General features: G+C 42.6%; 59 protein-coding genes and 5 pseudogenes. 48 read left to right on the top strand and 16 right to left on the bottom strand.

Going from position 1 to position 57,671, the window contains the following annotated elements; translation table 11 throughout:
• Positions 1 to 5: 5 nt before the first annotated feature.
• The 4 pseudogenes from ASU00_RS26110 to ASU00_RS26125 all read left to right on the top strand — a co-directional run.
• Positions 6 to 459: pseudogene (locus tag ASU00_RS26110) on the top strand (IS3-like element ISBsp3 family transposase); the annotation flags it as partial.
• 1 nt (position 460) lies between these two features.
• A pseudogene (locus tag ASU00_RS26115) lies at positions 461 to 604 on the top strand (transposase); the annotation flags it as partial.
• A 1-nt stretch (position 605) separates the two neighbouring features.
• Positions 606 to 916: pseudogene (locus ASU00_RS26120) on the top strand (IS3-like element ISBsp3 family transposase); the annotation flags it as partial.
• Position 917: 1 nt separating this feature from the next.
• Positions 918 to 1,176: pseudogene (locus ASU00_RS26125) on the top strand (IS3 family transposase); the annotation flags it as partial.
• Between the two features lie 331 nt (positions 1,177 to 1,507).
• Here ASU00_RS26125 and ASU00_RS09445 read toward each other — a convergent pair.
• Positions 1,508 to 2,266, bottom strand: a complete 759-nt coding sequence (locus ASU00_RS09445; RefSeq protein WP_057913203.1) for a DeoR/GlpR family DNA-binding transcription regulator — start codon at positions 2,264 to 2,266, stop codon at positions 1,508 to 1,510.
• A gap of 228 nt (positions 2,267 to 2,494) precedes the next feature.
• Here ASU00_RS09445 and ASU00_RS09450 point away from each other — a divergent pair, with 228 nt between their 5' ends.
• The 6 genes from ASU00_RS09450 (at position 2,495) to ASU00_RS09475 (ending at position 9,065) form a co-directional block, all read left to right on the top strand.
• Positions 2,495 to 3,247, top strand: coding sequence for an ABC transporter ATP-binding protein (locus tag ASU00_RS09450; protein WP_048689392.1), 753 nt, complete (start codon positions 2,495 to 2,497; stop codon positions 3,245 to 3,247).
• Entirely contained in the window at positions 3,240 to 4,856 is a 1,617-nt protein-coding gene (locus ASU00_RS09455) for an ABC transporter permease subunit (RefSeq protein ID WP_057913204.1), read from the top strand. The genes ASU00_RS09450 and ASU00_RS09455 overlap by 8 nt, the downstream gene beginning before the upstream one ends.
• Positions 4,857 to 4,869: 13 nt before the next feature.
• Complete coding sequence (locus ASU00_RS09460) at positions 4,870 to 5,862, top strand: extracellular solute-binding protein (RefSeq protein WP_057913205.1); 993 nt, start codon at positions 4,870 to 4,872, stop codon at positions 5,860 to 5,862.
• A 25-nt stretch (positions 5,863 to 5,887) separates the two neighbouring features.
• A complete protein-coding gene (gene phnW / locus ASU00_RS09465; RefSeq protein ID WP_057913206.1) occupies positions 5,888 to 6,982 on the top strand; it encodes a 2-aminoethylphosphonate--pyruvate transaminase in 1,095 nt (364 codons plus the stop codon).
• Positions 6,979 to 7,794: a phosphonoacetaldehyde hydrolase gene (phnX, locus tag ASU00_RS09470; protein WP_057913207.1), complete on the top strand. Its 816-nt coding sequence runs from the start codon at positions 6,979 to 6,981 to the stop codon at positions 7,792 to 7,794. Before phnW ends, phnX begins: the two co-directional genes overlap by 4 nt.
• Before the next feature lie 206 nt (positions 7,795 to 8,000).
• Positions 8,001 to 9,065 (top strand): NAD(P)/FAD-dependent oxidoreductase, encoded by a 1,065-nt coding sequence (locus ASU00_RS09475; RefSeq protein ID WP_057913208.1) that lies wholly within the window; start codon positions 8,001 to 8,003, stop codon positions 9,063 to 9,065.
• Between the two features lie 567 nt (positions 9,066 to 9,632).
• On the opposite strand, the gene ASU00_RS09480 is transcribed toward ASU00_RS09475, so the two are convergent.
• From ASU00_RS09480 to ASU00_RS09510, 7 genes are all read right to left on the bottom strand, one after another.
• Complete coding sequence (locus ASU00_RS09480; RefSeq protein WP_057913209.1) at positions 9,633 to 9,914, bottom strand: hypothetical protein; 282 nt, start codon at positions 9,912 to 9,914, stop codon at positions 9,633 to 9,635.
• A 10-nt stretch (positions 9,915 to 9,924) separates the two neighbouring features.
• Positions 9,925 to 10,314: an SHOCT-like domain-containing protein gene (locus ASU00_RS09485; RefSeq protein ID WP_057913210.1), complete on the bottom strand. Its 390-nt coding sequence runs from the start codon at positions 10,312 to 10,314 to the stop codon at positions 9,925 to 9,927.
• A gap of 14 nt (positions 10,315 to 10,328) precedes the next feature.
• Positions 10,329 to 10,694, bottom strand: a complete 366-nt coding sequence (locus ASU00_RS09490) for a DUF2089 domain-containing protein (protein WP_057913211.1) — start codon at positions 10,692 to 10,694, stop codon at positions 10,329 to 10,331.
• A gap of 133 nt (positions 10,695 to 10,827) precedes the next feature.
• Positions 10,828 to 12,774, bottom strand: a complete 1,947-nt coding sequence (locus tag ASU00_RS09495; protein WP_057913295.1) for an ABC transporter permease — start codon at positions 12,772 to 12,774, stop codon at positions 10,828 to 10,830.
• Entirely contained in the window at positions 12,764 to 13,525 is a 762-nt protein-coding gene (locus ASU00_RS09500) for an ABC transporter ATP-binding protein (RefSeq protein ID WP_057913212.1), read from the bottom strand. Before ASU00_RS09500 ends, ASU00_RS09495 begins: the two co-directional genes overlap by 11 nt.
• 99 nt (positions 13,526 to 13,624) lie before the next feature.
• Positions 13,625 to 14,629: a sensor histidine kinase gene (locus tag ASU00_RS09505; protein ID WP_057913213.1), complete on the bottom strand. Its 1,005-nt coding sequence runs from the start codon at positions 14,627 to 14,629 to the stop codon at positions 13,625 to 13,627.
• Complete coding sequence (locus ASU00_RS09510; protein ID WP_057913296.1) at positions 14,626 to 15,315, bottom strand: response regulator transcription factor; 690 nt, start codon at positions 15,313 to 15,315, stop codon at positions 14,626 to 14,628. Before ASU00_RS09510 ends, ASU00_RS09505 begins: the two co-directional genes overlap by 4 nt.
• A 194-nt stretch (positions 15,316 to 15,509) precedes the next feature.
• Here ASU00_RS09510 and ASU00_RS09515 point away from each other — a divergent pair.
• Positions 15,510 to 15,849, top strand: a pseudogene (locus ASU00_RS09515) (zinc ribbon domain-containing protein YjdM).
• Positions 15,850 to 15,900: 51 nt separating this feature from the next.
• Here the strand turns inward: ASU00_RS09515 and guaC are convergent.
• The gene (guaC, locus tag ASU00_RS09520) at positions 15,901 to 16,884 is read right to left on the bottom strand and encodes a GMP reductase (protein WP_057913214.1); all 984 of its coding nucleotides are present in this window, start codon (positions 16,882 to 16,884) and stop codon (positions 15,901 to 15,903) included.
• A 381-nt stretch (positions 16,885 to 17,265) separates the two neighbouring features.
• Between guaC and ASU00_RS09525 the strand changes: the two genes are divergently transcribed.
• The 13 genes from ASU00_RS09525 (at position 17,266) to ASU00_RS09585 (ending at position 28,628) form a co-directional block, all read left to right on the top strand.
• Positions 17,266 to 18,123, top strand: coding sequence for a PHP domain-containing protein (locus ASU00_RS09525; protein WP_057913215.1), 858 nt, complete (start codon positions 17,266 to 17,268; stop codon positions 18,121 to 18,123).
• Between the two features lie 208 nt (positions 18,124 to 18,331).
• Positions 18,332 to 19,033: a GntR family transcriptional regulator gene (locus ASU00_RS09530; RefSeq protein WP_057913216.1), complete on the top strand. Its 702-nt coding sequence runs from the start codon at positions 18,332 to 18,334 to the stop codon at positions 19,031 to 19,033.
• Between the two features lie 157 nt (positions 19,034 to 19,190).
• The gene (phnG, locus tag ASU00_RS09535) at positions 19,191 to 19,616 is read left to right on the top strand and encodes a phosphonate C-P lyase system protein PhnG (RefSeq protein WP_057913217.1); all 426 of its coding nucleotides are present in this window, start codon (positions 19,191 to 19,193) and stop codon (positions 19,614 to 19,616) included.
• A 12-nt stretch (positions 19,617 to 19,628) separates the two neighbouring features.
• Positions 19,629 to 20,246: a phosphonate C-P lyase system protein PhnH gene (gene phnH / locus ASU00_RS09540; RefSeq protein WP_057913218.1), complete on the top strand. Its 618-nt coding sequence runs from the start codon at positions 19,629 to 19,631 to the stop codon at positions 20,244 to 20,246.
• Positions 20,228 to 21,364, top strand: coding sequence for a carbon-phosphorus lyase complex subunit PhnI (locus tag ASU00_RS09545; protein ID WP_057913219.1), 1,137 nt, complete (start codon positions 20,228 to 20,230; stop codon positions 21,362 to 21,364). Before phnH ends, ASU00_RS09545 begins: the two co-directional genes overlap by 19 nt.
• Positions 21,357 to 22,211, top strand: coding sequence for an alpha-D-ribose 1-methylphosphonate 5-phosphate C-P-lyase PhnJ (locus ASU00_RS09550; protein WP_057913220.1), 855 nt, complete (start codon positions 21,357 to 21,359; stop codon positions 22,209 to 22,211). Before ASU00_RS09545 ends, ASU00_RS09550 begins: the two co-directional genes overlap by 8 nt.
• Positions 22,212 to 23,057 (top strand): ATP-binding cassette domain-containing protein, encoded by an 846-nt coding sequence (locus tag ASU00_RS09555; protein ID WP_057913221.1) that lies wholly within the window; start codon positions 22,212 to 22,214, stop codon positions 23,055 to 23,057. It begins immediately after the preceding gene.
• A 30-nt stretch (positions 23,058 to 23,087) separates the two neighbouring features.
• A complete protein-coding gene (gene phnM, locus ASU00_RS09560) occupies positions 23,088 to 24,266 on the top strand; it encodes a phosphonate metabolism protein PhnM (protein WP_057913222.1) in 1,179 nt (392 codons plus the stop codon).
• A 22-nt stretch (positions 24,267 to 24,288) separates the two neighbouring features.
• Positions 24,289 to 25,002, top strand: coding sequence for a phosphonate C-P lyase system protein PhnL (locus ASU00_RS09565; RefSeq protein ID WP_057913223.1), 714 nt, complete (start codon positions 24,289 to 24,291; stop codon positions 25,000 to 25,002).
• Positions 25,003 to 25,130: 128 nt separating this feature from the next.
• A complete protein-coding gene (phnD, locus tag ASU00_RS09570) occupies positions 25,131 to 26,165 on the top strand; it encodes a phosphate/phosphite/phosphonate ABC transporter substrate-binding protein (protein WP_057913224.1) in 1,035 nt (344 codons plus the stop codon).
• A gap of 27 nt (positions 26,166 to 26,192) precedes the next feature.
• Positions 26,193 to 26,981 carry a phosphonate ABC transporter ATP-binding protein gene (gene phnC, locus ASU00_RS09575; RefSeq protein WP_057913225.1) on the top strand — a complete coding sequence of 263 codons (789 nt, stop codon included), beginning with the start codon at positions 26,193 to 26,195 and terminating at the stop codon, positions 26,979 to 26,981.
• A complete protein-coding gene (locus ASU00_RS09580; RefSeq protein WP_057913226.1) occupies positions 26,971 to 27,756 on the top strand; it encodes a PhnE/PtxC family ABC transporter permease in 786 nt (261 codons plus the stop codon). Before phnC ends, ASU00_RS09580 begins: the two co-directional genes overlap by 11 nt.
• Before the next feature lie 59 nt (positions 27,757 to 27,815).
• Positions 27,816 to 28,628: a PhnE/PtxC family ABC transporter permease gene (locus ASU00_RS09585; RefSeq protein WP_152983729.1), complete on the top strand. Its 813-nt coding sequence runs from the start codon at positions 27,816 to 27,818 to the stop codon at positions 28,626 to 28,628.
• A 101-nt stretch (positions 28,629 to 28,729) separates the two neighbouring features.
• On the opposite strand, the gene ASU00_RS09590 is transcribed toward ASU00_RS09585, so the two are convergent.
• Positions 28,730 to 29,233, bottom strand: a complete 504-nt coding sequence (locus tag ASU00_RS09590; protein ID WP_057913228.1) for a DinB family protein — start codon at positions 29,231 to 29,233, stop codon at positions 28,730 to 28,732.
• Positions 29,234 to 29,884: 651 nt separating this feature from the next.
• Here ASU00_RS09590 and ASU00_RS09600 point away from each other — a divergent pair.
• Both ASU00_RS09600 and ASU00_RS09605 read left to right on the top strand, forming a co-directional pair.
• A complete protein-coding gene (locus ASU00_RS09600; RefSeq protein WP_057913230.1) occupies positions 29,885 to 30,898 on the top strand; it encodes a permease in 1,014 nt (337 codons plus the stop codon).
• A complete protein-coding gene (locus ASU00_RS09605) occupies positions 30,898 to 31,662 on the top strand; it encodes a TIGR03943 family putative permease subunit (RefSeq protein ID WP_057913231.1) in 765 nt (254 codons plus the stop codon). The genes ASU00_RS09600 and ASU00_RS09605 overlap by 1 nt, the downstream gene beginning before the upstream one ends.
• A gap of 54 nt (positions 31,663 to 31,716) precedes the next feature.
• On the opposite strand, the gene ASU00_RS09610 is transcribed toward ASU00_RS09605, so the two are convergent.
• Positions 31,717 to 33,051 (bottom strand): aldehyde dehydrogenase family protein, encoded by a 1,335-nt coding sequence (locus ASU00_RS09610; RefSeq protein WP_057913232.1) that lies wholly within the window; start codon positions 33,049 to 33,051, stop codon positions 31,717 to 31,719.
• Positions 33,052 to 33,213: 162 nt separating this feature from the next.
• On the opposite strand from ASU00_RS09610, the gene ASU00_RS09615 reads away from it, so the two are divergent.
• Positions 33,214 to 34,395 carry a TetR/AcrR family transcriptional regulator gene (locus ASU00_RS09615; protein ID WP_236712678.1) on the top strand — a complete coding sequence of 394 codons (1,182 nt, stop codon included), beginning with the start codon at positions 33,214 to 33,216 and terminating at the stop codon, positions 34,393 to 34,395.
• Between the two features lie 25 nt (positions 34,396 to 34,420).
• Here ASU00_RS09615 and ASU00_RS09620 read toward each other — a convergent pair whose 3' ends face one another.
• Positions 34,421 to 35,317, bottom strand: a complete 897-nt coding sequence (locus ASU00_RS09620; RefSeq protein ID WP_057913234.1) for an EamA family transporter — start codon at positions 35,315 to 35,317, stop codon at positions 34,421 to 34,423.
• A gap of 138 nt (positions 35,318 to 35,455) precedes the next feature.
• On the opposite strand from ASU00_RS09620, the gene ASU00_RS09625 reads away from it, so the two are divergent.
• On the top strand, positions 35,456 to 35,911 hold the full coding sequence (locus ASU00_RS09625) for an RrF2 family transcriptional regulator (protein ID WP_057913235.1): 456 nt from the start codon (positions 35,456 to 35,458) through the stop codon (positions 35,909 to 35,911).
• Between the two features lie 76 nt (positions 35,912 to 35,987).
• Positions 35,988 to 36,698, top strand: coding sequence for a DsbA family oxidoreductase (locus ASU00_RS09630; protein ID WP_057913236.1), 711 nt, complete (start codon positions 35,988 to 35,990; stop codon positions 36,696 to 36,698).
• 86 nt (positions 36,699 to 36,784) lie between these two features.
• Here the strand turns inward: ASU00_RS09630 and ASU00_RS09635 are convergent, their stop codons facing one another.
• Positions 36,785 to 38,359: an L-lactate permease gene (locus ASU00_RS09635; protein ID WP_057913237.1), complete on the bottom strand. Its 1,575-nt coding sequence runs from the start codon at positions 38,357 to 38,359 to the stop codon at positions 36,785 to 36,787.
• Between the two features lie 42 nt (positions 38,360 to 38,401).
• Positions 38,402 to 39,334: an L-lactate dehydrogenase gene (locus ASU00_RS09640; protein WP_057913238.1), complete on the bottom strand. Its 933-nt coding sequence runs from the start codon at positions 39,332 to 39,334 to the stop codon at positions 38,402 to 38,404.
• Between the two features lie 347 nt (positions 39,335 to 39,681).
• Between ASU00_RS09640 and ASU00_RS09645 the strand changes: the two genes are divergently transcribed.
• From ASU00_RS09645 to ASU00_RS09715, 15 genes are all read left to right on the top strand, one after another.
• Complete coding sequence (locus tag ASU00_RS09645) at positions 39,682 to 40,011, top strand: hypothetical protein (protein WP_057913239.1); 330 nt, start codon at positions 39,682 to 39,684, stop codon at positions 40,009 to 40,011.
• A gap of 35 nt (positions 40,012 to 40,046) precedes the next feature.
• Positions 40,047 to 40,577 carry a hypothetical protein gene (locus tag ASU00_RS09650; protein WP_152983722.1) on the top strand — a complete coding sequence of 177 codons (531 nt, stop codon included), beginning with the start codon at positions 40,047 to 40,049 and terminating at the stop codon, positions 40,575 to 40,577.
• 153 nt (positions 40,578 to 40,730) lie between these two features.
• Positions 40,731 to 41,546, top strand: a complete 816-nt coding sequence (locus tag ASU00_RS09655; protein WP_057913241.1) for a uroporphyrinogen-III synthase — start codon at positions 40,731 to 40,733, stop codon at positions 41,544 to 41,546.
• A gap of 11 nt (positions 41,547 to 41,557) precedes the next feature.
• A complete protein-coding gene (gene cobA, locus ASU00_RS09660; RefSeq protein ID WP_057913242.1) occupies positions 41,558 to 42,994 on the top strand; it encodes a uroporphyrinogen-III C-methyltransferase in 1,437 nt (478 codons plus the stop codon).
• A 145-nt stretch (positions 42,995 to 43,139) separates the two neighbouring features.
• A complete protein-coding gene (locus ASU00_RS09665; protein ID WP_057913243.1) occupies positions 43,140 to 43,550 on the top strand; it encodes a DUF4064 domain-containing protein in 411 nt (136 codons plus the stop codon).
• 207 nt (positions 43,551 to 43,757) lie between these two features.
• Complete coding sequence (locus ASU00_RS09670; RefSeq protein WP_057913244.1) at positions 43,758 to 44,141, top strand: DnaJ family domain-containing protein; 384 nt, start codon at positions 43,758 to 43,760, stop codon at positions 44,139 to 44,141.
• A gap of 64 nt (positions 44,142 to 44,205) precedes the next feature.
• Complete coding sequence (lepB, locus tag ASU00_RS09675; protein ID WP_057913245.1) at positions 44,206 to 44,787, top strand: signal peptidase I; 582 nt, start codon at positions 44,206 to 44,208, stop codon at positions 44,785 to 44,787.
• A gap of 184 nt (positions 44,788 to 44,971) precedes the next feature.
• Entirely contained in the window at positions 44,972 to 45,457 is a 486-nt protein-coding gene (locus ASU00_RS09680) for a DedA family protein (RefSeq protein WP_057913246.1), read from the top strand.
• 308 nt (positions 45,458 to 45,765) lie between these two features.
• On the top strand, positions 45,766 to 47,178 hold the full coding sequence (pepV, locus tag ASU00_RS09685) for a dipeptidase PepV (RefSeq protein ID WP_082630226.1): 1,413 nt from the start codon (positions 45,766 to 45,768) through the stop codon (positions 47,176 to 47,178).
• A gap of 20 nt (positions 47,179 to 47,198) precedes the next feature.
• Positions 47,199 to 48,053 (top strand): D-amino-acid transaminase, encoded by an 855-nt coding sequence (dat, locus tag ASU00_RS09690; protein WP_057913247.1) that lies wholly within the window; start codon positions 47,199 to 47,201, stop codon positions 48,051 to 48,053.
• 198 nt (positions 48,054 to 48,251) lie between these two features.
• Positions 48,252 to 49,490 carry an Nramp family divalent metal transporter gene (locus ASU00_RS09695; RefSeq protein WP_057913248.1) on the top strand — a complete coding sequence of 413 codons (1,239 nt, stop codon included), beginning with the start codon at positions 48,252 to 48,254 and terminating at the stop codon, positions 49,488 to 49,490.
• A gap of 216 nt (positions 49,491 to 49,706) precedes the next feature.
• Positions 49,707 to 50,261 (top strand): RNA 2',3'-cyclic phosphodiesterase, encoded by a 555-nt coding sequence (gene thpR, locus ASU00_RS09700; RefSeq protein WP_236712695.1) that lies wholly within the window; start codon positions 49,707 to 49,709, stop codon positions 50,259 to 50,261.
• Positions 50,262 to 50,285: 24 nt separating this feature from the next.
• Positions 50,286 to 51,272: an NERD domain-containing protein gene (locus ASU00_RS09705; protein WP_057913250.1), complete on the top strand. Its 987-nt coding sequence runs from the start codon at positions 50,286 to 50,288 to the stop codon at positions 51,270 to 51,272.
• Positions 51,273 to 51,274: 2 nt separating this feature from the next.
• Positions 51,275 to 52,207, top strand: a complete 933-nt coding sequence (locus ASU00_RS09710; protein ID WP_057913251.1) for a diacylglycerol/lipid kinase family protein — start codon at positions 51,275 to 51,277, stop codon at positions 52,205 to 52,207.
• A 309-nt stretch (positions 52,208 to 52,516) separates the two neighbouring features.
• Complete coding sequence (locus ASU00_RS09715; protein WP_057913298.1) at positions 52,517 to 53,299, top strand: phosphotransferase family protein; 783 nt, start codon at positions 52,517 to 52,519, stop codon at positions 53,297 to 53,299.
• Here ASU00_RS09715 and ASU00_RS09720 read toward each other — a convergent pair whose 3' ends face one another.
• Positions 53,300 to 53,575 (bottom strand): YtzH-like family protein, encoded by a 276-nt coding sequence (locus ASU00_RS09720; protein ID WP_057913252.1) that lies wholly within the window; start codon positions 53,573 to 53,575, stop codon positions 53,300 to 53,302.
• 241 nt (positions 53,576 to 53,816) lie between these two features.
• Between ASU00_RS09720 and trmB the strand changes: the two genes are divergently transcribed.
• Positions 53,817 to 54,455 (top strand): tRNA (guanosine(46)-N7)-methyltransferase TrmB, encoded by a 639-nt coding sequence (trmB, locus tag ASU00_RS09725; RefSeq protein ID WP_057913299.1) that lies wholly within the window; start codon positions 53,817 to 53,819, stop codon positions 54,453 to 54,455.
• Positions 54,456 to 54,600: 145 nt separating this feature from the next.
• Positions 54,601 to 55,446, top strand: a complete 846-nt coding sequence (locus ASU00_RS09730) for a YtnP family quorum-quenching lactonase (RefSeq protein ID WP_057913253.1) — start codon at positions 54,601 to 54,603, stop codon at positions 55,444 to 55,446.
• A 51-nt stretch (positions 55,447 to 55,497) separates the two neighbouring features.
• Here the strand turns inward: ASU00_RS09730 and ASU00_RS09735 are convergent, their stop codons facing one another.
• The gene (locus ASU00_RS09735; protein WP_057913254.1) at positions 55,498 to 55,815 is read right to left on the bottom strand and encodes a PepSY domain-containing protein; all 318 of its coding nucleotides are present in this window, start codon (positions 55,813 to 55,815) and stop codon (positions 55,498 to 55,500) included.
• 176 nt (positions 55,816 to 55,991) lie between these two features.
• Between ASU00_RS09735 and ASU00_RS09740 the strand changes: the two genes are divergently transcribed.
• Positions 55,992 to 57,065: a M42 family metallopeptidase gene (locus tag ASU00_RS09740; protein WP_057913255.1), complete on the top strand. Its 1,074-nt coding sequence runs from the start codon at positions 55,992 to 55,994 to the stop codon at positions 57,063 to 57,065.
• Between the two features lie 83 nt (positions 57,066 to 57,148).
• The gene (locus ASU00_RS09745) at positions 57,149 to 57,655 is read left to right on the top strand and encodes a DUF84 family protein (protein ID WP_057913300.1); all 507 of its coding nucleotides are present in this window, start codon (positions 57,149 to 57,151) and stop codon (positions 57,653 to 57,655) included.
• The last annotated feature ends 16 nt before the right edge of the window (positions 57,656 to 57,671 follow it).

The following is a 57,671-nucleotide window of genomic DNA, read 5'->3' on the forward strand; positions in this document are numbered from 1 at the left end:
CAAGAAAAGGTCCCAAACAAATTTTTGAAGAGAATGCATTTGACCTAGATATGATTGGGGTAAAAAAAGCTCAAAGTGCGCTAAGTCGCTGGCGCAAAACGGTTCACATACACGGAGAACAAGGCTTCTTAGAAGAACGTCGTGGAAAATCTAGTACAGGCCGTCCAAAGAATGTAAACGTATCTTCAGACAAAAAACTCGCTAAAGCAGAAGCACGGATTCAGTTATTAGAAGCTGAACTAACGCTGCTAAAAAAGCTCGACGAACTGGAAAGGAAGGCGAAGAAGAAACAATTTTAGCTCCAAATAAGAAGTATCAACTCATCAATGAGGTACGCTTCTATCAACTGAAGAATATGATAGGGTACTTATGCGAATTAGCCAGTGTCAATCGTAGTGGCTATTATAAATGGCTTCGAACAACAGAGCAACGGGCGGTTTCAGAAGATCAGGATTATCTNAGATTATTTATTAATCAAAGGGGTCTATGATGCGCATCAAGGGAAATCTGGGTACCGCCTACTCTATATGGAGTTGGCTGAGCGATTAGAAGTGCCGATGAACCATAAGAAGATTCTTCGAATTATGCGGAAGTACAATTTCTTNCGCCAAGGTGCGACGTCCGAATCCATATCGTCAATTAGCGATGGCTACACAAGCACATAAAACGGTACCAAACTTACTAAATCGACAATTTAATCAAGATGAACCTAGGAAAGTTCTTTTAACGGATATTACGTATTTGTCCCACAAAAATGGACAGGTGGCTTATTTATCCTGTGTTAAAGGCGTGGCAACACGTGAAATCGTAGCGTATGAACTCTCCACTAGCTTGAAAATGGGAATTGTGGAGAAAACATTATGTAAATTGGAAGAAGCTTTAGAAGGAATGATTCATCCTGAAGCCATCATTCATTNTCCGGATTATCAATCACGAGTGAAAGAAATGGGACTCGTACAGTCGATGTCTCGGAGAGGCAATTGCTTGGATAATGCGCCAATGGAATCTTTCTTTGGTCATTTAAAGGATGAGGTAAATTATAAAGAAGCAATTGATCTTAATGAATTAAAACGAATGATCGAACGGTATATCGATTACTACAATACCGAACGTAAGCAATGGACGCTAAAAAAGATGGCTCCGGAAAATTACCGAAGCCATCTCGTCGCTGTTTAATAAGAGCCACTACTTTTTTATTAAACTGTCTACTTTNTTTGTAGGTTTTCAACTTCTTTTTTTCTTTATTTTGACTTTATCATTGCCCTCCGCAAAAGCACTGAGAAGGCACCTGGACGCGAGTGCCTGAAGAGGAAAACAACATTGTGATGAAGTTTATGCTTTGGGCAAATTGGTCCCTGAACATCATTTAGTCCTGCAATTAATGATTTCCCGAAGGTGATCTCCAAAATTAGACTTGCTAAACGTCCTTCATTCGGAATGCACTTGGCATTCGTCGAACCTGAAAAACGGGAACTATACTATTGTATAGTTCCCGTTTTTCTTTCTTTTAAGAAAGAATCAAATGTGTGCCGGTCTCTTTAAACGAAGAAATGAAATCTTTAGGCAGATGATCGTCAGTGATGATGTAATCGATTTTATCCAGTGACGATATACCGATGGTTACATCTTTCCCGAACTTGGAGCTGTCAGCGGCAACATAGACTTCTTGGGATAAATCAATGATTTTTTTTCGTGTGTTCGCTTCTTCTAAATTATAGTCGGATATGCCTTTTTCAACGGTTATGCCACTCGCACAAATGAATGCTTTTGAAATATTCAATTCACTAAAGTTGAATAAGTAGTCAAATGCAACGATGGATTGTTCATTTTTCCTGACTTTCCCCCCAATGATCAATATCTCGATATCACTATGAATGAGCTCATTTACAACAGGGATCGAACTGGTTATCACGGTCAGTTTCTTTTTCTGTTTTATATATTTAGCGATTTGATAGGTTGTCGAACCACTATCGATATAAATGCAATCACCATCGTCGATATATTCACTGCATTTTTGGGCGATGGTTTCCTTTTCTTCTAATTGACTGAACATCCGTTCATCTATTGTCGATTCTCCAAACTTCGATAGAACCAGCTTAACGCCTCCATAGATCTTTTCTATTTTTCCTTGCCCTGTAAGAAGGTTTATATCCCTTCTGATGGTTTCGATGGAAACTTGCATTTCTTCAATAAGCTCGGCAATCTTCATCACTTTTCTAATCGTTAATAACTCGATGATCTTCTTTTGCCTTTCAAGAGGAAGCATAAGTTACACCCGCCTATTCTTCATATCTATCTTCCTGATATTCAGTTTAAGTGTACTGTTTACCGCGAACATATTCAACATATAGATGATAAAAATATCATTAGTTGGTCAACAGTTAGTATGGATTTAGTAAAAAGATGTTCAATATTTACAGAGTATTTACAAAAATCTCAAATTCGGTTTACAAAGGGCTTTTATACTAAGGGTGTATTAAAGGAGGTGAACGGTTTGCTAAAACTACAAAATATTAGCAAGCAATTCGATGGAAAATCAGTTTTGGATCATATAAATCTTGAAATTAAAACGGGGGAGATCGTTTCACTATTAGGACCAAGTGGAAGCGGCAAAACTACTTTATTACATATAATTTTGGGCTTGACGGGTATCAATCATGGAAAAATCATTTTCAATGATACCGATTTGAGTAACGTGCCCATGAAAGACCGGGGATTTAATATCGTTTTCCAGGATTACGCTCTTTTCCCGCATTTGAATGCCTATGAAAATATCGTTTATGGATTGAGGAACAGGAAGGGGTCCGTTTCCAAGGAAGAGCTACAGGAATACATCGATTTCCTGGAATTAACGCCGCATTTGAAAAAAAGGATCAGCGAATTATCAGGGGGTCAGAAACAAAGGGTTTCGATCGCAAGGACTCTTGTAATGAAGCCGAAAATCCTCTTACTTGATGAGCCGCTGAGTGCTTTGGATGGTGTGATCAAGGAATCGATAAAGGAACGCATCAAATCCATTGCCCGCGAATTTAAGCTGACGACCATCATAGTGACTCATGACCCGGAAGAGGCTTTGACGATGTCGGATAAGATTTTGATCATTAATCAAGGGAATATTTCTCAATTTGGATCGCCGCAAGAAATCATCAATCAGCCAGCCAATGATTTTGTTAAGGAATTCATTCTTAAACAGCTGGAGATCAAGAGAGAAAATATTTATAACTTATTCGGTGAAAAGTATGCCTGATGTAAAACCGGCAATGAGAGTCATTTATATACCTATCTTACTGCTATTTGCCGCTTTTCTTTTCTTGCCGCTTGGCATGTTGTTCGTCCGTTCTTTTGAAACGGCAGATGGAATCAATCTCTCGAATTATCTAACGGTCCTTTCCAATGCAGAGCTGATGAAGTCATTTGAAAACAGCGTGAAAATCTCGGGACTCACAGCCGTCATTACAACCGTTTTAGCCTTTTTCCTGGCCTATTCCATCCATTGCACCCGATTATATAGGCCATTAAAAAGTGTAATTAAAACCGGGATCCTTATTCCGATGCTGCTTCCGACAATCACATTCGGGTTTGCGATCATCTACTCTTTCGGCAATCAAGGAATCATAACGAAGATTTTTGGAAGGAATCTCTTCGATATATATGGATTTAATGGATTATTGATAGGTTATGTGATCTATACATTGCCATCAGCTTTTCTGCTCATTAATAATTCCTTCAAGTACATGGATAAAAAGTTCATCATCGTTTCAAAATTAATGGGTGACGGAACGATAAGAAGTTTCTTGAATACGATCATACGGCCATTGTCAGGAACTTTGGGTGGAGCTTTTGTACTTTCCTTCATCTTGAGCTTCACCGACTTTGGGATACCGGCTTCAGTCGGCGGAACCTACTCCGTCGTTGCGACGCAATTGTATCAAGTCATGCTGGGTTCCATCCCTGATTTCAATAATGGCGCAGTGATTGCCATTCTCATGCTCATTCCGGTAGTGTTCAGTGTTTTCCTATTAAACTATCTGGAAAAACTTAATTTTCATTATGACAAGTTCAGCGATATTGAATTGACGCAGCACAAAGGGAGGGATATCTGTTTTGGAAGTATCTCGCTGCTGGTCTTAATAGGAATGTTTTCTGTATTTGCAGTCATGTTCATTGCACCATTTTTAACTAGTTTCCCTTACGATCTCTCGTTCACCCTAAAGCATTTTATCGACACATTCCAATCGAGCGATTTAACTGCAGTCTATAAAAACTCCTTATTCGTTGCCTTGATGACGGCCGTACTGGGAACGTTCATCGCCTTTAGCTCGGCGGTCTTGAATGTCAGGACGCCCCTTAAGGGGAAATCGTCAATGGATGTCATTTCGATGCTGACGAATACAGTACCGGGAATGGTGTTGGGTTTATCGTATTTGCTGCTGTTCAACGGCAGCAGTTGGAAGGGGACCTTTGCCATCATCATTCTATGTAACATGGTCCACTTCTTTACGACACCCTATTTAATGGCGAAGAACTCTTTATCCAAAATGAACCCTGCTTGGGAAATCACCGGGATTTTATTGGGGGATAGCTGGATCAGGACAATCTATCGTGTCATCCTGCCTAACTCGGCATCTACGGTGATCGAGATGTTCAGCTACTATTTCATCAATAGTATGGTGACGATCAGCGGAATCATCTTTTTGGTCACGGCCCAAACCACATTAGTGGCCAGCAAAATTAAAGAGCTTCAGCATTTTGCCAAATTCAATGAAATATTCATCCTGTCTTTACTTATCTTTTTTACAAACCTAATCGTGAAGCTGCTTTGTGATCATTATCAAAAAAGACAATTCAAACATTAATGAGGGGGATATTATGTCTAAAACGTTGAAGATAGCCTTACTTTCTTTAGTTGCTTTAAGTTTGGTATTTGTATTGGTGGGCCGTAACAGCGGCAAAGCGGATGAGGAAAAGGTGGTCATATATACGAATGGCGATGAAGAAGCCACTGCCGCAATGGAGACTTCCCTGAAAGATGCCGGATACGAAGGGAAATATGTCCTTCAATCATTAGGCACATCTGAATTAGGAGGGAAACTGCTGGCAGAAGGAGATGAAATCGAGGCTGATGTCGTGACGATGAGTTCCTATTTCATTGAAAGCGCACAGGAACAGCACTCCATGTTCAAGGACCTGTCATTCAGTACAAAAGCATTGGAAAAAAAACCAGCCTATTATACACCGATTTTGGCAAATACCGGTTCCATTTTTGTGAATACGGAAGTCCTTAAACAAAAAGGCCTGCCGATGCCTACCTCGATTAAGGATTTAACAAAGCCGGAATATAAAGGGTTCGTTTCAATTCCTAATATCCTGGACTCTTCAACAGGGTGGCTTTTAGTTCAAGCACTAATCAGTCAATATGGTGATGCAGAGGGGAAAAAGGTTCTCCATGATTTAATAACAAATAGCGGTCCGCATCTTGAAAGCTCAGGTTCAGGCCCAATCAATAAAGTTCAAGCAGGGGAAGTGGCTGCCGGTTTTGGTTTACGCTATCAAGCCGTGATGGCTAAAGAGTCGGGCTTACCGATCAAATTCGTCGATCCGGTTGAGGGGAATTTCTCTTACACGGAATCCGTGGCTGTCGTGAATAAAGATAATGAAGCTAAAACAAGTTTAGCGATGAAAATGGCAGAAACGATCAGTAAAGATGCTAGAGAAGAATTGCTGAAACATTACCCGGTCGCACTTTATGAAGGTGAAAAGGTAACGGAAAAGAACAAACCGGCCCACCCTAAGAAATATAAGCAGCCCCTAACGGTTGAATTATTAAAACAGCATCAAGAATTCTTTAAATCAGCACAATGATGAATACAGTGAGGAGTGAAGGAAAATGAATACCTATAAACTATTGACGCCTGGACCGCTGACCACTACAAGTACGGTGAAACAGGAAATGCTTGTTGATCGCTGCACGTGGGAAAATGATTATAAAGAAATCACACAAAAAATCAGATCCCAGCTTCTTGAATTGGCATATGCTGCAAACGGAGAATATACGGCTGTACTTATGCAGGGAAGCGGCTCGTTTGTTGTAGAATCTGTGCTGACGACTGCACTTTCAAAATCCGATAAAGTGCTGATCATTACGAATGGAGCATATGGAAAAAGGATTGTGAAAATGGCGGAGTGCATCGGCCTGAATCATGTGGAATATGGCGTTGAGTACAATGAATATCCAAAGGAAGCTGAAATCCGGAACATTTTACTGGATGATCGCGACATCACACATATAGCGATGGTTCATTGTGAAACGACGACAGGGATTTTAAATCCGATAGAGATGGTTTCGAAGATATCAAACGAACAAGGGAAATCCTTGATCATTGATGCGATGAGCAGCTTTGGCGGAGTGGAGATGAATGTGCCTGAACTCGGAATTGATTATTTGATCAGCAGTGCGAATAAATGCATTCAAGGAATCCCTGGTTTTGGTTTCGTCATTGCAAAGCTTGAGAAATTGTTGGCTTGTGAAGGCAATGCCCGCAGTTTGTCCCTGGATTTATATGACCAGTGGAAAGAGATGGACAAGGATGGGAAATGGCGTTTCACATCTCCAACACATGTAGTGGCCGCGTTTGCTAAAGCGCTGGAAGAATTAACGGAAGAAGGAGGCATCCCAGCTAGATTTACCCGCTATAAAAATAATAATGATAGGCTGAGGGAGCTGATGGGGAAATTGGGCATTCATGCATACATCTCACCTGATAAACAATCGCCTATCATTACAACTTTCCTTTTTCCAACTGAAACCTTTGATTTTGGGGACTTCTACAATTTCATCAAAGAGAGGGGCTATGTAATTTACCCCGGAAAGCTGACTGACATAGATACATTCCGGATCGGCAATATTGGCGAAATCCATGAAGAAGATATCGAGGAACTTGGCAGGATCGTAGAAAAATATATGAAAGTGGTGACAGTATGAATAAGGTAGAAGGAATCATTTTGGATTGGGCTGGAACAGCTGTGGATTTTGGATGTTTTGCACCAGTGAATGTTTTTGTGGATATTTTTAAGAATGCTGGACTGGACGTGACGATGGAGGAAGCCAGAGCTCCGATGGGCATGCTGAAAATCGACCATATTCGTGCGATGCTGACCATGTCAAGGATATCTTCGTTATGGGAAGAACAATACGGAAGGCCATTCAATGAGGGAGACGTTGAAAAACTATATGCTGAATTCGAACCGGCACTGATGATGTCTTTGGAGGATTATACAGATCCCATTCCAGGGGTTATCGAGACGGTCGAAGCATTAAGGAATCGCGGCATCAAGATTGGGTCGACAACCGGATATACGGATACAATGATGGAGGTCGTTGTAGCAAATGCTTTGCAAAAAGGGTATGGGCCGGATTTCCTTGTAACCCCGGATGCAACCCATTCGATTGGAAGGCCTTATCCTTATATGATATATCGGAATATGGAAAAATTGAAGTTAGCGGCATCATGGAAGGTAGTGAAGGTAGGCGATACCACTTCCGATATGCAAGAGGGAGTGAATGCTGGGGTATGGTCGGTCGGGGTCATTGTCGGAAGCTCTGAGATGGGATTGAGTTTGGATGAGTTTACAAGTTTAGCAGAACGAGATAAACAAGATCTCATCTCTAAAACGGCAGATACATTTATGCAAAACGGCGCAGACTTCACCATTAAAACGATGGAGGAATTACCTGAACTTATAGATCGCATTAACCTTCTTATAGCAGAAGGGAAAAGACCTCGTTCAAGCTAACAATCATTGCCAAGAAAGTGCAGCATCTTTCATCCTTGAGTAGGGATGAAGGATTGCTGCACTTTTTTTCCAATCTCAAACATACGTGCAGTGTTTCATTTTTTTTGAAATTTACCTCGACTGCTTATTGTAAAAAATGAAAAAAGGGTGTACGATTAAATGAGAATGATAATCAATAACATTTGATTACCGAGGAGTGAACGGAAATGGAACAGCAAGAATTATTTGATGTTACAGTTATTGGAGGGGGGCCGGCTGGCCTTTACTCCACTTTTTATAGTGGGTTAAGAGAAATGAAGACGAAGCTTATTGAATACCAGCCACAGCTAGGCGGCAAAATTCATGTATATCCGGAGAAAATGATTTGGGACGTAGGAGGGCTGACACCAACTACAGGAGAAAAATTAATCGAACAGCTAGTGGAGCAAGGCTTAACCTTCAATCCGACCGTCGTGCTGAATGAAAAGGTCGAATCGATCACACGTAATGAAGAAGGGATATACGTGTTACTTGGGGCAACAGGCCAAAAACATTTTTCGAAAACGATCATTGTTGCGGTGGGCGGCGGGATCCTTAATCCTCAAAAGCTGGAAATAGACGGGGCAGAAAGGTTTGAAGTTTCCAATTTGAACTATACCGTTAAATCATTCAATCGATTCAAGGATAAAACGGTAATCATTTCAGGTGGCGGCAATTCGGCAATCGATTGGGCAAATGAGTTGGAGCCAGTCGCCAAAAAGGTGTATTTGACATACAGGAAAGATTGCTTAGGTGGTCATGAAGCGCAGGTGAGTCAATTGCTGGAAAGCTCAGCCGTTTGTATCCTGAATACAACGATTACAAAGCTGGTCGCGTGTGCAAACCATGAATCGATCGAACATGTTGAATTGACTAATCATGTAACGGGAGAGGTTTCTTACTTGCCGATCGATGAAGTCATCATCAATCATGGCTATGAGCGCGATACCTCGTTGTTGCAAAATAGTAAAGTGGATATTGCCATGGTCGATAATTATTATATTGAAGGTACGGCTTCCAGTGAATCCTCGATGGATGGAATTTATGCTGCCGGTGATATCCTTCAGCATGAGGGCAAATTGAACTTAATAGCAGGAACGTTCCAAGATGCAGCAAATGCCGTAAACAAAGCAAAGCAATATATCCAGCCTGAGGCACATGGTGTGGGGATGGTCTCCTCCCATAATGATATTTTTAAAAAGCGTAATAAGGAATTGATCAAGCAAATGATGAAACCGGCTGCGGTGCTATAAAGGGGAATTGTCATTGTCTATACTACATAGACCGATTCACCGAATAACATTACAAACCCCCACAATTGCATAGCATCGAGGGCGACCGCATATGGATAAGCCTACTACATGTGGAAAGAAACGAGTGAAGTAAACTTTTTCCGTATCAATACAGAGTGGCTGAGAGACTCCTGGGGGAATGCGCGTCTACGTGAGACCCCGCAGGCTAAAAGCCGAGGAAGAATCACACCTCCTCTGAAAAGCTAACTGCCTGGGTTGAAATGAAACGTTCATTGACAGTCTCACGAAACTGCGGACAATTGTAATTGATCTTAATTTTCACGCAGAGTGGAATGAAACGGAAGGTGCGAGACTCCTGAGGGAATGCGCGTCTACGTGAGACTCCGCAGGCTAAAAGCCGAGGAGGCTCACGGACCGCCCGCGGAAAGGGAGCGCCTGCAGTGCAATGAAACGTTCATTGAACAATCTCACGATACTACGGACAATCGGAATTGCACCATAGTTTTAACGCTGGTTGTAGCGGAAAATCGGGCTTTTTCTTCACAATGCGAGTCCGTGGTGGGTAAGTTATAGTCTAATCTTAACCTCTGTACCGTCCTTGGCTTTGACATCCACTAGCACGATGCCTTTGTAATTTTTCAGTTCCTCGACGATTGGCTTTAGCGTTTTTTTGTCTATTAGTGGAAAGGTAAAGTCGATTTTTTTTCTTTCGAAGTGCTCTTTTGTCCATTTATTTGCCGTTTGCTGGACAATTTTTGAAGTCAAAACGGAAATCACGATGTTTAGAAGAGCATATGGAACTGGGATGGTAAATCGAACGTCTTTTGCTTTCACTTTTACATGCATCATAAACAAATCACTAATCAATGATGACAGAAACGGTATCCCCGTTTGCCGATTTAATATCAACGATTTGGCCATCTAATTCGTTTTCGATTGCTTCAATAATAAGGCTTATGTCTATATCTTTCACGTATTTTTCCGATTGGGGGATACTCGCTGCAATGCTGTGTCCAGCCAGTAATGCTACCTTGACAAGCTTTATCGGCAAATTGACCATTACGTTATCATTTTCAACTGATACAACACGAATTTTTAAGGTTTTATCTAAATATTTTTTTGGTTTTTCAACAGTGCTGTTCCCTGTTATTTCTTTTTCTTTTAATAGTTGAATCAGTTCCGATCCCTTATCTGCATCAATCTTTCCTTCTTGGACCATTGTTAACACTCTTGTAATTTCCTCTTTCATATGATGAATCCTCCTTATTCCTCTTTTAAGAGCTTAATGGCCTCTTCTGGTGTGATCTCGCCATTTTCCAACATGGTGACAACTTTTTTCTCGTCTACTTGATTTTTTTTCTTCTGCTCATATCCAAGGGATGAAATGATATCTGTAAGCTTGCCTCGAACCGTTGGATACGAAATCCCCAGTTCCTTTTCAACTTCTTTAATATTTCCTCTGCAGGTTAAAAATACTTCCACAAAATGAAGCTGATCCTTTGATAAAGATGCCAGCTTAGATAATTCAAATTCATTTTCAATCGTAGTGTGACAATGAGAGCATTCTAACTTTGTGATGTTCAATGTATTACTGCAGACAGGACAATTTGTGATTACTTTATAGGCCATAATAAAATCCCTTCCTCTTAGTTGATTCGATTATATAACAAAAAATTAAAAAGATGAATAACTAATTTCATTATTTAAACAAAAATAATCAATAATATTAATTTTATGATTAATATTATTGATTATATTGTTGTTATAGTGAATCTTTGATGACCTTTTTGTAATGTAAGACGGAAAGAATTCCGAAGATCGAGTACAAAGCGGTGTATAAAACCATGACGATGATCATCGGTGTCCAAACCTCGGTCCCGAATAAGAACCATCCTGATTGGACCGCGAAATAACTATGAAGCAGCCCGACGATTAAAGGAATGCCAAAATTGAAGACTTGCTTTGCTTGGATTCCCTTCAGTAAATCACCTTGGGTAAATCCGAGTTTACGTAAGATCGTATAATTCGATTTTTCATTTTCGCTTTCATCCATTTGCTTGAAATAGAGAATACAGCCGGATGTGATCAGGAAGGTCAGTCCCAAAAAGCCGACGATGAACATCATGAGGCCCATATTCTTTTTCTGGTGATCGAACGTTTCAAGCTGCGATTCTTGTATTTGTTTTTCGTTAAAGTTCATTTTTTTGAAGACTTCATTCGCCGCGGAAATGTTTGCTTCATCGTTGATATCAATCCCCACATGAACGGAAGAGATCTTCCGGATTTCCGGGTCGATATCCTTTTTCAGACGATTAAATATGGTATCATCGACAATCGCAACGGGCATTCCTCCATTCGTGAAAAAATAGGGGAGGATGCTCTCGTCGTTCAGGCCCATGTACGTTTGCGGGATCACTTCATGTTTGCCCTTCCATTCAACCTTTCCGGAATCCTTCAAAGGCATGACTTTCTCGAGCATGCTGCTGTAGCCGCTAAACAGCGTCTCATCATCAGCGAGATTGATTCCGTTAACGGACTTCTCACTTATGACAGCAAGAACCATGTTGTTCGGATCAAAATTCACGGCATCCAGGTTTTTCTCCAATATATTCTTTGCGTTGACTTTGATTTGGAGCACTTGAATCTTTTCTTCGGCATAAGCAATGTTGCTTGCGGACAAAGCTTGTTTGTATGCCTCGGCGTCTTTCTTATCAGTGAAGGAAAAATCGTTCGGTATGGAAGAGACTGCCATTTTTTCAGCTGAATAGTAGGCGATATAGCTTAAGGATAATAATCCAATCGCAAGGGCGGAAACGGTCGTGATGATCGTCAACAAAACCGCATTCGATTTCATCCGGAACATGATTGATGAAAGCGACAATACTTCATTGATATTCAAGTAGCCATTTTTGTTTTTCCGTACGATATTAAATATGAAGCTTACCGACCCTTTATAAAAGAGATAAGTTCCGATGATGACGGATGCCAGAATGAAGATCATGGCCATGAAAAGCTCGGTCATATCCATGAATGCTCCATCGAATAATTTGGATGAAACGACATAGCCGCCAATGATCAGGATGATGCCGAATACCCCAATGATCATTTCCACAATTGAAACCTTTTTCACTTTTCCTTCGGTCAAGGAAGTTACCCTGAATAGAGATAAAATGGTCTGCCTTTTAATGAAGATATAATTCATTAACATGATGAAAAGATAGATGACACTGAAAACGATCACGGTTTGTATAAGTGGCAAAATCGAAAATTGCAGAGTCGCAATCGCTTCGACACCGGTGATCTTAAATAAAATCATGATGATCAATTTGGAAACGGCAAATCCTACAAAGATTCCGAGGAATACGGAACAAAAATACAAGATAAAGTTTTCTGTGCTCAAAATTCGGAAGATCCTGTTTTTGGTCATGCCTATCAATTGAAATAACCCAATTTCCTTACTGCGCCGCTTTATGAAAATGCTATTGGCATATAAGAGGAATATGGATACGATCGCAACAAGCAGGATCGATGCAGCCTTGATCGATGCGCCGCCTTTAATTGAACCTTCCGCTTTATCCATCGCTGGGTCATATTGCAAGGTGACAAATGCAAAATAAAGCGAGGCGCTGAAGACCAAGGCAAATACATACAGGTAATAGTTTTTTAGGTTCTTCTTCAAGTTCCGAAGGATGAGTTGATTAATGCTCATTTTGCACACCGCCCAATACCCCCTGTGTTTTCATGATGTCCTTGAAGAAGGTTTGCCTCGTTTCTTCCCCTTTATTGAGTTGGGTATAGATTTGTCCATCTTTAATGAAAATGACTCTGCTGCAATAACTGGCAGCCACGGGATCATGGGTTACCATGATGATTGTCGCTTTGTGCTTTTTATTCATATCGCTCAATTTATTCAATAAATCGGAAGCGGACTTGGAATCAAGTGCTCCAGTCGGTTCATCAGCAAAAATGATGCTCGGCTCATGGATGAAAGCCCGCGCTGCAGAGGTACGCTGTTTTTGCCCGCCGGAAATTTCATTTGGATACTTATCCTTCACTTCATAGATGCCAAGCTCTTTTGAGACCGTATCAAACTTTTGAAACGCTTCGCGATTGGGTGTTTTCGTAATCGATAAAGGCAAGAGAATATTTTCTTTGACGGTCAATGTGTCCAATAAATTATATTCTTGGAAAATGAAGCCGAGATGGTTTTTCCTGAATTCGGCCAACATTTTTTCTTTCATGCCCGAAATCTCTTGTCCATCGATTGTTATGGTGCCGTTGCTGATTTTATCGATAGAGGATAGTACATTGAGCAGCGTCGTTTTTCCAGAACCTGATGCCCCCATGATACTAACGAATTCACCTTCCTCGATGCTTATATCAAGCCCCTTCAATACTTCTTGTTTGTTAAATTTATTACCGTAGCTTTTATGGATTTTTTTCGCTTCTAATATATTCATATTGATACACTCCTTTTTTCTATATCCTTATTATAGAAGGCCAAGTATATCTTTTCCTGCGATTGGCCGAACAAAGAATAAAAGCATGTGACACTTTTGTCACATGCTTGTTATATTCACGAAGTCATTCCTTTTTGGGAAGCGTAAGGCCATGGTCGTTCCCGCTCCAAGCTCCGATTTCACATCAATGGAGATGAGTAGGGAATCGGCCGCCTTCTTGGTTAAATATAACCCCATCCCTGTTGCCGCTCTGTCGCGATGATTTGTCGTGGATGTAAAGCCTTTATCAAAAATGCGGGATACATCTTTTGAATCGATGCCCCGTCCTGAATCTTTCACTTCAACAACCGTTTGTCCAGCTTGTTCATGGCTAAATATCATGATATCCGCACTTTCACTGTATTTAATCGAGTTAGTCAATAATTGCCTCATAATGAAAGAGAGCCATTTGGCATCGGTAAGCACTTCGGTTACATCCAGTTGGATGTCAAAGCCGATTCCTTTTTGAATGCACCATGACTGCAACGTTTTAATCTCATCAAAGATGATTGTTTCCAAGTCCGTATTCTCCATATACAAATCATTTTCGATGAAAGGGATGCGCCTTTGATGGAGCTGCTGATCGAGAAGCAGATGAATCCTTAACCACTCATAAGTCAAATGAGATTTCAGCATTCCCTCATCCAAGCGGTCGATCATTAAATGCATCGCCGTTAATGGGGTCTTCACTTCATGGATCCAAGCTAATAATTCATCCTTCTCCTGCTCAAGGGTCATTCGGCTCTTTTCGGCAGCTTGCTTCAATAATTCGGTTTGAGTGATGATGCTGCTTTCAATGATTTTTTCGAAAGGGCTGTCGGGTTCGGCTATATTCGATAAGTCGAGATTGTCTTCCCGGGCTTCTAACCTTTTATAGAAATTCGTTTCTTTTTTATAACGAAAAATCAAAAAGATACAAAACATGATTAGAGATAAAAAGACTATGTACATGATCGGCTTTACGGGAAGTGCTGAATCAAGATAGGCGACGAAGATGATGAATAGATGAAGGCTTATGAAGAATGTGATCCAGCTAATCCTTTCTGCGACGTATTTTCTGATCATGCATTTGCCTCTTCAACGGCCATATAGCCCTGGCCGACCTTCGTTTCGATATAAGCTCCTAACCCTAATTCGTCCAATCTTTTGCGTAAACGGTTCACATTTACGGTAAGGGTGTTATCGCTTATGAAGCGTTTGTCATCCCATAAGCTGTTGATCAGTTCTTCCCGGCTGACGATTCTGTTTTTCTGTTCAATGAGCTTTTTCAAGATGAAGATTTCATTTTTTGTCAATTCGATCGAACCAGTCTCAGCAGATACTGTATTCTTTTCATAATCGACTGTCGCACCGCACCAGGTTTTCCATTCGATTTTTTCGGTATTGTAATTGTATACCCGGCGTAGGATGGCCTGTATCTTGGCGATAAGTACATCGAAATGAAAGGGCTTCTGGATGAAATCATCCGCCCCAAGCTGCATGGACATTACCATGTCTGTAGGATGATCGCGTGATGATAAAAAGATGATCGGAACATTGGAGTGGGCCCGGATCAGCCTGCACCAATGGAAGCCATCAAACTTCGGCAGCTGGATATCAATGATGACCAAATCAGGCTTCATGTCGGCGAACTCCAAAAAGACCTTACTAAAATCATTAATTCCGTGAATATCATAAGTCCATTGTGCCAATCTATCTCTAATTTCATTGAATAATGTCGTATCATCTTCTATTAATAACAGTTTAAACAAAGGATTCACCACACTTATTAGCTTTTCCTTAAAATTATATAGGAAAAACCTTTAAGGTTCTAGAGGAGGGAGGAAATGGGATTTACATTTGCGGGGTGATCGTAAAGAAACGTACTAAAAAGAACACCATTACCGGTTGTAGGTAAACTATTTATAGATTAGAATGGACTCTAACGTATGGAGGAAGTGAATTTATGGCTGATTTTCCTAATTGCCCTGCATGCAATTTTAGAATATGCATATGAAGATGGAAGTCTTTTTGTTTGTCCGGAGTGCGCCCATGAATGGACTGCAGAAGCGGAAACCGATAATGGTGACCAAAGGACAATCAAGGATGCAAATGGAAATGCCTTGAATGATGGTGATACCGTTACAGTCATCAAAGACCTTAAAGTGAAGGGCAGCTCATCCGTCTTAAAAATGGGTACAAAAGTCAAGAGCATCCGTTTAGTTGATGGAGTTCATGATATAGATTGCAAAATTGATGGTTTTGGGGCAATGAAATTAAAATCCCAATTCGTCAAAAGGGTATAATGATAAAAAACGGCCTAATCCATTGATTAGGCCGTTTTTTTGACTTGCTTCTTAATAGACTTTGTCTCCGTTAAAGATTGAATTCTTAACGACAACATAATCAACATTGCGGATTGCTTCCAGCTTGTTTCCACCGGAATATGAAATGGAAGATTGAAGATCTTGTTCCATTTCCCTCAACGTATCTTCCAAGGATCCTTTGTGCTCGACAAACATCTTCTTGCCTTCCACGTTTTTCTTTTCACCTTTTTGGAATTCAGAAGCTGAACCAAAGTATTCCTTAAACGCTTTTCCATCCTTCTCAATCGTTTCCCCAGGGGATTCTTCATGTCCTGCGAATAAGGAACCGATCATGACCATCGAAGCTCCGAATCGAACGGATTTAGCGATATCACCATTCGTGCGGATTCCGCCGTCAGCGATGATTGGCTTGCTTGCAGCTTTTGCACACCAGCGAAGCGCAGCTAATTGCCAGCCGCCCGTTCCAAATCCTGTCTTGATCTTCGTGATGCATACTTTACCAGGTCCAATGCCCACCTTTGTAGCATCGGCACCTGCATGCTCCAGCTCCCTCACTGCTTCAGGAGTTCCCACATTCCCTGCGATGACAAAGCTTTCAGGTAAATGCTTTTTAATATGCTGAATCATCTTGATCACAGCATTCGAGTGTCCGTGTGCAATGTCTATCGTAATGAACTCAGGTACGATGTTATCGGCAGCCAATTGCTCGATGAATCCATATTCTTCTTCTTTGACGCCGACACTGATGGATGCGATTAATTCGCGTGCATGCATATCTTTAATGAATGTTACTCGTTTTTCTGGTTCAAAGCGATGCATGACATAAAAGTAACCGTTTTCAGCCAAGTACGTGGCAATATTTTCATCTATGATCGTTTGCATATTTGCAGGAACGACAGGTAACTTGAATGTATGCTTGCCCAAAGTGACGGATGTATCACACTCAGAACGACTATTTACTACACATTTTGCAGGAATTAATTGAATATCTTCATAATCAAATACGTTTTCCATGGTATGCACCTCTATATACGAATATTTTTATTGTTTAATCTTAAAATTGTTCGCCCAATAGGTAATGTACATCATTTTTGCTAGTAAGTCAAAATTATTAATGGTTTTATTATGAATTTATTTTAGTTAGATCGAAAATCCGTTACAGGATGGGTGCTGAAAAAGACGAATGAACATGATGCTTTGGAACGTTGATTTCCACTCCAGGCAATCGTTTACCGCGGGCGGGAGCGTTTGTCTATAGCCAAAAAAACATATGTATTTTCACCAATTTGTTCGACCTTTACACCTTTACGTTTTTTTACATCATCTTAACGTTGCCGGATATAGCATTAAGTTAAAATGAGAATAGGCAACGAAAAAAGAATGGGGGGTATTGGCATGAAAGTGGAATTACATTGTCATACGAACATTTCAGATGGGTCCAGTTCTTTCGAGGAACTATTGGAGGTGGCAAAAAGGGAGAACATTGGTCACTTGGCAATTACGAATCACGATACAACGATTAGATTGCAAGAGATGATGAAACGGGGAAAGGAACTAGGAATTGAAATCATCCCTGCTATAGAGATTTCTGGTTATGACTTTGCAAGAGGCAGGCGTGTACATATTTTGGGCTATTTTGTTGAGCCTGGTCATAAGGCGCTTGAGGATTTATGTAATCCACTGATAGATAAAAGGAATGCAGCTTCTGAAAAAATGGTGGAACGATTGATTCATGCAGGCTATCGAGTAACGTGGGATCAGGTTTCTAAATTCAGGGGAGGAACGGGTGTTTATAAGCAGCATATTATGCTGGCACTAAAGGAATCGGGGTATACGGATTCCATCTATGGAGATTTGTATAAGAAAATCTTCAGTCGCGGCCAAAGTGGAGAAGAGCCAGGCATTGCCTTTATTCCTATGGAGTATGTGGATGCCAGTCTTGCTGTGAAGGCGATTCGTGCTGCCGGAGGCGTCCCGGTCCTTGCTCATCCAGGACAATACGGGAGCTTCGAAATCATTCCCGATCTTGTTGAAGCAGGTCTTGAAGGGATTGAAGTCCTACACCCTCATCATGGGCATGCAGAAGAGGAAAGAGCGATTTCATGTGCAGATCAATATAATCTCATTAAGACAGGTGGTTCGGATTTCCATGGGGATTATGGGGAGAAGCCGATTCGTCTTGGCAGTATGAGTCCAGGAAGGGAATGTGTGGAAGCTTTGAAATTAAGGAAAAAAAGCATGGCCATTAAATGATGTTCATTAAACCAGGAATTTTGTTGCATTAGTAATTTGTATGACTGAACATGCTGCTGTTTTATTGAAATAAATTCATGGAAGAAGTACTTCCTTTCGTCCTGGTAATTGACCAGGACTTTTTTTTTACAAGAAAATCATAGTAGCTTCATATTTTCTCATTACACTGACAGTAACAAGGAATCGAATATGTAAAGGGGGATTTCTGATGGCGGAAAAAAACTTTTTAGTGGATCATTTGATATCTGAAATTAAGAGTGGAACCTTTCAATCGGATAAAAAGTTACCTTCAGAGCATATACTCGCCGATCAATTTAATGTACCAAGAATGGTTGTCCGGAAGGCATATGAGCAGCTTCAAGATTTAGGCTTTATCTATTCAAAGCAAGGTAAGGGAAGTTATGTCCAGGAAAGCAAGAAGCAAATTCCGTTAATTTTATCCGGAGATATTAGTTTCACCGAGAAAATGAATGAACTTCAATTTTCCTTTCAAACGATTACTATTTTTTGCGAAGAAATTCCTTATGATCAGAAGATTTTTCAAAGTCTCGAGGTGGAAAGTGATGACAAGGTCTTTAAAATTGGCAGGCTTAGGTTAATCGACGATTTCCCGATTGCTCTTCATACATCTTTTGTAGCAAAATCGACATTTCCTGAAATCGAAAGTGACGGTCCTGAAATTACCTCTATGTTTCAGTATTATCGGCAACGTGGTTATGTAGAATTCGGATCAAACAACAGCACGCTGAATGTGATTTTTCCCACTCTATTCGACCGGGATATTTTGCAGTGTTCAAGTTTGATCCCACTTTTGCAAGTGGAATCATTATGCCGTGATAAGCGGAGCAATCAAGTCCTTGAGCACACGGTCATAATCTATCGGAGCGATTGTTTCACATATGTTATATAAAAACGGATATTCACGAGTAAAGCATGAACTTTGAATAGTGTAGTCCCGCTTTAACAAATTCCATACAAAGATTTACTCTTTCTTAACGTACATTCACTTGGCAACAAGATACATTGTAGATGTTAGCTTGAAACTATAACATTTGGAGGCCAATGGAATGAGAAGAAAGGAAAGAACCGAGATTTTGATTCAAGGCTCTGAGGACATTGCGAAGGCATTTGCCAAGGAAATAGCAATGAAATATAAAGTTACGGTCATTCAAAAGCCAGAGAGTGCCCTTGTCTTGCTAAAAACAAGGGAAACGGCAAAAAAGAGCTTGTTTTATCTAGGGGAAATGCTGGTGACAGAATGCACGGTCAAAATCCATGATTCAATCGGGATTGGTATCGTTAAGGGACATCGGGAGGATCTGGCACATAGTTTAGCGATCATTGATGCCGCTTATCAGGCTGATCTTGGTGAAACAAAGTTATGGTCACCAATTTTAGAAAATGAGAAGAAGAATATACAGAAAAATCTACAAGAGCTGAATCGATCAATTTTAAGAACCAAGGTACACTTCGAAACAATGGATGTTCAATAAGGGGGGAAAGCAATGAATTTGGATGTAGTTCATGATATACAAACTGTTTATAGAAAGCTTGTAACGGCGACCTCAAGACCTGGAAATTCAGTGGTTTTGGAGAGGGAAGCCAAGACGTTGGATATTCAAATGGAGTGCTTATCTTCAACGATCCTGCTTGCACGCACTGTACTTGACCCTGAAGTGACTTTTAAGGTCATTTCAAAGGCGGAGGAGGCGGTGTCAAGAATGATTAATCAGCTTACTTATTCAAAGCCTGTCGATTTGGCGGAAGCGGACTTTATCTTCATTTTACAAGATGCCTCCGACGAGCAAATGAAGGAAGCATTAAATATGGCAAAGGTAGGGAATCTGTTGAACCCTCATGAATCGGCAATGATCATTCTAGAAGTACCGGATGTAACAAAAGGGGTCTCCATGATTCTTTCTGGACCAGGAATTCAAGAGGAATCTTTCATAAGCCTCCCAAATGTTTCCGCCTGGCTTGGTGCTAGGAACGAAAAAAACAAAGAATTTCCGTTAGGAATCGATATGTATTTTGTCGATCAACAAGATCGTTTAATAGCTTTACCGAGAACGACCCAAATCAAGGGAAATGGGGGTGAGATTATATGGGATATGTTGCAGTAAAGGGCGGAACAAAGGCGATTGAGGAATCCATCAAACGCTTAAAGTATGAACGGGTGAAAAAAGGGACGGCTATAGAGCTGCCTAAGATAGAAGCTGGGATGAGAGGATTGATTGACCAGGTTATGTCAGAAAGCAGTTTGTATGATCGATCATTGGCTGCACTTGCCATCAAACAGGCAGAAGGCAATCCGGAAGAAGCTGTATTCCTCTTGAGAGCCTATCGATCCACGTTGCCGCGGAAACATGTTTCACGAGTGATCAGTTCTGAACATATGAAAGTGGAACGGCGGATTTCAGCTAGTTTTAAGGATGTACCTGGCGGGCAGATTTTAGGGGCCACGACCGATTATACACATCGGTTACTGGATTCGGAGCTGGAAAATGAATCGGATATAAGCATTCAAGATTGGTTACGTGCTTTTCAAGAGGAGAATCAATCAACAGATTATCAGAACGATAGTGCTGATTTAAACTCTCTGCCTAAAGTTTTGGACTACTTAAGAAGTGAAGGCTTATTAGCTAGCTGTGAAAACGATGATTTGCAGCCTGGGGATGTGACAAGGAAAAGTCTGGAGTTTCCTTCGATGCGAAGTGAACGCCTGCAAATTTTAACAAGAGGACAAACCGGTGCAGTGACATCGCTTGCTTATGCAGTCATCCGTGGATATGGTGCACTGCACCCAACAGTGGGGGAGCTGCGAGTAGGCAAGCTGCCCGTACATCTCGATCACCCGCTGCTGGACGAAGGGCAAGAGGAAGATAGCTATTATATCGGGGACTTCACAGCAACGGAGGCTGAGATGCTGATTCCGCTTACGGTAGAGAAAGAACAAGGCAAAAAAGAAATAGAGTTTGAAGTTGGCTATGGCATGTGCATGGGACAAAATGAAACAAAAGCAATCGCAATGGGCATCTTGGATAATTGCTTGGAAAAACCCAACAAGGAGTTTCCAAGTCACAATGAGGAATTCGTTCTTTATCATATAGATTCAGTGGAATCAACGGGTTTCATCTCCCATTTGAAGATGCCTCATTATGTTACGTTCCAATCCAAGCTTGATAGCATCCGGAAGTCGAAAGATAAGACCACAGAGCAGGAGGTTGGATTGCATGAATAAAACCTATAATTTTGCATTTTTTGATGAAGGATCGAAACGGGAGATTAGGAGGGCAACACTGAAGGCGATTGCCATTCCGGGTTATCAAGTCCCATTCGCTTCAAGGGAAATGCCGATTGGGCGTGGTTGGGGCACAGGCGGCCTGCAGCTGACATTGTCATTGATCGGAAAGGATGACGTCCTTAAGGTGATCGACCAAGGGTCGGATGAATCCGTTAATGCCGTTAACATAAAAAAACTCGTATCTGATACCACTGGGGTAAGGACAACGGATAGCACAAAAGGTGCCTCTTTAATCCAGTCTAGACACAGGGTGCCGGAAGTGCCGCTGCAACGGGACCAGATTTTGATTCTTCAAGTTCCGTTACCGGAACCTTTAAGGAATTTTGAGCCGAGCGAACATGAAACGAAAAAGCTTCATGCTGAGAGAGAGTATAGTGGTGCATGGCTTATGTTATTCGAACAAATTATGAAGTACGGAATAATGGCGACGGATGCAGACCATCCGGTAATGGTTCACGACAGGTATGTCATGGCACCAAGTCCAATCCCAAGATTCGATAATAGCAAGCTGGATAATAATGAAGCGCTCATTCTGTTAGGTGCAGGCAGGGAGAAAAAGGTATACGCAATACCCCCATATACAAATATATCATCTTTGGCATTTGATGATTATGGATTTGAAATCGAGTCCTTTGCGAATCATGCTTGCATTCTCTGCGGTTCCAACGATGTTTTTTTGGATGAACTTGTTGATGAGGAGTCAGGTGAAACGTATTTCCAATGCAATGATACAAGCAATTGCCTTGAAATGGTCAATCAAAAACAATCATTGGGAGTGAAATAGATGTCTGTGCTTGAGGTACCCGTATTATCAGTGAAACAAATGAACAAACAGTACGGAAACGGCTGTTCGACGTGTAAGCAAATGAAATCAGGAAAAGTGACGAAAAACTACTGTCACGAATGCGGGACGGTATATGCCTGCAGAGATTTGACGTTCGATTTGTATCAAGGTGAAGTTCTCGGAATTGTAGGGGAAAGCGGCAGCGGCAAATCCACTTTAATGAAAAGTTTGTATTTTGACGAAGAAGTGACCGATGGAGAACTGTATGTGGCTGGCTTTGAGGATGGAAACAAGAATGTATTCATGGAGTCTGCCCAGAAAAAAAGATACGTTCGAAACCATCTGATGGGGAAGGTTTATCAAAATCCGATTCTCGGCTTGAAAATGGATTTCTCCTCGATAGGCAATATTGCCGAGAAGTTGATTTCAGCCGGGAACAGACATGTTGGCAGCATGGAATCAAGAGGCGCCGAGCTCCTTGAGGCAGTCAATATTCCCGTTCATCGAATGAAGGAAGAACCGAGGAATTTCTCAGGCGGAATGCAGCAACGGGTCCAGATAGCCAAAGCATTGTCCAATAATCCTCCCATACTGCTATTGGATGAGGTCACCACTGGTTTGGATTTATCAGTTCAAGCAAGTGTATTGGACTTAATTAAAGGGCTCCAAAGAGATTTGAATATTAGCATTGTATTGGTATCCCATGATTTGGGCGTAATCCGAATGCTTGCAGACCGTACGCTCGTTATGCTGGAGGGTAAAGTCATCGAGCAAGGTTTAACAGACCAAATACTCGAAGATCCGCAGCATCCTTATACCCAGCAATTAGTACACTCGCTGCTGTAAAAGAAACTAAAGAAAATGGGGGAAGAGACATTGTTGCTGATAAAAAATGGAAAAATAATAACGGAAGACTCAATCCTGATGGACCATGATCTCTTAATTAAGGATGATAGAATTTGCATGATCGCACCTGTGGGAGAAATCGAAAGCAGTCCTGAGATGGAAGTGCTGGACGCTTCGGGTGGATATGTTACACCCGGCTTTATTGATCTCCATTCGGATTATATTGAACATATGACTGCGCCGCGCCCGACTTCCTTAATGAATTTTAATTTGAGCTTAAGAGAAACGGAAAAGGAACTGATTACCCACGGGATCACGACGATGTTCCACTCTCTATCGCTCTATAAATCCACTGAATACGCATATAAGCCAATTCGGGAGCCGGAGAATGTAAGGAAGCTTATTGATTTGATTGATCAAACACATAAGATGAAGCACTTGGTACGTCATCGGTTTCATGCCCGTTATGAAATCGATAATTTGGAAGATATAGATAGTCTAAGAGAATATGTTACGGAAAAGAAAGTGCATCTGGTCTCATTCATGGACCACACTCCAGGGCAAGGGCAATATCGTCATTTAGAGATTTATCGAAACACGTTAAGAGGATATAACGATTATAGTGATGAAGCCATTGATGTGATGATCCGGACTCATCAAGTGAAAGAGAAGCTGACGATTGAAAGAATGAAGGAAATTGCACTGCTAGCAAAAGAAAACAATATTGCCGTTGCCTCTCATGATGATGATTCAATAGAAAAACTTGAATTGGTTCACAGCTTTGGAACAAGTATAAGTGAATTTCCTATCACACTCGAGATTGCCCGTAAGGCCCATGATATGGGGATGTATACCATAGCCGGTGCACCAAATGTGCTTTTGGGAGGTTCCCACAGCGGGAATTTAAGTGCCTCTGAAGCCATACAGGATGGAAGCATAGACATTTTATGCAGTGATTATTACCCTGCAGCCCTTCTGCATTCAATGTTTGAATTAGTCGAAAACCATGGAATGGATCTTGTCGATATGTTTAAGCTAGTTACGTTGAATCCCGCAAAGGCAGTCAAGATGGAGGACGAAATCGGATCGATCCACGAAGGGAAAAAGGCTGACATCCTTATTATTGAAAAAATTTCTGGTGATTTCCCTGTCATAACAACCGTGATTGTAGATGGGAAATTGATTCAAAAAACGAATTACAGGATATAAATTCTAGAAAGCGGGTGGCAAAGTGGAGAACATATTGGAGATCAATGATTTATCCAAGTCGTTTATTTTACATAATCAAAAGAAAAATATCCATGCGGTCAGCAACATTACGATCACAGTGAAAAAAGGCGAATTCATTGGCATTACAGGCAAGAGCGGCAGCGGCAAATCAACGATCCTAAAATCGATTTATGGTACCTATCGGGTTCAAGAAGGAGACATCTGGTATGATTCTTCCCACTATGGTGCAATTAATCTGGCAAAAGCAACAGAAAGGGAAATGGTTTTCCTGCGTAAGCATGAGATAGGCTATGTATCCCAATTTTTAAATGTCATGCCAAGAACGACAGCAAGGCAGCTCGTTACCGGGGCCATCCTTGAAATGGGGCAAACGAGGGAATTGGCCAATATCGAAACAGAAAAAATCCTCGACCACTTTGAAATAGGAAAAGAGCTATGGGACAGTTACCCTGCTACTTTTTCAGGAGGAGAGAAGTTAAGGCTAAATATAGCGAGAGCAATGGTGAAAAGGCCGCGGCTCCTCCTGTTGGATGAACCGACAGCAAGTTTGGACCACGATTCTAAAGTGAAGGTGAAAACCCTGCTGGAACAGCTAATGAACGAAGGAACGACCATGCTGGGCATCTTTCATGACTTGGAGTTCATGAACCGGTTAGTAACGAAAGAATATAGCATGCAGAATGGATGTTTTACTCAAGCTATTCAAAAAATTTAACGATGAATTCACATAAATTTTACCGAATATTCAGCTCCCTTAACGGCAGGTTAGCATTGTACCGGTATTGTTATATGGGAAGTGACTGAAATGAGAAAAGATCTTTTAAATTGGAGGGGAGATTTAACGTGAAAAAATCGATGATGTCTCTATTGATGTTAGTTAGTTTACTGGTGTTTACAGGCTGTTCTTCTAGTAGTTCAACAGGTGCAAGTGAAGATGATACATTAACCATAGCATGGCTGCCAAACGAATCCGGGGAAGATTTAGGGGAAGCCCGCGATGAGATCGGGAAAATCTTGGAAGATGCGACAGGGAAGAAAGTCGAACATAAGACCACTACGGATTATAACATTGCAATCGAGGCAATTGCTAATGGAAACGCAGATTTAGCATTCCTGGGAGCACAAGGATATATTGAAGCAAACAATAAAAACGATAGTGTTCAACCTCTGGTTGTTCCAAGCGGTGAATCAGGTACGTTGGATGATGCAGTTTATAATAGCTGGCTGGCTGTTCAAAATGCGGATGACTATAAAATTAACGGCGAATACAAAATAGACGGTATCCAAGGGAAAAAGTTCTCTTTCGTTTCAAATAGCTCTACATCCGGCTTCAAAGTTCCTTCCACAGGAATCGTAGATTATTTCTCGCAGCAAGATAAGTTCAAGGGTGTAAAGGCCGAGGATTTATTGGAAGGCGGCAAAGATAAATTCTTCAGTGAAGTGCTTTATGGAGGTTCACACCAAGGATCGGCTGTAAATCTTTTAACCGGGAAAGCGGAAGTGGCAGCTTTTTGTGATACATGTGTCAAAAATTATGTGGAGCTGGCTGATGGGGAAGAGAATAAAGCTGGTGCCGTGTATAAGGTAAAGAAGGATGCAGCTGAACCCTTTAACACCGTTGTGGATAAATCATTCTCACTCATTTCAGTGACTCCTGTTTTGAATGCACCTTTCGTGGTTAACTCCGAATTAGTCAGTGAGGAAACTCGTGAAAAAATCCTTGAAACGTTGATGTCTGATGAAATCGCAAATAACGAGAAAGTTTTTGTACCAGAAGACTCCAAGTTAACAGGTCTATTTAAACGGGTGAGCGGAAAAGAAAGATTGGTAGAAGTTGAGGATGACTGGTTCAATCCAATTCGGGAATTATCTAAATAAAGGCAGTAAAATGTAGGGGGATCATACATGAAAACATTATTGGAAGTGAAAAATGTCTCAAAACAGTTTGGGAATGGAACAAAGGCGTTATCCAATATTGACTTCACTGTGAAAGAAGGAGAATTCGTTTCGATCATAGGGCCATCTGGAGCAGGGAAATCGACTCTTCTTCGATGCATCAATAGGATGATCGATGCGACTAGCGGAGAAATCATTTTTGATAATGATCATGTATACAAGGTGAATAAAAGGGAGTTAAAGAAAGTACGCAGAAAAATAGGGATGGTTTTTCAACATTACAATCTTGTAAATAGACTAAGTGTAATTGAAAATGCCCTGCATGGACGATTAGGCTATAAATCTACTCTGGCTGGAATCCTTGGCCTTTATAGTGAAGAGGAGAAGCTTCAGGCTGCTAAAGTTCTCCAAATCCTCGGTCTGGAAGATCAAATCTATAAAAGGTCCGATCAGTTGAGCGGAGGTCAGAAACAGCGGGTTGGCATTGCGCGGGCGCTTATCCAAAATCCTAAATTGCTGTTGTGCGATGAACCGATTGCCTCTCTTGACCCGAATTCATCCAAAGTGATCATGGATCATTTAAGGAACATCTGCTCTTCCATGGGAATTACAGTAGTAGTCAACCTGCATCAAGTCGATGTTGCCCTGAAATATTCGGATCGAATCATCGGTGTGAATGGTGGGAAGGTGGTTTTCAATGGCACAACTCAAAATATAACCTCAAATGATATCCATCAGATTTATGGATCGGATGAAGGAAAGTTGATTTTTGATTTGGGAGGTTCCCATGCCGGCTGATGTTTTTGCAAAAAAGAGAAGAAATTCACTACTATTGTTTTTGCTTATTGGGGCTGCGACGGCTGTTTCCATCATCATTACGGAATTCAGCATCGCAAAAGGGGTTTCCTCGGTTCCTAAGGCCATACAATGGTCGTTATCGAATTTTTATCCAACAAAGGATTCCCTTATCAAGTTGCCAGACATCTTAATAAAGCTGAAAGAAACACTTTTGATATCCGTTGCAGCTACCACAATCGCGGGAATATTGGCCTTTGCATTTGCGATATTGGGTTCCAATACGACAAGGGTGAATGGGTTTTTCGGAGGTTTTAGCCGGGGGATAGCCGTTTTATTTAGAAATATTGATGTTTCAATTTGGGCGTTAGTTCTGTTATTTTCTTTTGGACAAAGTTCATTGACCGGTTATTTTGCCTTGTTTTTCGGATCTTTCGGTTTTTTAACAAGAGCTTTTATTGAAACGATCGATGAAGTGAGCAGCAGTTCCGTAGAAGCTTTGCAGACAACCGGCGCAAGTTATCTAACCGTCATTTCGCAGTCTGTCATACCTTCAACCATTCCGCAAATGATCAGCTGGGTGCTGTTCATGATTGAAACGAATATCAGGAATGCAACTTTGGTCGGGCTGCTTACAGGGTCGGGGATTGGTTTTACGTTTAATCTTTATTATAAAAACTTGAGTTATGACATTGCCAGTCTTGTCGTCATTACGATCATCATATCGATAATATCCATTGAATTGATTTCAAATTATGTGAGGAGGGTGATCTTATAATGCAGGCAGAGGGTCCAATCAAACCATTTCCTGCTCCCGCTGGACAGGATTTGGACAACATGCTACTTGAACGGCTATCGAAAAAGCCCTTCTCGAAATCTTCAATCGCGATTCGGATGAGTATGCTGGTGCTTGCAGTTTTGACTATTTATGCATTTTCCAGTTTTGATTATAAAGATGTTAAATTGTGGGATGCGCTAATATTGACCATCGACAATTTGAAGACCATGTTTTTTGAGCCGCATCTGAAGCACTTTACCTTTACACAAGCGCTTTATCAAGTATCGATTACTTTAGGTTTAGCTTTCTTGACGACAATATTTGGCGCAATCATTGCGCTGATGTTGGGACTTTTAGCGGCTGGAAATATCTCTTCCAAGCCATTATCGGTTATCATAAAGGGGTTGGTTGCTTTGATCAGAGCCGTTCCTACCGTGTTATGGGTTCTCATTTTTGCAGTCGCAGCCGGGTTGGGCAGTGTAGCGGCAGTTATAGGAATGACGTTTCACTCCATAAGTTACCTGGTAAAGGCCTACTCGGAATCCTTCGAGGAAATTGATAAAGGTGCTATAGAAGCCCTGCAAGCAAGCGGAGCGAATTGGTGGCAGATCGTGTTCCAAGTCATCATTCCATCTTCAATCACTTATATCATTTCGTGGACTTTCATGCGCTTTGAAATCAATTTTGCAGTGGCTGTCGCAATGGGCGCAGCGGCAGGCGCAGGAGGAATCGGCTTCGATATGTTCATGGCAAGTGGATTTTATTTTGACTTGAGTGAAATTGGTGCAATCACCTATTTTATCCTGATCATTGCCATTTGTCTTGAAATCTTCGCAACACAAATCAAAAGGAAACTGAAAGAAGCATCTTGATATGCATGAAAGAAGACCACAATATGAAGTGGTCTCTTTATTTGTTGTAAAACGATGTAAGTGCTTTCATCGGCTGATTGCTAATGGAATCATTGAAAGGCTTATATAAGGGCGGACTTTATTTCTTGAATCTGTTTGATATGCCTTTGTTCATGTAAAGACAATAACTCGATCCATTGATCCAACGACAGGTCCCCGAACAGGGGATGCTTCGCTTTCTTTTTATCTAGCCTCGTATCAGCATCCATTTCATAAAGAACTTGAAATAACCGATCCCTGGATTCTGCCAGTAAATCCATGATGTTCGATAATGGAAACGGACTGGAGGAGGGAGAAAGGCTATCAGGGGAAGCGAATTTTTTTGTTCGATCGGATACTAAGTAAATGTTTTTTTGAATGATATTAGTAAAATCCCTTTCCCGGATGCCATGGGCTATCACATCTGTAAAGACATGTTCCGTCAGATACAGGTGATGGCAAATTTGGGCGATGCTCCATACGTCAGGAGCTGGCCGATGGTCCAACGTTTTATCATCCAATTCCGAAATTTCGCCAATTAATTGATTTCTTGACTCGAATAATAGATCATACTCGATAAAATCCATGTGAACCCCCTATTGTGACACCCTTCAAAGAGTAGCATCACGACTTTTTGATATAGATGTTTGGTAGGCTATATAGAAAAAAGGGATGGACTGATCATTCACGATAAACCTGAGTTGGTCGTTACGTTCGGGAACCTATAAAAATACCATTTTTGTGGATTCGGTACCATAGGGGAGTGACATCAACCGTTCAGGACGAATCCATTTGAGCAGGATGTTAAGGTTTCAGAAAAGCGGAATTGTACTGTTGTGAAGTCAGGTATGCTTCGGGCTGTGGTTTGAATACCCTTTCTTCCTATTCAGATATGTTAGCTTTATGAATGTAATGCCAGCTTTTTTTATTAAGTTTATCATAAAATCATTGTTTTGTTTCACTTCAGGCATCAAATCCTTCGGGGCGCTTCCAGATATAGTGGAAAAAGGAGCGCCGGCATATTTAATCATGCGCCCATGCAAACCGTCGTATACCTGCTTGCAACGATTCACACATATTAGGATACGGGCGTACTGGCAAAGGGGGGTGCTAGCAGTCTACTTGTAGGATTTTGTTTTATGTTGTTTCGTTTCTTGTCATGTCAATCCGAGCAAGAACATATACTGAAGCAAACTAAAGATTAAATCGGAATAATTATGATTTGCGAGGTGTTGTACATGCTATTGAAACGATACACGGGCAATATGCTGTTATTGATTCTCTTATTTTTGCTGCTAACATTCTTCTTTTTAGGCGACGTGTTTATTCCAAACGCCATTGATTTCTCCCGATACCCGCAGCTTCATTCCGTGCTTGTCGTATTTTTGGGGTTGTTTTTAGAGTCGATTCCATTCCTGTTCCTCGGTGCGATTGCCTCTTCGTTCATCCAGTTGTACATTAGTGAAGAAATTATTCAGCGGATGATACCAAAAGGCCCCGTGACGGCCATTTTCGCTGCGATAGGTGCGGCCCTGATCATACCGGTGTGCGAATGTGCAATCATCCCGGTCGTAAGGAAATTGATTCAAAAGGGCGTTCCGGTCCACGCAGGCGTTGTCCTGCTTGTAACCGCCCCGATATTGAACGTCATCGTCTTCGGCTCGACCTATTATGCGTTCCAAAATGATCCCTCCATATTATACGGAAGAATCATACTCTGTGTCCTGACGGCCGTTATCGTCGGATTATTCATTTATATCTTCAGCAGGAAAGATGTCGTCAAGGAGGAAAAGCTGGAAGCAGTTCATGAGCATCATGTACACGATTTTCCGCCGAGTAAATGGACAAGCTTCATTGAACATACTTCTCAGGAATTTTTCATGGTCGGCAGATACTTTATCATCGGAGCGTTGTTTGCCAGTATTTTTCAAGTACTCATGGATCGGGCCATCCTGGCCGAAATCGGACAGGCCCCGATAAAAGGGACTGCGTTGATGATGGGGATTGCCTTTGTCCTCTCACTTTGTTCATCAGCAGATGCCTTCGTGGCCGCTTCCTTTTCCCATAGCTTCCTGCCTGGCTCCATCCTCGGCTTCCTTGTCTTTGGTCCGATGCTGGATTTGAAAAATGTCCTGATCATGATGGCGTGTTTTAAAAGAAGCTTCGTCTTCACTTATGTTTTGCTTGTTTTTGCAGTCGTCTTCAGCTTATGCCTCATCGCAGGCGGATTGATCAGTAAGGGGGGGCTTTGATGAAACGTTTTTTCATCCAAAAACTTGAAGGGCTGCTGCTGCTTGGATTAGGTTTGATGATTTTTAAGTTGTATGTGTCGGGTCACTTAACGAAATTGATCGCCCCCAAAATGATTCCATATGCATTGACCGCGCTTTTTGCTTTTTTCGTGATCAGCCTTCTCAGGCTGAAAAAACAAAAGCAGGGCAGAAATCATTGTGATTGCCATTCAATTCGAGAGTCCTCGGCATCCGTTTTGGCCTTGAAATATAGTTTGTTTTTCATCCCGATATTTCTCGGCTTTATCTTGACGGATTTTACATTAAGCGGGGAGGTGCTGGCAAAAAGGGGGATGGCCCAGCAGCAAGCACAGAAGCAAAGCTCGTATGATACAGGAAAGCACGTGAATCTGGAGAACATTACGGTCACGGATGAAAATTATTTTGAAGTGCTTGATGAGCTATTGAATAACCTCGATACGATCAAAGGGAAGGAAATTGAACTTTCGGGGTTTGTATACCGCGAGGATCAATTCACAAAAAAACAAGTGGCCATCTCCCGCCTCTCCATGTCATGCTGTGTGGTCGATGCGACCTTGTATGGCTATATGCTCAACGGAAATGTTAAAGGAATGAAGACGAATGATTGGTACACCATTACCGGCACATTAAAAAAAGGAAGCTATAAAGGTGAAGCCGTTCCGGTAATCGATTTAAAGGATGCGAAGAAAATAAAGCCACCGAAAGAAACGTATCTTTATGAAAATGTGCAAATCATTCAATAATGGAAAACCCGGCAAAGAGATGCTTTGCCGGGTTTTCCATTATGTTGACAGGCATTATCTTGCTTGAACGAAGACTCCCTTTTCATGTGAGAAGGCCTTGAAGCCATATATGCCATGATAAGAACCAATCCCGCTCGTATTCACTCCGCCGAATGGCAGATTGTAATCGGTGAAATGAACGACAACGTCATTGACGGAAGCGTTACCGGAAGTCGTGTGATTCAGGACTTCATCAATGACCTCTTGATTTGAACTGAAAACATATAAAGCCAGAGGCTTATCGCGTTCGTTAATGGAATCAATGACTTCACCCAGCTCTTCATAGGTTAGCAACGGCAGGATGGGTGCAAAGATTTCCTCTTGCATGATCTTCATATCATGAGTGACATTCTTCAACACCGTCGGGGAGATGGTGCGGTCGCTTAGGTCGAACTGGCCGCCAAAGACGACTTCAGCACCTTGTTCGATCGCATCATCAAATAAGGCCTTGACCCGATTGAAATTCCGCTCGTTGACGATTTGCGTGAATTTATTCCTGTCGGCCGTCCCATCTTCCATTAGAAATCCAGCTTGAACGATGGCTTGCAAATGGTCCGTGAATTCCGCTTGCTTGTCTGCTTTAATGAATATATAATCTGGCGCCACACAAGTTTGACCGGCATTGATGAATTTGCCGACGGCAATTTTTTTCGCGGCATCCAGCAAATCATACCCTTCATCGATAATGGTCGGGCTTTTTCCGCCAAGCTCAAGGGTCACGGATGCTAAATGCTTCGCGGCTGCAGTCATGACGATTTTGCCGACATTCGTGCTGCCAGTAAAGAAGATATGGTCAAATGGCTGTTCAAGAAGCTCTGTCGCTACATCAACATCACCCTCAAAGATTGCCACTTCTTTTTCATCGAAAGCCTCCCGAATGATTTTCGCTGCGATGTTGCTCGTTTTCATCGTGAAATCTGAAAGCTTGATGATGGCGCAGTTACCGGCTGCGATCGCTGCAGCAAGCGGGGCCATCGTAAGCATGAAGGGATAATTCCAAGGTCCAAGCACTAAACATGTACCTTTCGATTCATACATTAAGTATCCTTTTGCATCAGGGCTCAAGGAAGATCCCACCTCAATAGGTGCCATCCACTCATCTAGATTGTTTATATTATCTTGGATCGATTTGATCGTTCCAAGGATTTCCGCCCTCTTTACCTCATGATGGGGCTTGCGGACATCTTGGCGCACCGCCTCGATGATCTCCTCCTCATGGGCAACAACGACCTCCAAAAACCGGTTCAGTTTCGCTTTCCTTTGTTCTGCGGTAGTTGAACGCAACACTTTTTGGTATTTTTTTTGCAATTGGAATACTCGATGTATCTCATTTTTCGTTTCAATATCCATGTCGCTTTTTGTCCCCCTTAAAGTGAAATTTGCTTTATTCATCTCTCGAAATTATTATAGTTTTTAAGATAGCCTAAATAAAGACAGAGACAAGCGAAGTGTACGTTATCGTATAAATGCCTAGAAACTGTCCGATATTTTAACATGCCTGGAGGTGCTTTTGTGTCATATGATCATAATAGTGTTGCCAATGAACCAACACCTTCAAAGATTAAGGAAGCATTGCTTAAGCTCCTTATAGAAAAGGACATCCGCCATTTAACCAGCAAGGAAATAGCCGGGCTGGCAAACGTCAGCAGGAGTACCTTGTACTTTTACTATGAAGATAAATTCGATATTTTCGAGGAAATAGTCCAGGAACAAAAGGAAGGTTTACAGAGAGCGATCTTCGATTCCTTGAATGGCTTGGATCAAATCAACCTTCAAGAAATGAAATTGAAGGTCCTTCCTTCCTTATCATATGTAGCCAAGCATATCCCATTCTTTTTGAACATGATGGACCGGAATAAAATGCCCTATGTCAATTTTCATGCGTTTTTCTTTGATGTATTCAATAGGGAAATCATGCTGACCCCGATGAAGGAAAACGTCTCGGAAACCTTAAAGGACATGTATGTGCATTACCGGGCCCTCTATACTTATGCCATCATCCTTTTCTGGTTTAAAGAAGGAATGAAACTCTCCCCAGAGGAAATCAGCCAGCAATATTGGGATTTGGTCAGCCAGAAAAGATATTATTGGATGTTTGGTGCTACCGTTTTGCCAGATGAAAAGGAAGACCGCATCGATCGGCGTATAATCAGGACGAGACAAGCGCTACAGGAAGCGATGGTCCAATCGATCATTGAAAAAAAAGACTATTCCGCTGTGACGATATCGGATATCACGCGCAGAAGTGATGTGCGCCGAGCAACCTTTTATGACCATTATTCCAGTAAAGATGACTTACTCAAAGCGATTACCCATAAATTCTGTGCTGATATGATTGCGATTTTAACGATTGAAGGAAGTATGGAGAATGTGACCATAACGCAATCGGAAGATATTCTCACTCGATTGTTTGCTTATCTTTCGGAACATACCTCCATCGTCCATTTCATAAGCGGAAATTACGGGATACCCGATCCAATCCCTGAAATCCTAAATACCTTGAGCAGCTTTTATTTGAAGCAGCAAATAGACATACATGCAGGCAAGCAAATGTATGCGTACTATGTATCCGGTCTATTAGTGGGCCTTATCTTATACAGATTACAAGAAGGAAAGGAATACACCCCGCAGTTCCTAGCCGAGGAATTCATTCAGTTCCTTGATCTGAAGAAATATAAAATTAATTTGCTTTAAATGGAATCACCAGCTGATTCATTGTTTAGCTGAGCCCGTGCGTCTTCGACGTAGGGCTTTTTCGGTCTCCAGGTGAAATAATCAAAGTTATGATTCCGCAAAGAAGTAATGAGATTCCGAGCCACGATAGGGGAGACAAGCTTTCGCCGACAAGGAAAACACCTAGAAGAGCGGCTGTCAGCGGTTCTGCGAGTGACAGGGAAACCGCTGTCGATGAAGGCACGGATAATAGTCCTTTGTTAAAAAATAAATAAGCTACCGCTGTAGCAAGAAGACCGAGGTGAAGGCTTACGGCAAGCCCGTTTGGTGTGACGATCCAGCTAATATCCAGGACGAATAAAGCGGGTGCCAATAACAGGGCGCTAAAGCCGAAGATGACAGCGGCAGTCGCTTCAGGAGGTTGTTGCTTCAAGATCCTTTTACTGACCAGTGTATATACCGTAAAGGAAGCTCCAGCACCAATTGCAAGTAATACGCCAACAGGATCGATGGTATCCGAACCTTGATGGGAAAAGAGCAGGAAGCATCCGGTTATCGACAAACCTGTGGCCATCCACCAGCTTGATGTGGGGCTTTTTTTACTGAATAACCACTCAAGGAATCCAGCGATGATCGGGGCGCTGCTTAGAGTCATGATGGTGCCGATGGCGATTCCTGTCAGGCTTACAGCCATAAAGAAGAGTGGCTGGTAGCAGGCCATGCCTAAAGTTGCTAGGATGGTTTCTTTTATGGGCCAATTGTATCGTGTTAATTTTTTTTGCCAGATTGCAATTAGAAATAATGCGGCACCTCCAATTGCCAAACGGACGGCTCCAATTGCAACGGGATTGGCATTGGCTGGGGCGAATGATTGGGCAGTGCCTGTCGTTCCCCACAGCATGGCACCAAGTATGACGAGTAAAAATGGATATCTATCCTTCATTGAAGCCCTCCTTTTTAAAGATTTACTATTCAGAATATATGGTTGGGGCGGTTAAGTCAAAGGGGGTCATTTGTTCTAAGAGAACGTTCCATAGTATAATGGATGTACTATGGAACAGTGGGGTAAAGGGGGATCAGCATGTCTACAGGTAATCGCAACAATCAAATTGGACCGCCGCGGTTTGCCATCGCCATCCACTCTCTGGTTTGGCTCGCACAAAGCGAAAAGCTCCTTACAAGCTCGGCGATCGCCTTAAAGGTGAATTCACATGCCACCTTCTTAAGAAAGGTGATGGCTCAGCTAGCATCTGCGGGAATCGTCGAAACTAAGGAAGGCCGTGATGGCGGATATAGCTTGAAGGTGCCTGCAACACAACTTACTTTGGCCGATGTGTATCAAACGGTACGGCCGGAATGCCCAGTGTGTATGGAGACGAGCGAATGCGGTGAAGTCGTGAAGCAGCTGGATACGGCTTTGGAGGAAATCATGAATGAAGCAGAAAAGGAAACATTGCGCCTATTAGGGGGCTATACATTAGCAGAATTCATGAAGAAAATCGATTTCACCCATTTTGAAAAAGAGTGTCTAGGGTAATATCCTTGCCAGAGGGTACCCTAAAATATATAATGTGCTTAAAGTGATTGCATTTAAATTTTTAGGAGGTATATACATGAAGGTAGAAATTTGGTCGGATTATCAATGTCCGTTTTGTTATATAGGGAAGCGTCGATTCGAAGAGGCTTTGAAGCAATTTGAAAATAAAGAACAAGTGGAGGTAGCGTTCCGCAGCTTTGAGCTGAATCCTGAGGCAGATAGGGACATCAATATGACGCAACAGGAAATGCTCATGAAGAAATATGGCATGTCGAAAGCCGATGTGGAAGCAAGCAGCCAAAACCTGACGCAACAAGCAAAAGAATTGGGACTTGATTATCACTTGGATAACATCGTTTTGACGAATTCATTCGATGCCCACCGCTTGATGTACCTTGCCCAATCTAAAGGTAAAGAGAATGAAATGAACGAGCGCCTGTTTACAGCATACTTTACGGAAGGCAAGCATATTGGCGATCATGCGACGTTGGCTAATTTAGCCGAAGAAGCTGGTCTTGATAAGTCTGAAGCTGAAGAGATTCTCTCAGGGACGGCATTCACGGCTGAAGTAAGGGGCGATGAGCAGGAAGGAAGCCAGCTCGGAATAACCGGTGTTCCCTTCTTTGTCATCAACCGCAAATATGGCATCTCCGGGGCTCAGCCAATCGAAGCTTTCCTCGATACGCTGAAAAAGGTATGGGCCGAGGAAAACCCGCTGCAAATGGTGAATGATCCGGCAACAGGTGAAGCTTGTGCGGACGGTTCTTGTAACGTACCGGAAAAATAAATCTTTAAAAGTAAAAGGGCTGCACCCAAGTTGATTTTATCATCTTGGATGCGGCCTTTTTTGCAGCCGTGTGTTTTACCTCGGTTTCACTTAAAGAATAGCGATAAAATAAATGTCCAAATGCATACGAAGGCTAATAACCCAAAGCTGTATTTCAATGTCATTTTCGTTAAGGCGGATTCTTGTCCGGTTTCGCCAACGGCTGCCGTCGCTATGGCAATCGATTGTGGGGAAACGAGCTTTGCCATGACGCCCCCCGCGGTGTTGGCGGAAACTAATAATGATGAGTTTGTCCCTATGATATGGCCTGCAGTGGCCTGTATCGGAGCAAATAACGTATTGTTATTCACTACAGACCCAGTCATGAACACGCCAATCCATCCTAATAGTGGAGATAACAGCGGGAAGATGTGACCTGTTGTCGCAACCGCTTCGCCTAAAACGATTGTTAATCCACCATATGACATCAGTTTAGCTATACCGATAATTGCGCAGATCATGATGATTGGAATGCGGAACTCTGAAACCGTTTTTTTCAGGAGCGAAAGACCTTCACTTATATTAATCGCTTTCGTCGTAGCGATGGTCGTCAGTGCAGCCAATAAGATCGCTGTTCCTGTTGCCCCGATTAAATCAATGCCGATTGTAATCGAAGAACCAGGGAATATGAATTTCAGCACAGTCGATTCAAGGATAGCTCCTTGGGAAAACAGTCCTTTAAAGGCGGGAAAGCTCCAAATCAAGACGAATAGAGTCAGTAAGTAAAAAGGAGACCATGCCTTTACGACATCACTCATTGAATGTTTTATTAGTTCAGATCCTTTGCCGTTAAGTAAAAATAAATGTTTAGGCTGCCACTTATTAAGAAATAACGCCAACACCCCCATGGTTAGGAGAGAGGGGATAATGTCGGCTAGCTCTGGTCCGACAAAAACGGTCATGAGCGCCTGGGACACCGTATAAGTAGTGGAAGTCACTAAAATGGCCGGCAATACTTCTCTGATTCCTTTAAATCCATCCATTAACCATATTAATAAGAAGGGAATGGTAAAGTTAATGAGCGGCAGTGTTAAGGCCGTCATCATCGACACATTCATTGATGTCACATTTTCCAGGCCGAAAGTATCAATGATGCCTACCGGTATGCCGATTGCCCCGAATGCTCCTGAAGCCCCGTTTGCTATAAGGCAGAGCATCGCTGCCTGTAAAGGCTTGAAACCCAATGAAACCAATAGGACGGCACAGATCGCGATCGGAACACCAAAACCTGCTGCCCCTTCAAGAAAGGCGTTAAAGCAAAAACCAATTAGTAGGAGCTGAAGACGTTGGTCTTGTGAAATCCCTGCAATGCTACCGCGTAATACTTCGAATTTTCCGGATTTTACAGAGATTTTATATAACCAGACGGCCATCACGATGATATAACCAATCGGCCATATCCCTTGGAACGCACCTTGAGCCACACTTCCAATCGCTTCTCCCAAGGGTAGCTTAAAGAGAAAAAGGACGATAAGAAAGGTAACGAACAAGTTTAGGAGGGCTGCATGAATTCCCTTCATTTTGAATATCGTCAAGCATAATAGAAATAAAAGAATGGGTATGGCTGCAACTATTGCCGACAGTGCAAGATTATTAAATGGGTTGTATGTTTCTACTAACATAATGACAGCTCCCTGTGTAAGAAATTCTGTTTAGAGTATGAACTACTTCCAAAATTGGGATTGAATATCTTGAAGCGTATGAACAGAACGGGTAAATTGTTCTTTTTCGCTTTCGTTTAGGGAAAGCTCGACAATTTTTTTTGCACCTGTTCGATTGATGACAGTAGGGGTACCAATATAAACATTACTATGGCCATACTCGCCTTCCAACAATGATCCGACTGCCAAGACGACATTTTCATTCTTTAAGATCGCTTTTGTGATTCTTGCCAATCCCATTGCGATTCCATAATACGTAGCTCCCTTGGACTCAATGATCTCGTAGGCAGCATCACGGACACTAACGGAAATCTCTTTTTTTCTTGCCTCCGTTAATTTTCCTGCGATAGGCAATCCGGAGAAATTGGCAGAGCTCCATACTGGAAGTTGTGAATCACCGTGTTCACCAATGATATAGGCATGGATACTTGTAGGTGCGGTATTAAATTCTTGTCCTAATAAAGAGCGGAATCTTGCAGAGTCCAAAATAGTCCCTGAACCAATTACTTTTTCTTTCGGTAAACCAGAAAATTTCCATGTAGCATAAGCCAAAATGTCTACTGGATTCGTTGCAACCAAGAATATGCCATTAAATCCAGCTTTCATAATGCTGCCTACGATCGATTCAAAAATGTTCATGTTTTTCTTTACAAGATCTAACCGAGTTTCTCCGGGCTTTTGGGCAGCGCCAGCACATATGACTACGATTGCAGCATCTTTACAGTCCTCGTATGACCCGGATTTTATATTCATGGCACTAGGCGCATACACAAGACCATGATTTAAGTCCATAACATCGCCTTTCGCTTTTTCTTGATTCAAATCGACAAGAACCAACTCATCACATATTCCTTGGTTCATCAAAGCATAGGCATAACTTGATCCAACTGCACCAGTACCAACTAAAACGACTTTATTTCCCTTTGTAGAATTCATAATGAATGCCTCCGATTTTTTCCGAATGTAACCCATTTTTATAGATATCAGTATTATTCTGTCCCTGTAATTCTAGAGCGATTCTTAAGAAGGATAATCTTTATTTTTTAAGTTTGTGAAATATTTCACATGAAGGTTTAAAAAAATTAGCAGGCCTACATGCGCGATATAAACAAAATAACATTGTGAAGTATTTCACAATGTTATTGTACTACACTTCACTAGGTCATTGCAATAAACAATTTGGTTAGATTTATTTTTGACATGATAGCACATCAGACCGAATAGAAGGTAGATGAAAAAGGAGATGACACATGGCGCAAAGAATATAGTGTAAAGGATGGATAATGCACAAGGTTGAAAAAGAAAAGGAAATGGGAAGTGTGAAGTATATCATCATTGGAATGCTGGTATTGGGCATAGCCTGTGTCGTGACCTTCAAACTAATTTCCTATAAATATTGGACGTGCATTTATACGGCATTCGGCTCTGATAATTATTTTAAGGTGATTGGCAAATTGGAAAGCGGAGGGGTGCCCTTCAAAACGAAAACGCCTATGAATTTAGGTTCGACGGACTTCCAAAATCGCAACGAAACGACTCAATACGATGTTTATGTGAAAAAAGAAGATGAGCAAGCTGCCCAAAGGGCGATTCACGGAGGCCAATCCTTGTGACCGATTTTTATTTTGATTTCATCTGGAGGGAAATGATGAAAAAACAATTGCTTAATATAATGGAAAGAAAAGAACTTGTGGAGTTATACTCCGATACAGAAGATGTAAGAAAATTCGATGTGGTCAAAATCCTAAACGTGTCGGATGCATTTATAGTGGCGGCTAATATTGCTTCAAACGGAATGTATGATGGCTATCGTTTGCTTTATCTTGATAACATTCATCAAATGAATATCAATACGAAATACATTAAGAAAATCAAGAAATTATATGTGTCCAAAAAACAAAAGCACATGGAATTCGTTGATGGAAATGACGATTTACTGTTGAGTTTTCTCGATTTTGCACATAAACATCATTTTATGGTTTCAGTTGATCTTTTCAATGTTCATGGGGAGGTGCAAGGCTTCATCAAGAACCTGGAAGATGATATATTTGTCATTTCGATGGTGAACGAAGTGGGGGAGCTTGATGGTGAAGCATTCATTAAATCTGATGCCATACATGCTATGTCATGTGATGATCAAGACGTATCAGATTTAATGCGGATATTTTCGGAAGCGTGAAAGTGAACGAGTTCAGGAGCTTATGTCATACGATCGTTCTATCTTTTAAGAGGAGCTCACCTATTTTCCATAGTTTCAATGACTGAAAATTTGTATAATGGGGAGGTGGACTAAGACGATCTAAAAAAGAATGTACATATAGGAGGAGCATGAATGAGCAAGCTTGATGGCAGGACCATAGCTTTATTGGGAGCAAGGAAAACGGAAGAACTGAGCAAGATCGTTCATAATCTCGGGGGAGTGCCGCTTGTTCGTCCAGCACAGGGCACGGTATTCCTTGATGATTCCCATTTGGAAGAAGATGTAACCCGTTTGATGGCAGGAGAGTACGATTGGATCATCCTCACGACCGGAGTGGGGACAGAGCTCTTATACAAAACGGCAATGAAGCTGGAAGCGGGGGATCGTTTCATAGCAGCTTTGCAGTCGATGAACATTGCAGCTAGGGGCTATAAAACGGTGAATATGCTGAAGAAGCTTGGCCTCAAACCGTTGGTTCGTGATGATGATGGAAGTACGGCTGGGCTCGTTCGCAATTTGGAGGGGCATCTGTCTGGTGATGAAAAGGTGGCCTTGCAGCTACATGGCGATCCGGCTCCGCTCTTGGTGGACTGGCTGGATGAACAAAGCGTGGAACATAAGGAAATCCTTCCATATGAGCATATACCGCCGGAAGAAGGAACGATGCAGCAGCTGGTCGAAGAAATCCTTGAAGGAACGATTGATTCCGTTGTGTTCACGAGTGCACCTCAGCCGCGCAATTTAATGAAATTTGTCCGTGAACAAGGTGTGGCGGACAAAATAATCGACCAGTTCAAATCGAAGGTCATTGCACTTGCAGTAGGAAAGGTAACGGCGCAAGTTATAATCGATGAAGGCATTGAACGGGTCATATATCCTGAGGATCAACGGATGGGCAGTGCAATGGTGGAATTGGTGAAATATTATCAGGCCTTTGCCAGCAGATAGAGGTGAGCGGTATGACCAAGGGTAAGGTCTATTTCGTGGGGGCAGGCCCGGGGGATGCAGGTCTGATCACCGTAAAAGGCCAAAAGGCGATTGAAAATGCGGATGTCATATTATATGATAGGCTGCTAAATCCTAAATTATTGGAGGCTGCCCCGCTCGATTGTGAATTGATTCATTGTGGAAAGACGGCATATTCTAATGGCTTCAGTCAAGCGGACATCAATGACCTGCTTGTGTTCAAGGCAGTGGCAGGACGTCGGGTCATCCGTCTGAAAGGCGGCGACCCTGCTGTTTTTGGAAGAGTGGGTGAGGAAGCGGAGTCGTTGAGAGCTAACGGAATTCCATTTGAAATCATTCCAGGCGTTACGTCTGGCATTGCCGCCTCCATCTACGCAGGAGTTCCCGTGACACATCGAAATAATGCTTGCTCCTTTGCAATGGTGTCGGGCCACGGCAAAGGAATGCAGGATATAGATTGGTTGGGCCTTGTCAATAGTATGGACACTGTTGCCTTCTATATGGGGGTGGTCAATCTTCCGGATATTTGCCAAAACATGATCGGCCATGGAAAGCCTGCAAACACGCCAGTGCTTGTCATCCAATGGGGTACGTATGGTAGACAGGTAACCGTCGAGGGGACATTGGACGATATAGTGGAAGAGGTAAGAGCAAAATCGCTCCAAAATCCAGCGATCACTTTGGTTGGAGATGTCATTTCACTTAGACAATGGTTCGAAAAGAAACCACTGTACGGACAACAATTTTTAGTGGCCAGAACGGGTACGGCAAAGAGTTTACTGGCGGAAGAGTTGCAGGAACTTGGCGGCGATGTGATTGAGTTTCCGAAATGGGTGACCGCTCGTGTGAAAATGGAAAAAAGCCAGCTGCTCTCTTTTCTTTCGTTTGACCGAATTCTTTTCACCTCACCAGAAAGTGTCCATGGATTCCTGGATTCACTCATTGAAGTTGCGATTGATTTTCGGCTGATTGCTTCTGAGCTTTATGTCGTATCGAGGAAATCAAAGAAGGTGTTGCAGCAGCGCGGACTGATGGCCAAGCTCAAATCCGAGATGGCGGAAACGGGAAGCTTGTTGGTGATTGGAGATAGAGAAAAGAGCCAAATCGATTCGGATTTTGGGGACGCAAGTTATGTTCAGTCGATTGAGAAATTTGTGGATGAAAGATTCCTGGAAATATTGCCGAGAATGCTAGCCGAAAAGTCTGTCGATACGGTGGTTTTTTCGAACCGGCATTCAGTTGATATGCTTATGGAATACACATGCAAGGCAAATGTGGATTTTGAAGCGCTCTTAAAGGATGCTTCGATTGGCGTAATTGGGAAGCAAACCGGCCAAAGAATCAAAGACTATGGATTTGCCGTGAATATGATGCCCGAAGAACCATCTGTCGAAGAATTGGTGGCGTTAATCGTGAACGGAACGGCCTGAGGCTTTGAATACCGTTTCCTTGGGTCCTTCTTACAAGCCGCTAGGCTCATCTCCCCTTTCAATGGAGGTATTACACTAAAAGTCTTTTAAATCGCTATAAAATGGGTATATAAATATGAGTAACTTTTCTCGGGAGGCGAAATAATTGAAACGTACGTGGGAGTTCGCACTAAGTATCATTGGCGTTAGCATCGCTGCCATTTTTTTAATCGTAGCGATTATTGCAGCGGTTTATCTCAACAGTGTCGATTTGAAAGGGATGGTGGACTATTCATTAATGACAGATTCGGAGTTTTCAACATCCGAGATTGATACGTCCATTAAAATGTTCATGGGTCTGCTATGGGCGGGGATCATCTCATTGTTCATTGCATTGGCAGGAGGCTTGAGCGCCATCTTTCTATTAAAAGGCGGCAAAGCGAAGATAGCCGGGATTTTATTATTGATTACGGGTATCGTGACCGTTTTTCACGTCTGGCCGCTTATCTTCTTCATCGTGCCGGGAATTTTGTGCCTCGTAAGGAAGCCAAGGGACACGGTGGAAGTGATCGTCTGATCGATATGATACATAGGATGGGAAGAAGGAGCTGATCTCGTGCTGGAGGTTAGCTTCTTTTTTATGCATCCTTATTGAAGGCCACGGGCGAAAGCTAGCAGTAAACCTTATATCTATAGTAGAAAAAGATTTTTGAAATTGGAGTGAATGTATAGAAAAATGCTATAATTGTAAAAAGATGTATTTTTAACCGGAGGGGGTTTATTTATGGGAAATGATCAGGGGCATGTGAATTGGATGGATCAGATTTTTCGGGACTATGAAAAAGACGGCGGTCTGAGGAATAATCCTGGTTTTGGAAAGCCGCTGCCGGAGTCGGCGCTCTCGGGAAACATGTATGACAACTTCCTGTCAAAGGCCAAAGACGCAGGCTTCCTTCCGCTCTGGATAAAATGGCAAAAAGAAATTCGGGAAGAGCTATCCGAAGTCGTCCAAGTGCGAAAAATGAACGGCGGGAACATGCAAATAACGAAACGAATTGAAGAAATTAATGAGAAAGTCCGTACATATAATGCGATTTGCCCGCCCAAAATGCAACGCAGGGAAATTGAGTGGGAAAGCATCGAAAGCCAGTATGAAAAATGGAAGTAATGGATTATGTGCAAAATGCGGGTAATTGTATGAAGTGATTATGAAAGGATTATGATATAATGGCATGAATAAAAAACAGAGAGAGGGACTTCGATTGGAAAATAGAAAAGAAGTTTTTTCATGGATAAAAGCGATCGGGATTGCTGTCATTCTTGCTTTTTTAATTCGTACGTTTATATTTGCACCGATTGTGGTAGATGGTGAGTCAATGATGCCGACCCTGCAAGATCATGAGCGGATCGTTCTTACCAAATTTGGAACGAATATCGATAGCATCGATCGATTTGATATTGTCGTTTTTCATGCTACGGTGGATAAAGATTATATTAAAAGGGTTATCGGTCTTCCGGGTGACCATATTGAATATAAAGATGATACGCTTTATATTAATGGAAAAGCTTACGAAGAACCATATTTGGACAAATATAAGCAACAAATGGCGGGAGGTATGCCGCTGACTGAATCCTTTAAGCTTGAGGATGTTACTGGCGGAATGACGGTACCTGACGATCAATTGTTCCTGATGGGGGACAATCGCCAAAACAGTTTGGATAGCCGGGAAATCGGTACGATATCCGTCGATGAAATCGTCGGAAAAGCCAATCTGGTGTACTGGCCGATCAAGGAAATAAAAATAGTAAACTAAAAGGGCGGACTCGGTCATCGAGTCCGCTTTACCTTTGGCACATTTCAACAAAAAACGTGCTTATTCTACTTTTTTTGTGAAAATCAACTCATATGGGTGAATTTAGGTTATTCTAGTATAAAGAAGCAATCACGTAACAAGACCGTATCGGACAATGGATTATATGTAAAAAGGGGTACAGTAGATGGAAATGGTAAAAGAACTAATATCAAACTACGGTTATTTTGCGATATATGGACTGCTGGCCATCGGGATCATTGGTTTGCCGGTACCTGATGAGTTTATGATGACGTTTGTCGGCTATTTGTCATCCATTTCTGTTTTGAATGTCCAGGGGGCGTTCCTCGTAAGTTTTCTAGGTTCGGTCTCCGGGATGCTTGTCAGTTATTTCATTGGGAAAAAGGTGGGCAAGCCTTTTTTGAAAAAGCATGGTAAATGGATTAAAATGACTCCGCCAAGGTTGGAGAAGCTGGAGGCATGGTTCAATAAATACGGTCCATGGACCATAATCATTGCTTATTTCATCCCGGGAGTCCGGCACTTCGCAAGTTACCTTTCCGGAATGAATGGAATGGAAAAACGAAAGTACCTTCTATTCGCAGGTGCAGGAGCATTTAGCTGGTGTTTGGTATTTACGGCTTTTGGCTATTTCATTGGTGTGTTAACCTGACTTTCCAATCCGTTAGATTGTCCGATCTTAACTATCAGAAAATCCCGTTTCCGGTACCCGGAAACGGGATTTTCATTTCGCCGGCATCTAGCTAAGGGATGGCATTCGTGACTTTCGGTGATTGATATGGAAGGCGAGCAAGATTTCTCTGCGAGTGAAATACCGCCAATCCGGTCTCTTTTCTTGTATAGGATTAGTTTGACGGGAGTGGTGGAACGGGAATAAGAAGAAAAGGCTGAAACACTTGGCGAATCAGGTAGGAAAAGTGATAAAATGAAAAATATATATATTTAGAGGAGTTGTCGAATGTGACTGAATTGAATTGGCGAGAAGAAGTTGAAAAACGGAAGATGGACCTATTGCTGGACACACAAAATTTGTTGAAAATTAAAAGTGTTCTGGATGAAGAAAACAAAACAGAAGATGCACCATTTGGTACAGGGGTGAAGGAAGCGCTTGATTTCATGCTTCAATTGGGAGAAAAAGACGGTTTTACCGTAAAGAATGTCGATAATGTCGCAGGTCATATTGAAATGGGTGAAGGCGAGGAGTTAATCGGGATTTTATGTCATGTAGACGTAGTGCCTGAAGGAGATGGTTGGAGTTCGGATCCGTTTGGCGCAGAGCTCCGCAATGGCCGCATATATGCTCGTGGGGCAATCGATGATAAAGGGCCGACGATGGCAGCCTATCATGCCATGAAGCTGGTCAGGGAACTTGGGAAACCTTTGAACAAACGTGTGAGGATGATCATCGGGACAGATGAGGAATCAAACTGGCGCTGTGTGGACCGTTACTTTGAAGTGGAGGAAATGCCATCGATGGGATTTGCACCGGATGCGGACTTCCCTATCATCAGCGCGGAAAAAGGAATCTGGGACTTCTCCGTCATTCAACCTGCTGATGCAGGAAAAGGAACGAGCTCTGAAGTGAATGTCAGCGAATTTTCTTCAGGCAGAAGGACGAATATGGTACCTGATTTTGCAACGGCGATTGTCGAGGCTGCCAATCCTTCTGAGGTGGTGGCAAACTATCAGGCCTATCTGGAAAGATACTCGTTGAAGGGACAAGCGGTACCACAAAAAAACCAAGTGCTTCTCGAAATGAATGGTATCTCGGCACACGCTATGGAACCGAACAATGGAGTTAACGCAGGTCTTCATCTAGCCGGATTTTTAGCCGATCTTACGCTTGATCCGCATGCGAAATCCTACTTCACATTCATCAAGGATCGTTTGTTTGAAGATTCCCGCGGAAATAATCTAGGGTTGGCTTATACGGATGAGCAAACGGGCGAATTGACGATAAATGCCGGAGTTTTCCAATATTCCAAAAAAGGTGACAGCTCGATTGGCTTCAGCGCGCGCTATCCGGTGACGTTCGAATGGGAACAGCAAAAGGCGGCATTGGAGGAAAGGCTTGCGGCATATAATTTAAACGTGAAGACCAATTCGCATTCAACACCACATTACGTGAACAGCGACAGCTTTTTGATCAAGACGCTGCAGCAGGTTTATGAAGCGGAGACCGGTGATAAAGCTGAACTGCTTTCAATAGGCGGCGGCACATACGCGCGCTCATTGAAAGAAGGCGTAGCATTTGGACCGCTTTTCCCTGGCAGCGAGGATATTGCACACCAAAAAGATGAATATATTGACATTGAAGATATGCTCAAGGCTACGTCCATTTATGCACGTGCCATTCATGAATTGGCCAAATAAGCGGCAAAGAGGGAGAAGACATGGGGAAAATCATACTTAACGGCGAAATTAAAAACAGGTCTGATGTTTTGGTTGATATTGAGGACAGGGGATATCAATTCGGGGATGGCGTCTATGAAGTGATCCGGGTATATAATGGTCGATTATTCGCGGGAGACATGCATCTGAACCGTTTGATGGACAGTGCAAAATTGATTCAGATGAAGGTTCCCTTCACTGTAGCGGAAATCGAAACGCGTGTAAAAGAGCTTGTTTCTGAAGATCATTTGCAGGACGGGATCATCTATATGCAGCTTACAAGAGGTGTAAGCCCGCGGACACACGCATTTCCTAGTGCGGACGTCGAACCGGTATTTGTTGCCTATACGAAGGAAATTCCGTATACAGGGAAAATGAAGCCAGGGGCAAAAGGCATCACGACTGACGATATTCGCTGGTTGCGCTGTAATATTAAAAGTTTAAATCTACTCGGCAATATCATGGCTAAGCAAGTAGCGGTGGAGGCAGGATGTGACGAAGCGATCCAGCATCGTGATGGGCTGGTCACGGAGGGAAGCTCGTCCAATGTGTCAATCGTGGTGGACGGTACGCTGAAAACGCATCCCGCCTCCAACTTGATCTTGAATGGGATTACCCGCCAGGTGATGCTGAAGCTTTGCGCTGATCATGCTATTCCCTTTGTTGAAGAAGCCTTCACGATAGAGGGTATGATGGCAGCGGACGAAGTACTCTACACGAGCACAAGCGTCGAAGTAACGCCGATTATTAACATCGATGGTCGAATGATCGCAACCGGCGCACCGGGACCGGTGACCGAAAAATTGCAACTGCTTTTCGCTGAGGAAATCGAAAGGCAATGCGGTTCCGTTAACTGAATGTGAAAACCCCCTTTGCCACACTGGCAAGGGGGTTTTTTGATGTTAAACGTGCATGCCGCGTAAATACGCATGGTGTAAAATTATCAGTTTGTCCTTTTTGACATTTTTAAGCTCCAGGAATATACTTGCCAATAACCTAAAAAGTTTACTTGTCGCAACATTTTGAGTTGCATATAAAAAGGAGTTGAAATACACATGTCTGGTGCATTGCATCAATCTTCTTCCCGTGGATTCAAAAATCTGCTTCCATATCTAGGCCCGGCGTTCATAGCGGCGGTCGCCTATATCGATCCAGGGAATTATGCAACCAATATTACCGCCGGTTCAAAATATGGCTATACGTTATTATGGGTGATTTTCGCTTCCAATTTGATGGCTGTGCTCATTCAAACACTGTCAGCAAAATTAGGGATAGCCACTGGGAAAAACCTTCCTGAGTTATGCAGGGAAAGATTTCCGAAGAAAACATCATTTTTACTATGGATACAGGCCGAAATCGTTATCATGGCCACGGACTTAGCTGAATTCATAGGTGCTGCACTTGGGATTTATTTGATCTTCGACCTGCCGCTCATCAAATCGGCCCTCATTGCAGCATTCGGTTCCTTTGCCATTTTGGAATTCCAGCGCAGAGGTTATCGGACATTCGAAGCGTTGATCACGGTCATGATCTTTGTCGTGGTGCTTGCTTTCGGGGCTCAGGTTTTTTATGCGCATCCTGACACATCGGCCATTGCCTTAGGACTATTCACGCCAAAATTCGAAGGAGTGGACAGCATTTTACTGTCGGCGGGTATGCTTGGAGCAACCGTAATGCCGCATGCGATTTACCTTCATTCCTCTTTAACCCAAAAGAGAATAGTCGGTAAAAACGACCTTGAAAGAAAAAGGATTTTTCGCTTTGAGCAGATTGATATAGTCATCGCCATGTTGATCGCTGGTGGAATCAATGCCGCCATGGTCATCGTCTCGGCTGCCCTATTTCATAAGAATGGAATAGTAGTGGAGGATTTGGATGTAGCTTATCAACAATTTGGTACGATGCTCGGACCATCCGTCGCAATCTTTTTTGGGATCGGATTATTATTTGCCGGCTTATCCAGCTCTTCCGTCGGCGTCATGACAGGTGATGTCGTCATGCAGGGATTCATTAAAAGACATATACCGATCTATGTGCGAAGGATCATCACCACCGTTCCGCCCCTGCTCATCATATTATGGGGAGTGAACCCGTCCAAAGCACTGGTCATGAGTCAAGTCGTACTCTCATTTGGTATCGCCTTCGCCCTAGTGCCCTTGATCATGTTTACAAGCAATAAAAAAATCATGGGCAATCTCGTCAATCATAAAATCACTTCGACTGTTGCCTGGCTGATTGCGGTCCTTATTATCGGACTGAACCTGTTCCTGCTTTACGAAACACTGTTTAACTAAAAGGACTAGACTTAGTCCTTTTTTTTATGCTGTTACCGTATTGTTTTTGTCGATTCGACCGTGACCGCCAGTAATTCGACCTAACGCGTGAATAATTCATCCCGAACACTTTTCCTCGATGGAATCATGAGTCTTTTTTGCTGAAAGGAATAGGGGGGATGTCTTCAGGTAATTATGGTAAAATTATAGAAAGAACAGGAAGGAATGTCAGTGACCATGAATACTCATTTTTTCTTTGCTTTAGTGTTGCCTGACGAGATTAAGGCTTATATACATAATGTAACGGAAGAACTGATTTTACGTTTTCCATTTAAGAAAGTGCTGCATCCGGCCGATTATCATATTACGATGGCGTTTTTGGGAAGTGCTGACGATTCTTTGAAAAAGGATGTGCAAAAGCGTGTGGAGGCCGTGCTTGCGGAAGAGACATCATTTGGGCTTGAGCTGGATGAAATCGGCGCTTTTGGCAGGGGTGACAGTCCAAGGATTTTATGGACGGGCGTGAAGCAGCAAGAGAGGCTTTTTTCCATGCAGAAGAAACTATATAGCGCATGTGTGGAGGCGGGTTTTGAACTTGATAAAAAGCCGTTTAAGCCTCATATAACGATAGCAAGGAAATTCGATGGGGAAGATTCCTTTTCTTTGGAGACCGCCCGGCAGGTGGCGAATTTGGATGATAAGTATTTTGAGGCAGTCCAGGTTGCGCTTTATCAAACACATCTCGGAGCATCGCCTTCATACGAAAAGGTTTTCACGATAAACCTTCAATAATAGAGAGAGAAGGGTGGTGGCCGAATGGCACAGCTCATAAAGATGCAGGATTATATTTCCCGGTATGAGCAGGATATTTACCGTTATCCAACACAATATGCCCGATTGAAAAAACAGCAATGGGATAAATTGAAGGCTGCATTTCACGCAGGTGAACTAGATCGGCTGTATAGCGAACAAAGCGTAGAGGATACGCAGGTGAAAATGGAGCCGGACCAGGACGAGTCCAAGGGCTTAATGAAAAAAGTGAAAGGGATATTCCACCGGACGGGGAAACAGGAGACTGAGGCAGAAGAATTGGTGATGGCGAATGAGGTTGAGAATCCCAATATTTTTTCATTAAGATTCCCCTTCCACCCAGCCAATCTTGATGAATTAAAGCAGAATTATTTAAATCAATTGCTTCGCTTCCAAATGAAATGGGGAAGTTCGACGCTGCGTGAAAAATCATTTGTGGATCGATCATTCTTTTTGGATGAGAGGCTTCGCTTTTTCCTGCAGCGTTTTCCCGATACGTTCCTCGTTTTATATAAGCCTATCTTTCTATTGAAAAACGCGCCTGTGGAAGTCGATGTGATTGTATTGACCCCTGTGGACGCGTGGTGCATCACTTTTCTCGAAGCGGAAGAGGATGCTGCATTCATCGGCTCGGGCGATCGGTTTTGGACTCGCAGGCATCATAGTCATCCTGATAAAAAAGTGCTCAATCCGTTATTGAGCGCTAATCGGATGGGGAATATCGTCTCTCAGTTGTTTTCCCTTTATGAGGTGAACATCCCGATCAAGAAGGCCATTCTATCAAGGAATGGTTATGTCGATTATCCTGAAGCTCCTTATGATATGACGGTATTGGATAAACGGACCTTCCCGGAATGGTTTGAACGGATGAGGAACACTTCCTCCCCCATTAAGGCCCAGCAATTGAAAGCGGCACAGGCATTGCTGGAATATTGTCAAACGACATCGAGCATGAGGTCGGAATGGGTTGCCGACGAACTCAAAGGCGAATGAGCATGCCGAACCTTAATGAAACACTTTATTTCATCGTCAATCCAATGGCTGGTAATGGAGGCAGTATGAAGGTATGGGAGCAAGCCGAGGGAATGCTGAAATCCGATGTTGTTCCCTATAAGGTGTTCTTTACGGAAGAAAAGGGTCACGCATTCCGTTTGACGGAGGAGATTTTATCAAGGACAGCCAGGGAAACCCGAATCATTGCGGTAGGGGGAGATGGGACGATCAATGAAATGGTGAATGGCGCCCTACCGTTTCCTCATGCCATCATCGGAGCCCTTGCAGGTGGCTCTGGCAATGATTATGTACGGGGCATCCAACAAACGAAAAGTGTGGAGGAAGCCCTTCGTTTGTTTCAGGATAACGCATCCAAGGCTATAGACATCGGTCAGTACGAAACGGATGGCAGGTTCGGCTATTTTGTGAACAGCCTGGGAATGGGGGTGGATGCTGAAATTTCCGCTGAAGCCGACCGTTCCCCGCTGAAAAAATGGTTTAATCTCGTCAAGGCGGGTAAATTGATATATCTCATCCTTTTTCTCAAGACAATATTCACATATAAGCCTGGCGATATGGAATTGATCGTTGATGGAAAACGCCATTCATTGAAAAAGGTGTGGTTCATCGTCATAGCGAACCAGCCTTACTTTGGCGGGGGGATCAAAATTTCACCGCAATCAAAGCTCGATGATGGCCGGTTTAATGTGATCGCGGTTCATGATATTGCCTGGCTCAAATTGCTGGCCGTATTCATCACCGTTTTATGGGGCGGGCACCTCAACATCAAAAACGTTGTTTCTTTTACTGGAAACATGATAAAAATGAAAAATCATGGGTCGGTAAAAATCCAGTCGGATGGGGAAATTGTTGGTGTGGAGGAAGTGGCTGCAGAGGTATTGGAAGGTAAAATCCACGTCATGATCAAGGACTAGCGATCAAGCAAAAACATGAAATGATTTATTTGTTTTTGGTTTATGCGTATAATCGTTTTATATAGTACTTGACGAAGAAACCTTTTTTCAACTAAAATTTAATTTACGGCTATTGATCAATAGCTATTTTTTTATCTCTCTAATATGAGGATGTTTTTAATTGCGGGTATCATCCCGATGCACGTATATATGCAGCTTCGCCGGCGGGCGGGTTTTTTATTAAACATGGACTCAAAGTAGTGGTAATACATACACTAGGTAACGTACCCACATTTGTATGATTAAGCGAGGAAATTGAAGGTGAACCAGTTGGAACATTTATTAGGTCAGGAGTGGGATATATCCCCTGCTGGAGGAGCTACGGGAGAAGCCTTTATAGCCGAGAAAGATGGGCAGAAGCTCTTCCTTAAACGTAATTCATCGCCATTTTTGGCTGTTCTTTCAGCTGAGGGCATTGTTCCGAAGTTAATGTGGACAAAACGCCTGGAAAATGGGGATGTTATTACGGCCCAGCATTGGATGGAAGGCAGGGAGCTATCTCAGCAGGAAATGGACAATATAAGAGTCGCAAAGCTGCTTCAAAAAATTCATCAATCCGATCCTTTGTTAAGTATGCTTAAAAGGCTTGGGAAATCCCCTTTACGACCTGAAAGCATACTTACAGACATAGAAATTGGATTAACTTCCGATGTTACGGATATCCCGATCATCAAGCAGGCCATTCATTTTTTACAGAACAATCTCCTGTTGATTGAATGCGACGAAGAAGTAGTTTGTCATTGTGATGTGAATCATAATAATTGGCTCATGACCGAAACGGACGGGTTGTTCCTCATTGATTGGGACGGAGCCGTCATCGGCGATCCGGCCATCGACCTTGGCATACTCCTGTATTCTTATATCCCAAGGGCAGAATGGAATCAATGGCTAGCCCGTTACGGCAAAAAGCTTGATGCAGGCCTGGAGATGAGGATGAAATGGCACACGGTTTCACAACTTGTGCTTTCCATCCAATGGCATCATCGTAGGAATCGGTACGAGGAAAGAAATCATTTACTGCAAAAATTGGAAGCCTTATTGATGATTGGCTGATCAGAATTGATCGATATCATCCACCCACTGGGACAGGTCGTTCTGGTGGGTCGTAATATGTGCATCTAAATCGGAGGCACCGATGCCTCCTTGGCTGTATTCGTAAATCTCCGTCAGTATCGTTTTCACATTGCTATCGATATCCATGTTGATCATTAAGGATTTGACGAGCCTTTCCACTTGTTCGCATTCAGAAACGGACCCGCAGCAGTCTGATTGATGGTTGGTCAATATATCCTTCAATAATGACATTTGATGTTCATGGGAAAGCGGCATATATTACCTCTCCTTTCTTAAATAGAGATTTAGGCGGCTTTTGCTCCTGCCCTTCACTTATTTATGGTTTGTTTTGCGGTAAGTTTTATACATGAAAACTACAGAGACTGTCGCCTGGGTGGCTGGCAGTTTTTTTCGTTGTTCCATTGGTGCAAGCGGGGCTTTCCTGAAAAATCAGCTTGCAGGATTCCATCCATCGTGTTATGGTTTGAACGATTATATTATAAATAGGGGTGTCATCATGCGTTTAAGAAATAAACCTTGGGCTGAAGACCGTTTGAATGATTTTCCACAATATGTGATTCAGCAGCCAGTGAGCCATAAAGGTAAATGGCATGAAGTTTTCGGAAACGATAATCCGTTATATATTGAAGTGGGTACGGGGAAAGGCCGTTTCATTACCGAAATGGCAAAGGCCCATCCTGAAGTGAATTTCATTGGAATTGAAGTATATAGAAGTGTCATTGTTGCGGCACTGGATCTGCTGATTGAAGCGGAAGTGCCGAATTTGAAGCTGTTGAATGTTGATGCAGCCAACTTAGGGGACTATTTTGCAAAAGGTGACGTCGATCGCGTTTACTTGAATTTCTCCGATCCATGGCCGAAATCACGACATGCGAAACGCCGGTTAACGTATAAAACATTCCTTGAGGTGTATGAAGGCATCCTGCCGGATAAAGGCGAGATCCACTTCAAGACCGATAACCAAGGATTATTCGAATCGTCCTTGAAGAGTATTTCCGAGTACGGGATGCTGTTGAAATATGTAAGTCTAGATCTGCATAATAGCAGCTTTGAAGGCAATATCATGACGGAATATGAAGAAAAGTTTTCAAGTAAAGGAAATCGGATTTATCGTATGGAAGCTATGTTCCAATAATGATCATCGACCAGGAAACCAGGTGCACAGCGTCTGGTTTTTTACTTTGTTCAAGTCGGTGTCATACATACACGCAGATGGCTTGATCGTTATCCATTTCCATAAAAGGGAACGGGTGTTAAACTAACAGAAGAGGAGGGTTTATATGGAAACTTTGCAAATAGGGGAAATGAAATTAACATGGTTGAATGGCGGCGTGACTCACTTGGATGGAGGCGCGATGTTCGGTGTCGTACCAAAGCCGCTCTGGTCCAAGAGGTACCCGGTTAACGACCGTAACCAAATCGAATTACGTACCGATCCGATTTTAGTACAGGCCAATGGCTTGAACATCCTTATTGATTCCGGGGTCGGCAATGGGAAAATGAATGACAAGCAAAAGCGGAATTTCGGGGTGACGGAGGAATCGAATCTCGTAGCTGATCTTGACACACTTGGGATTGGTACAAATGATATCGATTACATTTTAATGACCCATTTACATTTCGATCATGCCTGCGGGTTGACGAAACGTGAAAGTGACGCTTGGGTGCCTGTTTTCGAGCGAGCTGAAATCATTACGACTCAAACGGAATGGAATGAAATGCAAAACCCGAATATTCGATCAAAAAGTACATATTGGGCTGAAAACTGGGAAGCTGTTGCGCCACTTGTACGCCCTTTTGAAGGAGAGAAAGAGATTACGGAAGGCATTACGATGATTCATACTGGCGGTCATAGTGATGGACACGCGATCATCATCATCAAGGATGGAGCGGACAGGCTGATTCATATGGCCGATATCATGCCGACGCATGCACATGCGAATGTCCTATGGGTGCTCGCCTATGACGATTATCCGATGACGTCGATTAAGGCAAAGGAAAAGTGGATGAAAACAGGACTGGAAAATGGGTCCTGGTACAGCTTTTACCATGATGCATACTATAGAGCGCTCAAATGGGATGTAACGGGTAAGGAGATAATAGCCGAATTGAAACGGAACCGCTAAGCGCAAAAAAGCAAAAGGAGGACGTCATTTTAGACAGTCCCCCTTTTGCCGTTAATCATTTTGTGCATTAAGCTCCAAAATCGTTCCCGTCGTCGCATCTGCAATAAATTCGAACTGCTCCCGTAAGCCCTCTGTGTTTCTGGTGATTCCGCCTTTATATACTAAATAGTCCAATTCATTTTTCGTATAGGCTTCAGGCTTCATCAGAATCCAAGAACCATATATATTTCCATCTCTTTTGACGGTTTCCTTCACTTGGGCCAACACTTTATCTGGAGAAGGTCCGCTTGATTGATCCAATATTTGCTTAGCCGCGAAGCCTGCGGCGAACCCGGCTGCTGTTCCTAGTAAAAACGTTTTCCAATTCATTATTTCTCCTCCATCGCTTTTTTTAAAATCGCTTCTTCTAGTATACAGAAGAAGGGTTTATTTGACTAATAATTTGAAATTTTACCCATTAACTGATAAATTAGAACTTTGAAGTGAAACATGAAACTAAGTTCTGTAAAATTGTAAGAAATAATACATAAGGTAGGGGTAGAAAAATGAATCATGAGACTTTAGATCTTTTTAAAACACTGACAGAATTACCAGGTGCCTCGGGAAATGAACATGCAGTTCGGAGTTTCATGAAGCGTGAACTGGAGAAGTATTCGGATGAAATCGTCCAAGATCGCCTTGGCGGAATCTTTGGCGTCAAAAGAGGGGATGAAGAAGGACCGACTGTACTTGTTGCCGGTCATATGGATGAAGTGGGCTTCATGGTCACTTCCGTAACCGAAAATGGCATGATTCGGTTTCAACCACTAGGGGGCTGGTGGAGCCAGGTGCTTTTGGCGCAAAGGGTGGAAATCATAACCGATAACGGTCCGGTCATAGGGGTCATCGGTTCGATCCCGCCCCATTTATTGGATGAATCGCTACGCTCAAAACCGATGGATATCAAAAATATGCTGATTGATATCGGTGCGGACGACAAGGAAGATGTGAAGAGAATCGGCATTAAGCCTGGACAGCAGATCGTGCCGATATGTCCATTCACACCGATGGCCAATGAGAAGAAAATCCTTGCGAAAGCGTGGGATAATCGGTATGGCTGCGGACTGGCAATCGAGCTGTTAAAAGATCTAAAAGGGGAAACCTTGCCAAATGTTTTATATTCAGGGGCGACGGTACAGGAGGAAGTGGGATTACGGGGGGCACAAACAGCTGCCTTTATGATCAAACCAGACCTTTTCTTCGCCTTGGACGCAAGCCCGGCAAATGATATGTCAGGCAGTAAGAGCGAATTTGGCCAGCTCGGGAAAGGGGCATTGCTTCGCATTCTTGATCGTTCGATGGTTACGCATCGCGGCATGAGGGAATTCATCCTCGATACGGCTGAGTCGAATGATATACCTTATCAATATTTCGTGTCCCCAGGCGGCACGGATGCAGGCCAGGTCCATATCGCGAATGAGGGCGTCCCAAGCGGCGTGATTGGCATTTGTTCCCGCTATATTCACACACATGCCTCGATGATCCACATTGATGATTATGCAGCTGCTCGTGAATTGATCGGGAAATTGGTTCGCTCTTGTGATAAAACGACTTTCGAGACATTGAAAAATAACGGGTAATAGAAGAAGCTGAAATGGGAAAGGGTGGCTGTCATCACTCCTTTTCCAGCAGCTTTTTTTACATAGAAGGGAAATTAGCGATCATGAGGATAGCGATAGGCAGTAAAAATCCAGCGAAAATACAAGCTGTGCTTGACGTATATGAAGAAGCTGAAATCATTTCACTTCAAGTGGAAAGCGGGGTCTCGGAACAGCCGTTTTCAGATGAAGAAACGATGGAAGGGGCCATGACGCGGGCTCGAAATTGTTTGGCTCAAAGTAACGCAGATATCGGCATCGGGCTTGAAGGCGGTGTCGTGAAAATGAACCAAGACCTGTTTCTCTGCAATTGGGGTGCGATGGCCACGAGAGACGGCTCCGTTATCGTAGCAGGCGGAGCAAGGGTTCCGCTACCGGAAATTGTTGCCGGGAAGCTGCTGCGCGGCGAAGAATTGGGACCAGTGATGGACGCCTTCACAAAACAAACGAATGTTAGCAAGAAGGAAGGGGCAATCGGCGTATTTACGAATGAGCGAATCACAAGGGGCGATATGTTCCTCCATATCATGAGGATGCTAGCCGGTCAACATGAATATAAGCTGAAATCGTAACCGCAAAGCTTATCAA

Source organism: Peribacillus muralis (assembly GCF_001439925.1).
Taxonomy (GTDB): Bacteria; Bacillota; Bacilli; order Bacillales; family DSM-1321; genus Peribacillus; species Peribacillus muralis.

Coding starts and splice junctions, on each gene's coding strand:
- ASU00_RS09585 (WP_152983729.1), top strand. CDS start 27,816: ATGCTACTTGAACGGCTATCGAAAAAGCCCTTCTCGAAATCTTCAATC.
- ASU00_RS09705 (WP_057913250.1), top strand. CDS start 50,286: ATGGCACAGCTCATAAAGATGCAGGATTATATTTCCCGGTATGAGCAG.
- ASU00_RS09730 (WP_057913253.1), top strand. CDS start 54,601: ATGGAAACTTTGCAAATAGGGGAAATGAAATTAACATGGTTGAATGGC.
- cobA (WP_057913242.1), top strand. CDS start 41,558: ATGACCAAGGGTAAGGTCTATTTCGTGGGGGCAGGCCCGGGGGATGCA.
- ASU00_RS09460 (WP_057913205.1), top strand. CDS start 4,870: ATGTCTAAAACGTTGAAGATAGCCTTACTTTCTTTAGTTGCTTTAAGT.
- ASU00_RS09625 (WP_057913235.1), top strand. CDS start 35,456: ATGTCTACAGGTAATCGCAACAATCAAATTGGACCGCCGCGGTTTGCC.
- dat (WP_057913247.1), top strand. CDS start 47,199: ATGGGGAAAATCATACTTAACGGCGAAATTAAAAACAGGTCTGATGTT.
- ASU00_RS09555 (WP_057913221.1), top strand. CDS start 22,212: ATGTCTGTGCTTGAGGTACCCGTATTATCAGTGAAACAAATGAACAAA.
- ASU00_RS09720 (WP_057913252.1), bottom strand. CDS start 53,575: ATGCCGCTTTCCCATGAACATCAAATGTCATTATTGAAGGATATATTG.
- ASU00_RS09620 (WP_057913234.1), bottom strand. CDS start 35,317: ATGAAGGATAGATATCCATTTTTACTCGTCATACTTGGTGCCATGCTG.
- ASU00_RS09640 (WP_057913238.1), bottom strand. CDS start 39,334: ATGAATTCTACAAAGGGAAATAAAGTCGTTTTAGTTGGTACTGGTGCA.
- ASU00_RS09530 (WP_057913216.1), top strand. CDS start 18,332: ATGGCGGAAAAAAACTTTTTAGTGGATCATTTGATATCTGAAATTAAG.
- ASU00_RS09505 (WP_057913213.1), bottom strand. CDS start 14,629: ATGATCAGAAAATACGTCGCAGAAAGGATTAGCTGGATCACATTCTTC.
- trmB (WP_057913299.1), top strand. CDS start 53,817: ATGCGTTTAAGAAATAAACCTTGGGCTGAAGACCGTTTGAATGATTTT.
- ASU00_RS09710 (WP_057913251.1), top strand. CDS start 51,275: ATGCCGAACCTTAATGAAACACTTTATTTCATCGTCAATCCAATGGCT.
- thpR (WP_236712695.1), top strand. CDS start 49,707: ATGAATACTCATTTTTTCTTTGCTTTAGTGTTGCCTGACGAGATTAAG.
- lepB (WP_057913245.1), top strand. CDS start 44,206: ATGAATAAAAAACAGAGAGAGGGACTTCGATTGGAAAATAGAAAAGAA.
- ASU00_RS09500 (WP_057913212.1), bottom strand. CDS start 13,525: ATGAATATATTAGAAGCGAAAAAAATCCATAAAAGCTACGGTAATAAA.
- phnH (WP_057913218.1), top strand. CDS start 19,629: ATGAATTTGGATGTAGTTCATGATATACAAACTGTTTATAGAAAGCTT.
- ASU00_RS09680 (WP_057913246.1), top strand. CDS start 44,972: ATGGAAATGGTAAAAGAACTAATATCAAACTACGGTTATTTTGCGATA.
- ASU00_RS09485 (WP_057913210.1), bottom strand. CDS start 10,314: ATGAAAGAGGAAATTACAAGAGTGTTAACAATGGTCCAAGAAGGAAAG.
- ASU00_RS09735 (WP_057913254.1), bottom strand. CDS start 55,815: ATGAATTGGAAAACGTTTTTACTAGGAACAGCAGCCGGGTTCGCCGCA.
- ASU00_RS09600 (WP_057913230.1), top strand. CDS start 29,885: ATGCTATTGAAACGATACACGGGCAATATGCTGTTATTGATTCTCTTA.
- ASU00_RS09645 (WP_057913239.1), top strand. CDS start 39,682: ATGCACAAGGTTGAAAAAGAAAAGGAAATGGGAAGTGTGAAGTATATC.
- ASU00_RS09635 (WP_057913237.1), bottom strand. CDS start 38,359: ATGTTAGTAGAAACATACAACCCATTTAATAATCTTGCACTGTCGGCA.
- ASU00_RS09525 (WP_057913215.1), top strand. CDS start 17,266: ATGAAAGTGGAATTACATTGTCATACGAACATTTCAGATGGGTCCAGT.
- ASU00_RS09590 (WP_057913228.1), bottom strand. CDS start 29,233: ATGGATTTTATCGAGTATGATCTATTATTCGAGTCAAGAAATCAATTA.
- phnW (WP_057913206.1), top strand. CDS start 5,888: ATGAATACCTATAAACTATTGACGCCTGGACCGCTGACCACTACAAGT.
- phnG (WP_057913217.1), top strand. CDS start 19,191: ATGAGAAGAAAGGAAAGAACCGAGATTTTGATTCAAGGCTCTGAGGAC.
- ASU00_RS09495 (WP_057913295.1), bottom strand. CDS start 12,774: ATGAGCATTAATCAACTCATCCTTCGGAACTTGAAGAAGAACCTAAAA.
- ASU00_RS09475 (WP_057913208.1), top strand. CDS start 8,001: ATGGAACAGCAAGAATTATTTGATGTTACAGTTATTGGAGGGGGGCCG.
- ASU00_RS09650 (WP_152983722.1), top strand. CDS start 40,047: ATGAAAAAACAATTGCTTAATATAATGGAAAGAAAAGAACTTGTGGAG.
- ASU00_RS09545 (WP_057913219.1), top strand. CDS start 20,228: ATGGGATATGTTGCAGTAAAGGGCGGAACAAAGGCGATTGAGGAATCC.
- ASU00_RS09605 (WP_057913231.1), top strand. CDS start 30,898: ATGAAACGTTTTTTCATCCAAAAACTTGAAGGGCTGCTGCTGCTTGGA.
- ASU00_RS09580 (WP_057913226.1), top strand. CDS start 26,971: ATGCCGGCTGATGTTTTTGCAAAAAAGAGAAGAAATTCACTACTATTG.
- ASU00_RS09655 (WP_057913241.1), top strand. CDS start 40,731: ATGAGCAAGCTTGATGGCAGGACCATAGCTTTATTGGGAGCAAGGAAA.
- guaC (WP_057913214.1), bottom strand. CDS start 16,884: ATGGAAAACGTATTTGATTATGAAGATATTCAATTAATTCCTGCAAAA.
- ASU00_RS09695 (WP_057913248.1), top strand. CDS start 48,252: ATGTCTGGTGCATTGCATCAATCTTCTTCCCGTGGATTCAAAAATCTG.
- ASU00_RS09670 (WP_057913244.1), top strand. CDS start 43,758: ATGGGAAATGATCAGGGGCATGTGAATTGGATGGATCAGATTTTTCGG.
- ASU00_RS09610 (WP_057913232.1), bottom strand. CDS start 33,051: ATGGATATTGAAACGAAAAATGAGATACATCGAGTATTCCAATTGCAA.
- ASU00_RS09445 (WP_057913203.1), bottom strand. CDS start 2,266: ATGCTTCCTCTTGAAAGGCAAAAGAAGATCATCGAGTTATTAACGATT.
- ASU00_RS09740 (WP_057913255.1), top strand. CDS start 55,992: ATGAATCATGAGACTTTAGATCTTTTTAAAACACTGACAGAATTACCA.
- ASU00_RS09550 (WP_057913220.1), top strand. CDS start 21,357: ATGAATAAAACCTATAATTTTGCATTTTTTGATGAAGGATCGAAACGG.
- ASU00_RS09745 (WP_057913300.1), top strand. CDS start 57,149: ATGAGGATAGCGATAGGCAGTAAAAATCCAGCGAAAATACAAGCTGTG.
- phnC (WP_057913225.1), top strand. CDS start 26,193: ATGAAAACATTATTGGAAGTGAAAAATGTCTCAAAACAGTTTGGGAAT.
- phnX (WP_057913207.1), top strand. CDS start 6,979: ATGAATAAGGTAGAAGGAATCATTTTGGATTGGGCTGGAACAGCTGTG.
- ASU00_RS09480 (WP_057913209.1), bottom strand. CDS start 9,914: ATGATGCATGTAAAAGTGAAAGCAAAAGACGTTCGATTTACCATCCCA.
- ASU00_RS09455 (WP_057913204.1), top strand. CDS start 3,240: ATGCCTGATGTAAAACCGGCAATGAGAGTCATTTATATACCTATCTTA.
- ASU00_RS09490 (WP_057913211.1), bottom strand. CDS start 10,694: ATGGCCTATAAAGTAATCACAAATTGTCCTGTCTGCAGTAATACATTG.
- ASU00_RS09630 (WP_057913236.1), top strand. CDS start 35,988: ATGAAGGTAGAAATTTGGTCGGATTATCAATGTCCGTTTTGTTATATA.